This window comes from Gluconobacter sp. Dm-73 (assembly GCF_018256215.1).
GTDB lineage: Bacteria > Pseudomonadota > Alphaproteobacteria > Acetobacterales > Acetobacteraceae > Gluconobacter > Gluconobacter cadivus.
In genome coordinates this window covers 230,686-288,356 of sequence record NZ_JAERLW010000001.1, presented here as the reverse complement: position 1 = coordinate 288,356, position 57,671 = coordinate 230,686, and the positions used below count along the sequence as shown (strand labels likewise).

Genomic DNA, 57,671 nt, shown 5'->3' with positions numbered 1-57,671 from the left:
ATTTTTCCCTGGAAATCCAGACCGGCCCTTCCCCCAGTGTTGCACGCAGATCCAGGAGGCATTCGGGCTGATGAAGCGGGCTGCTGGTCATGGTTCCTCCTGATGAAAACCAAAATTCGGGGTAGGTTTGTTCTCGACAACGCGGGACGACCCGTTACGTTCTGTGGCGAAGACTATCAGGAGCGGACACATGCTTCAAAAAACTGCCTGTTTTCTCGTTATTGGCAACGAGATTCTCTCAGGACGCACACAGGATGCCAATACGCGCGTTCTGGCTCAGGCGCTCAATGCGCAGGGCATCCGGCTCATGGAAGTCCGTGTCATTCCCGACATTGCGGAACGGATCATTAGTACGGTCCGTGAATGCAGCGCGGCTTTCGATATCGTGTTTACGTCCGGCGGAATCGGGCCGACGCATGACGACATCACCGCCGAATGCGTGGCCACGGCCATGGGCGCACCGCTGGTTCGTCATGAAGAAAGTTTCCGTCTGCTGGAAGCGGCGCTGGGGGCGGATCGGTTCAATGCCGCCCGTCAGCGCATGGCCTATCTGCCGGAAGGGTCAACGCCCATCCTCAACACGGTGTCCGTGGCGCCCGGTTTCAGCATCGGCAATGTGCATGTGATGGCCGGAGTGCCGTCGATCTTTGCCTCCATGGTCGCATGGCTGGTGCCGCAGATGGAAAAGGGCGCCCCTCTCGTTTCCGCAAGCTGGCATGCAGCGGGATTGAAGGAAGGGGATTTTGCTTCTGATCTGGCGACGTTGCAGGAAGGCTTTCCGACGATTGATCTGGGGTCCTATCCCTATCACCTGCCAGACGGCGCAAGTGGCGTGGCACTCGTGGCCAAGGGCTATGACAGCGCGATCGTCGGGAAAGCCGCGCAGGCGATTCATGATCTCATCATGGCGCATGGGCGCGAGCCGCTGGCAGGTGAACCGCCGCACAGGCAGACAGTCTGAAAACACAAAAGCCGCTGCGAAGGAGCAGCGGCTTTCAGGAAGACCTCAGTGCAGAGGGGTGCGGGTCATGGACAGGAACTTGTCCCGACGCTTCTGGATCAGCGCCGGCCCCGTCAGACCTTTGAGGGTCTCGAGTTCTTCGGAAATCGCATTCCCAATCGCCATGACGGCTTCTTCCGGCGCACGCTGGGCGCCACCGATAGGCTCGGGGACGATCCGGTCGATCAGGCCGAGGGACTGAAGATCCTGAGCGGTGAGCTTGAGAGCTTCGGCAGCGGCAGGGGCCAGCTTCGGATCACGCCACAGAATAGAGGCCGCGGCTTCCGGCGAGATCACGGAATAGATGGAGTGTTCGAGCATCAGGATGCGATCACCCGCACCGATGGCGATGGCACCACCCGAACCACCCTCGCCAATCACGGTCGCAATCAACGGTACGGGAGCCTTGAGGCACACGTCGATCGACTTCGCGATGGCCTGAGCCTGTCCGCGTGCTTCGGCGTCGATTCCCGGCCATGCACCGGCAGTGTCGATGAAGCTCAGAACCGGCAGACCAAAACGTCCGGCCATTTCGATCAGGCGCTGCGCTTTGCGATAGCCTTCGGGACGGGCCATGCCGAAATTGTGCTTCAGGCGCGTCTCGGTGTCGTGACCACGCTCGGTCCCGACGATAACGACAGGCTCTCCACGGAAACGGGCCAGACCACCGATCATGGCGTCATCGTCACCAAAGGCGCGGTCGCCGGACAGGGGTGTGTAATCCGTCGTCAGCAGACGCACATAGTCCAGAGCCTTGGGGCGCTGGGCGTGACGGGCCACCTGCACTTTCTGCAGCGGCGTCAGCTTGGAGTAAGTCGAGCGGAGTTGCTTGTCGGCCTTTTCGGACAGACGGGCAATCTCGTCATCGATATTGATGCCGTTGGTGCCGGAGGCCTTGCCCTGGCTGCCCATCTGGCGGAGTTCGTCGATTTTGGTCTCGAGTTCGGCGACCGACTTCTCGAAATCTAGGAATTGGCGCATGGCCGCCCGATAGCACGCTTGCGCGCCGGGAAACAGTCCCTGCGTCAGGCGGAATGTTTCTGTCAGTCTTCCACGAGGTCAGACACGCCTTTACGGGCCAGCGGATGATGCGCGCTCACAGCCTGTCGCAGACGCTCCGACATGACCTGCGTATAAATCTGGGTCGTAGCGATATCCGCATGCCCCAGCAGCATCTGAAGCGCCCTCAGATCGGCCCCATGCGCAAGAAGATGACTCGCAAATGAGTGCCGCAGAACATGCGGGCTGACGCGGTCGGGATCTACTCCGGCCTTCAGGGCACAGGCGAGCAGGATCTTGTCAAATCCCTGTCGCGTCAGCGGTTTTTGCGGATTGCGCCCCGGAAAAAGCCATGGACTACCGAGATCACGATCGAAATGCACAAGCTGGTCGGCAGCCTCGCGCGCAGTTTGGGACAGAGGCACCAGACGCTCCCGTCCCCCCTTTCCCCGCACCAGCAGCATAGGGCCGCGCACATGCACACAGGTCTCGGGCAAAGCGAGCAGTTCGGAAATGCGCAATCCGGTCGTGTAAAGCAGTTCCAGCGCGGCCCGAGAGACGATATCCCGGCGTTCGTTTTCGTGCCCTCGCGTACCGACCTCAAGCAGAAGGCGGATTTCTGCCTCGTCGAGCGGTCTGGGTAAAGAGGACGCGACCTTCGGAGCCTGCTGCCGTTCGGTCGGATCATCCTCACGCACCGATTCGAGCATCAGGAAACGATAGAACTGCCGCAGGCAGGACAGCCGTCGCGCTGCCGTCCGTGCGGCCAGACCAGCACGAGACAGTTCGGCCAGATAGGACTGAACGTCTCTCCCCTGCACATCGCCGAGGGACACGGGTGCACAGTGCGCTGCGAAATCGGCAAGATCGGAAGCATAAGCCTGCCGGGTTTTCAGGGCCGCACCACGCTCGGCCGCCAGCATCTCAAGGAAAGCCTCGACATGTCTGCTGTCACCGGAGCGCGGCATGATGGCTTGATCAGTGCGCGGGAGCGGAAGCCGGAGGAGCAGGCATGGACTGCGCCGGAGCAGCCTTGGGAGCAGGCATCGTCGGCAGCGGAGTCGAAGGCGTCAGGGGCGCAGCGGCGGGAGCAGCAACCGGGGCTGCCGGAGTCGTGCCAGAAGCGGCAACAGGCGCCTGGGTTGTCGTCTGGACGGCGGTCTGGGCCGTCGGCACAGGCGGCATCGCTGGCAACTCGGCCTGTGGCGCGGCGGAGCTTGCAAAAGCCGCACCCGACAGATCCTTGTGCACCATGGTCTGTTCCGGCGGGGTAGCGGTCATGCCCAGACGCAGAAACGCTCCGCCAGCGCCCAGAACGAGAAGGACGGCAACAGCTCCGCCAATGAACGGCAGGCGGAAAATGGAACGATCGATATTGGCCATGAAAAAGGTCTCGAAGTGAGGGCAGGACGTGTCCCTTCTCCTATGATAGGTAGCAGGGCATGTCACGCCTGCCATTCTCCCTTTCAGCCAAGTCGGAACCCTTTTTCTCATCCGACGGCATCCCGTCACGCACGGTTGTCCTCGTTGGGATGATGGGGGCTGGCAAAACCACCATCGGACGGCGCCTTGCCCAGATCTGTGGTCTGCCCTTCGTCGATGCGGACGTCGAAATCGAACGCGCTGCCGGATGCTCGATTCCCGAAATCTTTGCCCGACATGGCGAAGCCGCGTTCCGGGACGGGGAACGGCGCGTCATCCAGCGCCTTCTTGATGGGCCACCGTGCATCCTTGCAACGGGAGGCGGTGCCTGGATGGACGCCCAGACCCGTCGGCTGGTGCGCCGTCATGCGGTCTCGATCTGGCTGCGCGCGCCCGTGCATGTGCTGGTCAAGCGGGTTGCAGGCCGCCCGGGGCGACCGCTCCTGGCCCAGGGACGTCCCGACGAAGTTCTGGAGCGGCTCGTCGGGCTGCGCTATCCGGTTTACGCCGAAGCAGACATCATTATCGATTGTGGAGACGAAACCGTGGAACAGGGCGTGCAACGGGTACGGGAAGTTCTGGAGGAATATCGCAGGCCGGAGACGGTGCATGTGTCGCTCAACCATCACAGCTATGACGTGCTGATCGGGCCCGATCTCATCTCCCGTGCCGGCGCTCTGCTCGCCCCGCATCTCCCCCAGAAACGCGTGGTCGTCATTACTGACGACATCGTGGCCGGCCTGCATCTGCCGCGTCTGTTGGCGTCTTTCGAAGAAACGGGCATCCGTGCGGACGTGATTTCGGTTTCCGGGGGCGAAGAGAGCAAATCCCTCGCCTGTTACGGCGACGTGATGAACCGGCTTCTGTCCACGGGCATCGAACGCAAGACGACCATTGTGGCGCTGGGAGGCGGCGTGGTCGGAGATCTTGCCGGTTTTGTTGCAGCAACGGCCTTGCGCGGATTGCCTTTCGTGCAGATCCCCACGACGCTGCTCTCTCAGGTAGATAGCAGCGTCGGCGGCAAGACCGGCATCAACGCGGCGGCGGGCAAAAACCTGATCGGAGCGTTCCATCAACCTGTGGCCGTTCTAGCCGACACGTCCGCTCTGGCCACCCTGCCCCGTCGTCAGCGCATTGCTGGCTATGCCGAGATCGTCAAATCCGGCCTGATCGCAGATCCGGACCTGTTCGCCTGGTGCGAAAACTACGGACAGAATGTTCTGGAAGGCGATCCCGCGGCTCTTGCGGAAGCCGTGCGCCGCGCCTGTGCTTTCAAAGCGGCCGTCGTGGCTGCCGACGAAAAGGAACAGGCTTCTGTCGGAGGACGCGCCCTACTCAATCTGGGGCATACTTTCGGTCACGCTTTGGAAGCGGAACTGGAATATGACGGACGTCTTTTGCATGGCGAAGCGGTTTCAATCGGCATTCATCTGGCGATGGCGCTTTCCGTGGAGCTGGGTTATGCCCCCGTCGAAGACCTGCATCGACTGGACCGGCATCTGCGCAGTCTGGGTATGCCGGTGAGCTTTGACTGGTTCAGGGACTCGTTCTCGGCAGAAATACTTCTGCACCACATGACTCGGGATAAGAAAATGCAGGACGGAAAGGTTGCGTTCGTCCTGTTGCGCGGAATTGGAAAAGCCTTCTCCACACGCGAAATCCCTGCAGAAACAGTGCGTAATCTGCTTGTAAGCGAGGGTTGCCGCCCGTGATGAATGTTAAAATTTCGTCATACCTCGGCTAAATAGCTGTTTTACAACTCCTTTTGCATAGCTGCTTTCTGCGAGAGGCTCTGGCGTCTGCTGGAACCTTGAGCTAAGGCAGCGTAGACGCGAGGCGTAGATCGTGAAGCGGGCGAAATGGATTGTGGCTTTTATGTCACTCCCTTCCCCCGAGTAGAGCTGGAACCCCCTGAGTGGCTTTGTCGCCGGGAACTCTGAGTTCTATATGCGCTTATGCATCGCGCTGGGTCCGTTGGTGAAAGCATTTTCCAACGGCTCGAACGTTAGTCACTAAGAGGACGAAAACATGCGTCTCCGCACGGCACTCCTTGCCATGACGTCGATGGTCGCCGCACCGTCGCTTGCCATGGCCAGCACGATCACCGGTCCCTATGTCGACCTGGGTGGTGGGTACAATCTGGTCCAGAACCAGCACGGTCATTTCTCGCCGACGACACAGGCAGACGGTACGAGCAGCAATGCTGGTTCCAAGTCTCAGTATCGTCACCACGACGGTTTCACTGGTTTTGGTGCATTCGGCTGGGGCTTCGGCAACGGTCTGCGCGTTGAAGTCGAGGGTCTGTACAACTACTCTCAGCTCAACCACCGCAACCACACGGCAGCAACGGGTTCTACCCGCGGTTCCGATCAGGCTTACGGCGGCCTCGTCAATGTCCTGTATGACATCGATCTCGCCAACTTCGGCCTGAACGTTCCTGTCACGCCGTTCGTCGGTGTTGGCGCTGGCTACCTGTGGCAGCACTACAACCCGACCACCACCCAGTACGACAACGGCAATGTGACCCGCATGGGCGGAACACAGGGCAGCTTCGCGTACCAGGGTATCGTCGGTGCAGCTTACGACATCCCGAATGTTCCGGGCCTGGCAGTCACGACGGAATACCGTTTCATTGGCCAGACCTTCGCAGACGGTCCGTATCGCGCTACGTCCTACAACGCTTCCGGCGTTCACAAGGGCAACGTGAACTTCGACCAGCGCTTCTCGCACCAGTTCATCCTGGGCCTGCGCTATGCCTTCGACACGGCTCCCCCGCCGCCGCCGCCGGCTCCGGTCATCGTTCCGCCCGCTCCGACCCCGGCTCGCACGTATCTCGTGTTCTTCGACTGGGACAAGTCTGACCTGACGGGCCGCGCCCGTGAGATCGTTGCCCAGGCAGCCCAGGCTTCCACGCACGTCCAGACGACGCGCATCGAAGTCAACGGCTACACGGATAACTCCGCTGCTCACCCGGGTCCGCGCGGCGTGAAGTACAACCTCGGTCTGTCCAACCGTCGCGCTTCCAGCGTGAAGGCTGAACTGATCCGTGACGGTGTCCCGGCTGCTGCCATCGACATCCACGGCTACGGTGAATCCAACCCGCTGGTGCCGACCGGCCCGAACACCCGCGAGCCGCAGAACCGTCGCGTCGAGATCATCCTGAAGTAATCCAGACATGATCTGACGCCGGGGTCTTCGACTTCGGTTTCTGAGAAAGGCGTCCTTCGGGGCGCCTTTTTCTTTATGCGCTCATCCAGACTGAAGACAGAACGCCCTTGCATGTCTCTTTCCCGGCACGCTAGAGCCACTCCACCCCGACACACCGGAGACATGCTCCCTTGCGACGCAGCCGTATCTTTTATCCGCGCAGCCGCCCGGAAATCATTGACCAGTTCCTGCGTTTTGGGATTGTCGGGGCTCTCGGATTTCTTGTGGACTGGGGAACTGTGTCCCTGCTGCGCCAGCCAGCAGGGTTAGTCGCAGCAACGCTGATTGCCTATTTCGTGGCAGCGACCGGAAACTGGTGCCTCAACCGTTTCTGGACCTTTCGGCTTTCCGCCACCGACAACCAGCATATGATCCTGCAATGGCTTCGATTCCTGCTGGCCAATTCGTTCGGATTTCTCCTCAACCGTGGAATGGTTTTCCTGCTTTACGCTACGGTTCCACTGACCGTGCATTTTCCTGCACTGGCCCTGGCCGCAGGCGCGCTGTGCGGCATGGTCGCCAATTTCAATCTTTCGCGACGTCTCGTCTTTCGCGCCCAGACACCAGAAACTCCGCTGGAACTCGTCCAGATGGCAGTAGAGATCCCTGCCGCCGGACTGACGGCACCGGAACCCGAACCGGATCTGTCGGGTCTGGAGAATAACACCTTCAGACTGCATGACCGCAATGACTGAAGGCTGCATTTCCAAGGCCGCTACAATAGTCTAGGACAGGCAGACGATTTCCCTGCTTTTCCGGAACTGACGCTCCCTTATCATGACCAGCACCAACGATATCAGATCGGCCTTTCTCGAATATTTCGGTGCACAAGGCCACCGCATTGTTCCGTCGGCATCGCTGGTGCCGCAGAATGACCCGACACTGCTGTTCACCAACGCTGGCATGGTGCCGTTTAAGAACGTCTTCACCGGTCAGGAAACCCGTCCCTATTCCCGCGCCACCACGGCGCAGAAAGTCGTGCGGGCAGGCGGCAAGCACAACGATCTCGATAATGTCGGCTACACGGCGCGCCATCATACGTTCTTTGAGATGATGGGGAATTTCAGCTTCGGAGATTATTTCAAACCCGAAGCTATCGAATTCGCTTGGACGCTGCTGACACGCGATTTTGGACTACCAAAAGAAAAGCTGCTCGCCACCGTCTATGCGGAAGACGAAGACGCCGCGGAACTTTGGAAGAAAATCGCCGGGCTGTCCCATGATCGGATCATCCGCATTGGGACATCCGACAACTTCTGGCGCATGGGCGATACGGGACCGTGCGGTCCGTGTTCCGAGATTTTCTACGACCATGGGGACAGCGTCTTCGGTGGCCCTCCGGGCAGCCCGGACGAAGACGGCGACCGTTTCGTCGAGATCTGGAACCTCGTGTTCATGCAGTTCCTCGATCAGCCGGACGGTTCGCGTGACTCGCTGCCCCGCCCTTCGATCGATACGGGTATGGGGCTGGAGCGTTTCGCCGCGATCATGCAGGGCAAACGCGACAATTATGATACCGATACCATGCGTGCGCTCATCGAAGCCTCGGCTGATGTGATGCATCAGGACGCGGATGGGGCATTCAAGTCCAGCCACCGCGTTGTCGCCGACCATCTGCGCTCTACCGCCTTCCTGATCGCCGATGGCGTGCTGCCGTCCAAGGAAGGGCGTGGCTATGTGCTGCGTCGCATCATGCGCCGTGCCATGCGCCATCTGCATATGATGGGCGCGAAGGAGCCTGTCTTCTATCGCCTGCTCCCGGCGCTGATCCAGCAGATGGGCGCGGCTTATCCCGAACTGGTCCAGCATCAGGTGCTCATCGCGCAGACGATGAAGGGCGAGGAAGAACGCTTCACAGCACTTCTGGAGCGTGGCCTGACGCTGCTCTCCGATGAACTGGACCGTCTGGGCGAAACGGCAGCCCTTCCCGGCGATGTGGCGTTCAAGCTGTATGACACGTTCGGCTTCCCGCTCGACCTGACGCAGGACGCCCTGCGCGAAAAGGGGCGCACGGTTGACGAGAGCGGCTTCGAGACCGCCATGGCCGAGCAGCGTAAGCGCGCGCGCGCGGCCTGGGTTGGATCGGGCGACACCGCGGCCGAGACGGTCTGGTTCGATGCGCGCGACAGGCACGGCCCCAGCGAGTTCCTCGGCTATGTTTCGGAAAAATCCGATGCGGAAGTGCTGGGTATCTTCCATGGCAATGACGAACTGGCTTCGGCCCCTGCTGGCGACGATACGGTTGCGATCCTGCTGAACCAAACGCCGTTCTACGGCGAAAGCGGCGGTCAGGTCGGCGATCATGGAACGCTGACAGCCGCAGGTCTGCGCGTCGAGATCACGGATACGCAGAAGCGCAACGGCGATCTGATCGTCCATTACGGCAAGGTTGTCGAAGGCACGCTGAAGCCGGGCATGGCGGTTCATGCCGAGATCGATCACGCCCGCCGCACGGCAGTTCGTGGCCATCATTCCGCGACCCATCTGCTGCATGAAGCCCTGCGCCGTCAGGTCGGAACCCATGTCACGCAGAAGGGCAGCCTGAATGCGCCGGAGCGTCTGCGCTTCGATATCAGCCAGCCACGTCCGCTGACAGATGAGGAACTTGCGGCAGTCGAGGCGGAGGTCAATGCCCGCATCCGCGAGAATGCTCCGGTTCAGACGCGCCTGATGACGCAGGACGAAGCCGTTGCGGAAGGTGCGATGGCGCTCTTTGGCGAAAAATACGGCGACGAGGTCCGCGTCGTCTCGATGGGCAAGGGCGACGATGATCGCACGGCCTATTCCATCGAACTGTGTGGTGGCACGCATGTAGGCCGCGTAGGCGAGATCGGGCCGTTCCGGATCGTTTCGGAAAGCGGTGTCTCGGCTGGCGTGCGGCGGATTGAAGCGGTCTGCGGTTTGGCAGCCGAAGCGCTGGCACTGGAAACCGAGAACCGCCTGAAGCAGATCGCGGATCTGCTCAAGGTTCCCGTGGCCGACGCTGCTGCCCGTGTGGCGGCGCTGCTCGAAGAGCGCAAATCCCTGACGTCGCAGGTGTCCGATCTTCAGCGCAAGCTGGCCACCGGCGAAGGCACAAGCGCAACCGAGAGCATCAACGGCATCACGCTTTCGGCCCGCGATCTGGGAGATGTCAGTCCCAAGGAACTTAAGGGTCTGGCGGAGAGCATTTCCCAGCAGATCGGGTCCGGCGTGGTGGCGCTGATGTCCAATGCGGATGGCCGTGGCAGTATTGTGATTGCCGTGACCAAGGACCTGACGGACCGTCTGGATGCGGTAAAGCTCGTCCGTGAGGCCTCCGCGCTGATGGGTGGAAAAGGCGGCGGTGGACGGCCGGATATGGCACAGGCCGGTGGCCCGGATGCCAATGCGGATGCGGTCTTTGCAATGCTGCGCACGACATTGGGAGCAGCATAAGCAATCGCATCATGGTATGTCAGGGCAGTGACAAAGCATGGGTTGACCGGAATCATGCTTTACCTGTCCTGATAAAGCCTTCTAACTGCCCGGTAGTTCAAGATGAAGGAGAACACCATGGCCTGTGGTCGTGATACTCTGGCGAAACTGCTGGGCGGCGTCCGGAAATTCGAAACGGACGTTTATCCCGAGAGTGCAGAACTGTTCGAGAGCCTGGCTTCCAGCCAGTCTCCGTCAACCCTGTTCATCACCTGCGCCGATAGCCGGATCAGCCCAAGTCTGATTACCCAGACAGAGCCGGGTGAGCTGTTCATCGTACGCAATGTCGGCAATATCGTGCCGGCTTATGGCGAGATGCTGGGCGGTGTGTCGTCTGCGATCGAATATGCGGTCGGCGCGCTCAAGGTGAAGAACGTCATCATCTGCGGGCATTCCAACTGTGGCGCAATGGGCGCCCTGATGGATCTGAATTCGCCGAAGCTGGACAATCTGCCGACGGTCAAGAGCTGGATGCGTCATGGCGAAGCCGCCCGCGCCGCACTTGGGAACCTCAAGGCAGAAGATGCTGGCCCGGAAGATATCCGTTCGCTGGCCGAATACAACGTCATGCTCCAGCTTGTGCATCTGCGCACGCACCCTGCCGTCGTGCGGGCGCTGGCGCAGGGTGAATTGAAGCTACAGGGCTGGTTCTACGACATTCCCAAAGGCGAGATCCTCATCATTGATGAGAGCACACGCAAGACACGCACCGTCGAGAGCGTGCTTGAAGAAATGTGCGCTACCGAAGGGCAGGCCGCCTGAAACAGGCCACGGCTTCCGTGCTGGCCGGTCTTATCGGGATTGCCAGCATGGAAACAGCTTCGGCGCATATTCTAAAACTCTCGACCTGGAACATGGACTGGCTGACCCTTCGCCCCTCGGGCGATGAAGCACTGCCGGATGATGTTCCCGGTGGAGAGCATCGCGATTTTTCAAAACTCGCGGCCTATGCCCGGCATCTGGACTCAGATGTCGTGGCTTTTGAGGAAGTGGACGGCCCGATCGCCGCTTCCCACGTTTTCAGCCCCAAAATATATCAGATCGTTCTGACGCCTGATGCGGTGGTGCAGAGGGTGGGGGTTGCCGTCCGCCGCGATCTGCATGTGACGGTCAATGAGGAACTCTCGGCCCTCAATGTCGCAGCACCAGATGCACCTCACCAACTTCGCGGTGGTTTGGATGTCACCATCAGCGATGCGCACGCCAGCCTGCGTCTGCTGGTCGTGCATCTCAAAACGGGATGCTGGGAGCAGCCGCTGAACCAGCGTCAACACTCCTGCCCTACCCTATATCAGCAGGTTCGAGTCATGCAGGACTGGATGCTCGAACGGCAGGACGAGGGCGAGGCCTATGTCGTTCTGGGAGACTTCAACCGGCGCCTGACGCTGCATGATCCGCTGATGCAGCAGATCGAGACTGAAACGCCTGTCACGCTGACGACGGCGGGCAAGGCCAGTCCCTGCTGGGGCGGCGAATATTTCATCGACCATATCCTGCTGGGCAATGCGGCACGGAACTGGCTTGTGCCGGACAGCCTGCGGGTCATGACCTATAAAAACGATACGGCCCCTGCCGGACTTTCGGATCACTGCCCGGTTTCGGTCCGGCTGGACATGCCCTGATAGAGCGTTGCGGGGCCGAAGGTTCCAGTCCATGAAGGGTACCCTTCCCGCTGTCCCGCCCGGAGCGATCGATGTCTGATTTCCGATCTGCATGGCCCGTCACCCCTTTGGCCCCTCAGGTCGTGGTTCGGGTTGAGCGGGATATGCCGGAACTGCCTTCAGAAATTGAAAGTCGTGTGGCATCGCACTGGAATGCCGCGCTGACAAAGCATCCCACGCTCTATAACGGACGCGTTTTCTGCGCGGATGTGATCGAAGCAGAAATCATCCGTGGGCACTGGTCGGAATACAGGCGGGTTCTGGCCCAGATGCGAGAACCAGATCTGTATGGGGCGGATTTTCTGCGCCCACTGGCAGTTGTGGGCCTTTTCCGGACGACAGACGGGATCGTGATCGGGCAGCGCTCGGAACACTCTCTCTATCTGCCCGGATACTGGCAGGGCGCTCCGGCGGGCAATGTGGAAAGCCGTGCTGGCGAAGCGCAGATTGATCTTGCAGCCCAGTTAATGGCGGAATGTTTTGAAGAACTCGGGGTGGCTGAGACGGAATGTCAGATCGAAGGTTGTCTTCTGGCCTGTGAACATCCGCAGACGCATATCGTGGATGTCGGTATGGAGATCACCACCGAGTTGGATTTCGAAGCGCTAAAAGAACGTTGTAGCCGTCTGGGCAATGCCGAGTATCAAACATTGATGCTAATCCGGCCCGATACGACACTGCCCACACCGCTCGTCCCAACCCTCTCCGCCATGCTGGAGCAAAACCGATGACCTATCATATTCTGGACGCTGCGGGATTGCGGGACTGGCTCGTACAACAGCCGGATCTTTCGGAGCGTCTGGGCGGCAAGGCTGCCGACTGGACCATTCGGGAGGTCAGCGACGGCAACCTCAATACGGTGTTTCTGGTCAGGGGTCCGACGGACGCACTGTGCTGCAAACAGGCGTTGCCCCATGTGCGTGTCGCGCCGGACTGGCCGATGCCACTGGAGCGGGCGCTGTATGAATCGCGCTATATGCAGACTATGGCGCCTGCCGTTCCGGGGTTGATGCCGGAGTTCTTGGCCTATGATGCAGATCTGTTTCTGATCGTCATGGAATGTCTGACGGCTCATGAAGTTCTGCGATCGGCGCTGATCGCGGATCGTGCGCTTCCGGGATTTTCCGCCGTGATCGGAACCTATGTGGCCAGAACCGTGCAGGCGACGGGATGGGTGAACCAGCCGTTTGAGGCCGGAGCGCGCCTGCTGGAGCAGTTTTCCGGCAATACCGCCCTCACCCGCATTACGGTCGATCTGATCCTGACAGACCCGTACCGCGTCTGTGATCGTAACCCGGAGCCGGAGGCCGGTCTGCGTGAAGACGTGAAAGCGCTTCAGAACGACCAGAATTTGCATCAGGCTGTTGGCCGGCTTCAGGAGCGTTTCCTGACAGCAAGGCAGGCGCTGCTTCATGGCGACCTGCATACCGGCTCCATCATGCTGGACGGTTCGGATGTCCGAGTCATTGACGGCGAGTTCGCCACGATGGGGCCGGTCGGGTTCGATTGCGGGCTTTATCTGGGCAATCTGGCGCTGCATCTCTGCGCCGCACCACACAAGGCCGCATTCCTCAGAGACGAAATGCTGGCCTTCTGGCAGAGCTTCTCGACAGAACTACGATCCAGCCTCTCGAAGGAGGGTGGCGATCAGTGGGCTCTGTCCGGACCTGCGGCCCGTCAGGATCTGATCGAGACGTTCCTGCACGACATTCTGCGCGATACGGCCGGGTTCTGTGGGCTTGAAATGATCCGGCGTACAGTCGGGTTTGCGCAGGTCGCCGATTATGGAGTGTGCAGTACCGAAAAGGATCGGCTTCTGGCACGACAGAAAGCGCTCCAGATCGGACGACCACTGGTTGTGCAGGGTGCGTCGCTACGCAGTTTTGCCGATATTCTGTCCCTGATGGGGCTGTAAAGAAAAACCCCGCTCCTTGCAGAGCGAGGTTTTGATGTTTACGCGGCTGACATGCCGATCTGTTTGATGTCGTGAAACGCCAGATCGGGGTTCATCTCGATGGTCCGACGCATCATGAAAGAGGAGGTCGCGAGGAAAACCGGGTCTCCGTCCAGATCGTCGGCCATGGCGGAGCGGTTCATGTCCTGGAACATCTCGATCTTGGCACGGTCACCCGTGATCCAGCGGGCCAGCGAGTAAGGCGTGCTTTCGAAACCGATGGTCACACCATACTCGCCCAGCAGACGCGACTGAAGCACGTCGAGCTGAAGTGTTCCGACCACACCCACGATCGGCGAAAGGCCATCCTGCGGGCGGAAAAGCTGAACCACGCCTTCCTCGGCCAGTTCCACGAGAGCCTGACGCAGCTTCTTGGCCTTCATGGCGTCATCGAGGCGGACCCGACGCAGGATTTCGGGGGCGAAGTGCGGCACGCCCGTGAAACGCAGGTCTTCGCTCTCGCTCAGCGTATCGCCGATCCGCAATGTGCCGTGGTTCGGAATACCGACGACGTCGCCACCAAACGCCTCTTCGGCAAGCTGGCGGTCGCGGGCGAAGAAGAACTGCGGCGTGTGCAGGGCGAACTGCTTGCCGGTCCGGACATGCTTCAACCGCATCCCACGGGTCAGACGACCGGAACAGACGCGGGCGAAGGCCATACGGTCGCGATGATTCGGGTCCATATTGGCCTGAATTTTGAAAATCAGCGCCGTGACCTGATCTTCGGAAGCCTTCACCTCGCGGGTTTCGGTCTGCTGCGCACGGGGTGCCGGACCATAAGCCACAAGCGCGTCGAGCAGATCCGTGACGCCGATTTCCTTCATGGCCGAGCCGAAGAAGACCGGAGACAGATGGCCCGCATCGAAGGACTCCCGATCGAACAGAGGCAGTGCGGCTTCGGCAAGCTCGACTTCCTCGCGCATCTGGATGATGCGGGGGTCGTCCTCGCCGACAGGTTCTTTCGTATGCACTGTCTGCGTCCGCAGATCGTATGTGCCGATGAACTTGGCGGCGCGTCCGATCGGCCATGTGGCCGGAGACGTGTCCAGCGCGAGCGTATTGGCAATTTCGTCAAGCAGCGCAAAACAGTCCTGCGCCTCACGGTCCATCTTGTTGATGAAGGTGACGATGGGAATGTCGCGCAGGCGGCAGATTTCGAACAGTTTGCGGGTCCGGTCTTCGATGCCTTTGGCGGCATCGATGACCATGACCGCGCAATCCACGGCCGTCAGGGTCCGGTAGGTGTCTTCGGAGAAGTCTTCATGGCCCGGAGTGTCGAGCAGGTTGAAAACGCAGTCGCCGTACTCGAACGTCATGACCGAAGTGACGACGGAAATACCACGGTCGCGCTCGATGCCCATCCAGTCGGACTTCGTGCGGCGGCGTTCGCCCTTGGCGCGGACATTGCCCGCCATCTGGATCGCGCCACCTGCCCGCAGGATACGTTCGGTCAGGGTCGTCTTACCGGCGTCAGGATGGGAAATGATTGCGAACGTACGCCGGCGAGCGATCTCGCGGCTGATTTCAGCGCTCTGCGCCTCTGACATGATGCCTCCGATGACAACAGCAAATCCGGGAGAAGTCCGGGACCGGCTCCCTCGCAGTGTCCGGGGGTCAGATAGCACGTCTGACAACAGCAGAGGACACCCGGAAAATGTGCTTTTCCGTTGGGAGGCGCAATGTGGAGAAACCGGCTTTTTCCGTCAAGGGAGAAAGGGTTCGTTCCCGCGCTAACTTACCAGCGAAACCCCAGCGTATGCCCCGTGAGGCTACGCACGACATTGCGTACGGAATCCACGGTCTTGCCCGCCGCCGTACGCTCCATGACAGGCGGAATGACCCGACAGCGTCTGGGTGTCCAGACAATGCTTCCATCCTTACAATGAATGGGATGCGGCCCCGGCGGGGGTGGGTGATAATGCATGTCGGGCGCAATGAACGTATTGATGCCCCGAGCCTGAGCGAAAGCACAGAGACCCGCGAAAATCAGAATGATCCAAAGCCCAGCCCGCATGTACCTCTGCCCCCTATGCGATACAGATCGCATCAATCGGTAACAGAACGATACATCATGAACGCTTCGCCCAGCCAGAACAAAAAAATGCCGGATGGGAAATCCCATCCGGCATTTTCCGGTCGCGTTCCGATCCGGGCCATGAGGCCCGGCTCAGGATCAGCGGGAGTAGAACTCGACGACCAGGTTCGGTTCCATCTGCACCGGGTACGGCACGTCCGAGAGAACCGGAACACGCAGGAACGTGCCCTTCATCTGGCGGTGATCGACTTCGACGTATTCCGGCGTGTCGCGCTCACCCGTCTGGACAGCGTCAAGCACGATGGCGAGTTGCTTGGAGGAGGAACGGACTTCGATGACGTCGCCTTCCTTCACGAGGTAGGACGGGATGTTCACCTTCTTGCCGTTGACCGTGACGTGGCCGTGGCTGATGAACTGACGCGATGCGAACGGCGTGATCGCGAACTTCAGGCGGTACACGACGGCATCCAGACGACGCTCGAGCAGACCGATCAGGTTCTCGGACGTATCGCCCTTGCGACGGACGGCTTCGTCATAATACTTGCGGAACTGCTTCTCGCTGATGTTGCCGTAGTAGCCCTTGAGCTTCTGCTTGGCCATCAGCTGGATGGAGAAGTCGGACGGCTTCTGCTTGCGGCGCTGACCGTGCTGGCCGGGGCCGTATTCGCGACGGTTGACCGGGGACTTGGCACGGCCCCACAGGTTGACGCCGAGGCGGCGGTTGATCTTGTACTTGCTCTCAAGGCGCTTTGACATGGGTTGACCCCTGTACTCATCAGAACCGCCCCATGCTGCATGGCGGTCCGTTTTGTTGTGCCGGTAGGCCCTTTCCCGGATTGGAAAGAGCGGGCGCGCACCCAGATGCCGGACCGGCGGGATTACAGACCCCCGCGCTGTTGGACCGGCCGGTACGTCCACGTTTCCGGCTGTGCCGTCGCGCCTACAGGAGTCCCCGGGCGGGGTCAATCAAAACCTGCTTGCAAGCCATGTCATTTTCTTGCAGTGGGGGGGCGGAAAGTACGCAACCACATCAACTCCGGCTGCGCTAACTGTCCGGAACTCCCCTTCGCTTTTTCCCGAGCACTCCTGAAGGGGAGCAACACGTTTTTTCGAGTTTCCGTATGAAAACCTACCGCTTCAATCCCAAAGCCGGCCGTATCGGCGAAGGTTCCCTCGAAGGACTGGTGCAGTCCCTTGATGCGCCTCTGCCCCCCAAGCCCGGGGAGAGCGTCATCAAGCGTGCCTTCAAAAGATTCGGCCTCGCCCAGATGCACATGTCCCATCTGGTGATCGACGATCGCACGATCTATCTGCGCGGCAAGGCGGACAATGCCAAGGACCGCGACCAGATGATTCTTGCGGCAGGCAATGTTGCAGGCGTCTCGGCTGTTGAAGCCGAAATTGCCGTCCCGGCCGGAACGCCGGAGCCGGAGTTTCTGGAAATCAAGACGAGCAAGACGCTGGACGAAGTGGCGGACAAGCTGCCGCAGGACATCACCGGCGATGAACTGCTTGATGCAAATCAACCGCTTGTCACGGCCAAGGATGACATTTATCCGGGTCAGACCATCCGACTGCCGACCGAGAACTGATCTGTTCGTCGTGGCTCCTCCGAGATGGGGAGCCACGACTGCATTTCACGATCCGGCACTGGCAGGACGGTCCTGACCTCCATTCCCGGAATTCTCCTTATGGACTCCATCGAACCTCTCGACGTCGAACGGGTGCGCCCACCCCACGGTGTCGAACCGGCCATGCTGTCCCTCATGCTGGCGACATTCACCATCGGCACCGGCGAATTCGCCATGATGGGTCTGCTGCCGGAATTCTCACACTCCCTGAACATCACCATTTCTCAGGCAAGCTGGGCCATTTCCGCCTATGCCATGGGCGTCGTCATCGGAGCGCCGCTGATTGCGATCCTGGGCGCGCGTCTGCCACGCCGCACGCTCCTGCTCTGCCTGCTGTGCCTGTTCATCGCGGGCAATATTGGCAGCATCCTGATGCCCAGCTTTGCGGGCATCGAACTCATGCGCTTCATCACGGGCCTGCCTCACGGAGCTTTCTTTGGCGTCTCGGCCCTGATCGGCGCGTCGATGGTCGAGCGCGCCCGGCGCGGACGGGCGGTCGGACGGGTGCTGTCAGGCATCATGATTTCGACCGTTATCGGGTCGCCACTCTCGACCTATGCCGCCAATCACGTGGGATGGCGTGTGGCCTATGGCACGATCGCGGCTCTGGGCGCTCTGTGTTTTGTGGGGATCTGGTTCTTTGCACCGCGCGACAGGCCTCATCCGGGCGCAACCGCACTCACCGAACTCGGCGCGTTCAAACGCCCGCAGGTTCTGCTGACGCTGCTAACCAGCGCGGTCGGATTTGGCGGCTTGTTCGGGATCTACACCTTTCTGACGACCGGACTGACGGAAGTGACGCAGCTTCCGGGTTGGCTCGTGGCTGTCTATCAGGTCGTATGGGGACTGGGCATGGTGGCAGGCAATGCGTTTGGCGGAGCCATGGTTGACCGCAGCATCGACCGGACGGTGATCGTCTCCTTCACGGGAAGCATTGTCTTCATGCTGGGCTTCTGGCTGCTGCTACCGTCGCCCTACGCCATGCTCCCAATCACCTTTCTGGTTCCAGCCGGAATCATCATGCTCTCCCCTGCCCTCCAGACCCGCCTGATGGAAGTTGCCGGAGATGCCCAGACCCTCGCCGCCTCGCTCAACCATTCGGCGTTCAATCTCGCCAACGCCTTCGGAGCATGGCTGGGGGCGGTGCTGGTCAGTTCAGGGCTGGGGCTGGGGTCCGTTGGCTGGGGCGGAGCGCTGTTCTCGGTGTTGGGACTGGTGATCTACGGGCTTACGATATGGCAGGCGCGGGCCTCCGCATCACGCGAAGCAGCCTGATTCCAAAAGCCACGCAGGTCGTAGCCAGCGCCAGCGCCATACCGATCCAGAGGCCTTCCACACCAACATGCTGGTGGAAGGCCAGCCATCCTCCGAACACCAGCCCGACCAGACCATAACTCGCCATGGCAATCAGCATGGGCGTCACGGCATCTCCGCAGCCCCGAAGCGCACCGTTGAAGACGCATTGCAGACCATCTGCGATCTGGTAGAGCCCGGCGATCTTGAGAAGCGTTACGACAAGCGCCGTGGTTTCGGGGTCCGGCGCACGATTCGAGAAATAAAGCGGCAGGATCTTTTCAGGCCAGATCAGCAGCAGCGAGGATGTGGCCAAACTCCACATCAGAACGATGCCCATTCCGGTCAGGGCCGCGCGACGGCCCTGTTCCATACACCCCGCTCCGCGCCAGTACGCCACGCGCACATTCGTCGCCTGACCGATCGCCAGACACACCATGAACAGCAGCGAACTGACATTGACCGCAACCTGATGCGCCGCAAGACTGGGCGTTCCGAGCTCACCGGCACGCAGACTGGTGATCTGGAACATCAGGATCTCGGCCGCAGCCCCCATCATCATCGGGCCGCCGAGCTTCAGCAGATCCTTCATGACGGCCCATTGCACGGGCGCGGGCTTCAGCACTGCCCGGACGCGCTCATGGGTCAGGCAGAGACCGAACAGGGCAAAGCTGACGACCCAGCCAGTCAGGGTCGTGGCCGTTGCGGAACCATAAAGCCCCATAGCAGGAAGCCCCGCCCAGCCGTGAATCAGCGCCGCATTGGTCAGCCCATTGCAGACCGCCATGGCGGGCATGATCCAGAGCAGCAGCGTCTCGGCGCCTAGCGCTGGCAGCGCGACACGCAGAACGCCAATGACAGCCAGATCAGGCAGAAGTGACAACAGCAGAATATCAATGAAGCGGCTGCCATGTGTGATGACTTCCGCCGGTTCACCGATGGAAGTGAAGATGGTTTTCGAAAAAGCCAGCAGCAGGGCACACGGAACAAAAACCGCAATGGCGAGTACGAGCGTCGCGCTCATGACGCTGCGGCCGTCATGTGACGTGCGGCCATGATCTTCCGCGCCGCGCCCATGCGACAGAAGCACCCCTGCCCCACCGAGAATGGCCTGAAATGTCACCATTGTCGTGAAGAAGAACGTGCTGGACAGACCACCAATGGCCAGTTCCGTCACACCGAGCCCACCGAGCAGGACCGTATCCGTGACACCCATCGCCATTTCGGAGAGCTGCGACAAAGCCAGTGGCAGCGCAATCCGCACGAGCGTTAAGGCATGATTGCGTGGCGTTGTTGGGTCAGACGGCGGATGACTGGAAAAGGTGCTGCTCATGCTTCCCTAATACAGGCGTCAAACCTGCCGACAAGAGTAACAAGCCTGTTGCGCCCAAACCAAGGCTGGCGCATTGATCGGCATATGGCCGATCCTGCTGCACACGTGCTCCGCCTGCACGATACCCATCTTCGCGAAAAGCGACCGTTCACGCCCCTCGATCCTGAGAATGTGCGCGTCTATTTCTGCGGACCGACCGTCTATGACCGCGCGCATCTGGGCAACCTGCGCGCCATGATGTGCGCGGATATCCTCATTCGTCTGCTGCGGACGCTGTATCCGCGCGTCACTTACGTCCGCAACGTCACCGACGTGGACGACAAGATCAACGCACGCGCGAAAGAGAACGGCGAGGACATTTCCGCCCTGACCGACCGCACGACGCAGGCCTTTCATGAAGATCTCGCGTCACTCTTCATTCTGCCGCCCGATATCGAGCCCCGCGCCACCCATCATATCGACGATATGCTGGAGATGATCGCGCAGCTGATCGAAACCGGGCATGCCTATGAAGCCGAAGGGCATGTGCTGTTCGCAGTCCGCAGCTTCCCGTCCTATGGCGCGCTGTCCGGACGCTCGCTCGATGACATGATCGCGGGTGCGCGTGTTGAAGTCGCACCCTACAAGCGTGATCCGGGCGATTTCGTGCTGTGGAAGCCCTCCGAGCCGGAGCTGCCGGGCTGGGACAGCCCCTATGGGCGCGGACGTCCGGGCTGGCATATCGAATGCTCGGCCATGTCACACCGGTATCTGGGCGAGAGCTTTGACATTCATGGCGGCGGCGACGACCTGCTGTTTCCGCATCATGAAAACGAACGCGCGCAGTCCATGTGCTGCCATCCGCATGGCAAATTCGCCACGCACTGGGTCCATAACGGGATGCTGCTGTCGAACGGCGAGAAAATGTCGAAATCGCTCGGCAACTTCTTCACGATCCGCGAAGTGCTGGACCGCTCGCCCGCGGAACCGCTGCGTCTGCTGTATCTGGGCGCGCAGTATCGCTCCACGTTGGATTTCAGCTGGGACAAGCTGGAGGAAGCCCGTCGGGTTCTGGACCGGCTGTACCGGGCGCTTGAGCGCGGCGATGCGCAGCCGGGTGCGGCTGTTCCGGCAGCGGTCATGGACGCATTGTGCGACGATCTGAACACGCCTTTGGCCATCGCCGCCCTTCACCCGCTGGCGGATGCCGCCATGCAGGGCGATCAGGACGCGGCCTCCAGCCTGCTGGCTGCCGGAAAAATGCTGGGCCTGTTCAATGTGACGCCCGCCGAGTGGTTTCAGTCCGGTGTAGACGCAAGTGCGGTCGAAACCCTGATCGAAGAGCGTCTTGCGGCCCGCAAATCCCGTGATTTCGCCCGAGCCGATGCCATCCGCGCGCAGCTTGCCGCCGATGGTATCACCCTTGAAGACGGCCCCGGTGGCACAACATGGCGGAAGGCGTAACCATGACCGGACGTGACGGCGGGGCGGATATCGGCCCCCTTGGAGATTTTGATCCGGTTGTGATCCTTGTGCGCCCGCAGCTTGCCGAGAATATCGGCACGACGGCGCGCGCCATGGCGAATGGCGGCCTGTTCCATCTGCGGATCGTGGCCCCGCGCGACGGCTGGCCGCAGGAACGCGCTTGGTATGCGTCGTCGGGCGCGGACCGGATCTTGGACGCGGCTCAGGTGTTCGAGACGGTGGACGATGCCGTGGCCGACCTGCACCGCATTTTCGCGACGTGCCCGCGCCCGCGCCATGTGGTCAAGCCGGTCATGACCGCGCGAGGTGCCGCGGCCGAACTGCGCGTCGCCTCTACCCGCGGTCTGCGCACCGGCATCCTGTTCGGACCCGAACGCGCCGGTCTGGACAACGAGGACATGGCCCGCGCCGATACGTTGGTCCGCTATCCGCTCAACCCGAAATTCATGTCCCTCAACCTCGCACAGGCCGTGCTGATCATGGCCTATGAGTGGTTCCTGACCGAGGACATGACGCCACCGCGCGAACTCATGACCAATGAGACGCATGTGGCGACGAAGGGGGAGATGGAGAATTTCATGTCCCATCTCATCCGCGATCTGGACGAGACCAATTTCCTTCGAAACGAGCAGAAACGCCCCGGCATGGTGCGCAATCTGCGTCATTTCTTCACCAGAGGCGAAGTCACGGAACAGGAGCTTCGCACCCTTCACGGCGTTGTCAGCGAACTGAGCAGCGCCCGCAGGAACAGGAGCTGACCCCATGATTCACTGGCGCCACCGGAAACGGATGCAAGCCCGACCTGATCCGGGGGCGCCAGAATCACAGCACGGACATCCCACCGTCGTCGAGACGGTCAACAGGATCCGGGCGCATGTTCTCGAAGAGAACGGCCGCAGCGACATCATCCGCACAGGTCTGGATTCCGGCGCTCTTGGAGACCTCTACCATACCCTGATGACCATGAGCTGGTTCATGTTCTTCTGGGCCTCGATCGGGCTGTATCTGGTTATCAATATCGGCTTTGCGCTGATGTATTACATCATCCCGCACAGCGTCAGTGGTATTCCGGACGGCGATTTCCTCGACGATATTTTCTTTAGCGTTCAAACGATTTCAACCGTCGGTTATGGCACCATGTCGCCCGTCGGACGCCTGACGAACACCATCGTGTCGTTCGAAGTTCTGGCAGGCATGATGCTGAACGCGCTCGCCACAGGACTGGTCTTCGCCCGCTTTTCACGCCCCCGTGCCCGCGTTCTGTTCAGCCATGTCGCGGTCGTCTCCTATGACGACGTGATCCCCACCCTCACGATCCGCATCGCCAACCAGCGCCGCACCCTGATCCTGTCCGCCAATATCGAGATGACGCTCACCCGCCTGATGCCGGACGAGCGCGGGCGTCTGGTCCGGCGTTTCGACCGGCTCACGCTGGTGCAGTCCCACATGCCGATCTTCCGCATCAGCCTGAACGCGACCCATCTGATCGACGGCCAGAGCCCGCTTTATGGCCTGTCCGCAGAGACTCTGATTGACCAGAACGCGGAAATTATCATCACGATGGACGGAACGGACGAAATCTCATCCCAGACCGTTTTTGCCCGTCATGCCTATGAAATCGGACATGTGAAACACGGCTACCGTTTTTCGGATATGATCGCCAATCGTCCGGACGGGCGGGTGGAGGTCGATTTCCGTCGCTTCCATACGACCGAGCCGGGCGATACGCCGCAAACGCCTGATCCTACCCCCTGACAGGAGACATCCCATGACGGATATCGTGACAGACGACAGACATGATTTCGGGACCGGCCTGCTGAAGGCCTCGGTCAGAAGCCATGGCGCCGAGCTGATCGCCTTGCATAACGGGACGGACGATCTGCTCTGGAACGCAGGGTCGGCATGGCCGAGACAGTCGCCGGTCCTGTTTCCGATTATTGGCCGACTCCCGGAATACGAAATCACGCTGGATGGCACACCCGTCCGGCTGAAACAGCACGGCTTAGCGCGGGACCGGGTCTTCCGCTGGATTGCACGGACGCCCGAAGGCTGCACGCTGGAACTGGTGGACGATGCTGAAAGTCGCGCGATCTTCCCGTCCGCCTTTCGGCTGCGACTGGTCTATCTGATCGAGAACAACACCCTGCGTGTCTCGTATCATCTGCATAACCCGGACAACACCAGCACGCTTCATGCCTCCCTCGGCGCGCATCCGGCCTTCCGCTGGCCGCTGAAAGAGGGCGTGGCAAAAGACAGCTACAGGCTGGTTTTTGAATATGACGAGCCCTTGCCCGTCCGGCGCATTGACGCTGACGGACTGCTTTTGCCGGAAAAACAGCATACGCCGGTCCGGGACAATGTCCTTGCGCTGACGGATGCACTTTTTGAAAAAGACGCGCTCATCATGGAGAAGCCCGAAAGCCGGTCCGTGGACATGGTCGGGCCGGATGGAGCGGGCATCCGGTTCGTCTGGGGCGGGTTCAAAGAGCTTGGCCTGTGGACGAAACCGGGCGCGGACTTCCTGTGCATCGAGCCTTGGTACGGCTATGCAACGCCGGTTGGCTTCAAAGGCGATTTTTCACAGAAACCCGGCCTGTTACATCTGAAGCCGGGCGAAAGCTGGACGGCGTTCTGGTCCGTCAAGGCGATCTGAAGAGATCGACCCCGTCGCGGTTGTTGAAAAGCGCGACGGGGCAACAGGGTCAGGCCTGAATGGCGTCCTGCAGGCGGGAAACCGTGCGCTCGCGCCCCATCAGGCCAAGCAGGACGTGCAGTTCCGGCCCTGCGTCTTCACCCGTCAGGGCCAGACGCAGCGGCATGAAGAGGGTTCGTCCCTTGCGGCCCGAAGCCTCCTTGAGCGTGTTGGTCCAGTCCTTCCAGGTGTCCTCGCCCCACGGCTCGGCCGGAAGGGTGTCGAGGGCCTGCTGAAGGAACTCACGGTCTTCCGGCTGTGAGGGCGGGACGATCGTGCCATGCACCACATCCCACCAGTGCGGGATCTCGGCGGAGAGGTCGACGTTTCCGCGCACTGCGTTCCAGAACGTCTCGTCGGCTTCCGGCGGCAGATGCGCCTTTGCAGCCTCGAACGGCAGGCTGTGCAGCGCACGGCGGTTCAGAGCAAGAAGCTGTGTCATGTCGAACCGCGCGGCCGACTTGGAAACATGCGAGATGTCATAGGCCGCAATGGCCTCGTCCATCGTCATGACCTGCGGATCATCCGAAGAACCGACGCGGGCGAGATAGGAGACGATCGACATCGGCTCCAGTCCGTCCTGACGCAGGGATTTCAGCGCAAGCGAGTCGAACCGCTTCGACAGCTTCCCGCCATCAGAATCCAGCAACAGCGGCAGATGCGCGAAGGTGAAACGGTTAGGCTTTGCACCCAGTGCCTCGGCAATATCGATCTGCACGCCCGTATTGGTCACATGGTCTTCACCACGAACGATATGGGTGATGCCCAGATCCAGATCGTCGATCACGGAGGCCAGCGTGTAGAGGATCGTGCCGTCCCCGCGCACCAGAACCGGATCGGAAATAGCCGTCAGCTTGACCGAGCACTCATCCATGACGAGGTCGTTCCACTTGCGGCTGCCATCACTGAGGCGGAAGCGCCAGTGCGGCGTTTTGCCGTTGGCTTCGGCACGGGCACGCTGGTCAGCCGTAAGCTTGAGCATGGCGCGGTCATAGATCGGTGCCTTGCCGCAGCGGATGCGGGCTTCGCGCTTGGCGTTCAGTTCGTATTCCGTCTCGAAGCACGGATAGAGACGACCAGACGCCTTCAGCTTTTCAATGACTTCGGCATAACGGTCCAGCCGTTCGGACTGGCGGACGTACTCGTCCCATTTAAGCCCCAGCCAGGACAGATCCTTGCCGATTGCCTCTTCATATTCGGGCTTGCCCCGGCTGGTATCGGTATCGTCGATCCGCAGCAGGAATTTTGCGCCGTTATGGCGTGCGAAAAGGAAGTTGGCGACGGCAAGGCGCGCATTGCCAACATGCAGGTAACCGGTCGGGGACGGAGCGAAGCGCAGTTTCATGACGCCTTAATGCCGCATGATGCGCCGCGTTGCCAGAGCGGGTTTTTATGAAGGGCCATGCGAAGGAAGGGGAGAACCCCCTTCCCTGCATCCGGTGTTCAGTGACGGATCACTTCGTGGCGGTTTTCTTCGTCCTCGTCGTCGTCATCATCCGGCGGACCGGCGATTTCCTCGTCATCGACAAGGCGACGCGGGTCAATGGCGCGCCAGTCACGCTCCATCGGGGTCGCACGGCTGGCCGCGAAGTCTTCGAGTTCCGTGGAGGACTTCCAGCCATCCTCGCCAGCGTCCACGACTTCAGCGTTTTCACCGAAAGCGAACCAGTTCTCGATCACTTCCTTGCTACTCGCACCCGGAGTGCGGCACCGCTCGATGCTGTCGCGGACGTAAGCGCGGGCATAGGCGTTGGCGTGCATCAGGTCGATGAAGTCCTTGACCACCTCAACCGTGTCATCCTCGCCTTCCGACGCGCCGGACAGGTCGATGATGCGCACGCTCCACATTCCCGTCTGCGGGTCGTTTTCCGGGGCGCCTTCGACAGGGTCAATCGTATCGTCGGTCATGAAATGTCCTTGGATGTCTCGTGGCTGTCACGGACTTTCTGGAGCAGGAACTCGCGTCCGAGCTTGACGCGGGGCTGCCCGTCATAGGCCACGATATCAGCCGTTGCATAGGTTTCGGACCAGCGGTCAGGGATGAAGGACCCGCTGCCGATCACGTCGATCGGGGCATGAGCGTCCCGCATCGTCGAACATTTGGCGACGTTGAAGCCGGAAGAGGCAACGATCCTGACATGATGGAACCCTGCATGGTCCAGAGCCTCCCTCATCCGCCAGATCGCCGCCGCTGACACGCCCGTTCCCACCAGATCGCGCAGTTCCTGATCGGAACGGTAGCGGCGGATGGTGCCCGGCGTGTGACGCTCAAGCACACCATATGAGGTCTGGGGGTCCAGTCCTTCAAGGAAGCGACCGCCATGCGTGTCCAGACGCACACTCAGATGGCCCTTCGCCGCACGCTCGGGGAAGCGGCGGCAGACGGCGAGCGCGTCCGTGATTTCCTGCCCAAAGTAATCCACCAGAACCGTCAGCGGATCGTTCGGATAGACTTCGTCATACATCTCAGCCGCGCGCAGCGTGGAGCCTGCATAACCGATCAGGGCATGGGGCATGGTGCCCAGCCCGGCATCAAGACCGAAAAAACCAGCCGTGGCATCATTGGCATTGCCGATGAAGCCACGTGCCCCTTCCTTGCGCGCCGCGCGGGAGCCGACGCCCGCCGCATAGGCCATCTGTTCCTGCATCTCGAAGCCCGCGCAGTGCCGGGCGTCCATTGCAAGGAACGGGATGGAGGGCAGTGCCATGGCCATCTGATAGGCATTATGTGCGGCCACGCAGGTCGAGCCGATCCGCTGGAGCACCAGCGTTTCCAACGGTGCCAGACGACTGAAACTGCCGGTCAGGTACAGGAGCGGCTCGCCCGCCCCGACCCACTCGCCTTCGGCATACATTTCCCGGCATTGAAGATCGAAGCCCTGCGCCTCCGCCACGTTCTTCAGCCACTGCGTGACCAGACCGCAGGCCGCAATCACCGGGCGGCGGATGAACACCGCATAGGTGACGCGGGAATCCCCGAAATGCTCCACGATATGCCGCGTTCGCCCGAAATAGGCATCCGTCCGCGCTTCGATGGTTGTCTCGTCCAGCGGGCCGAGAGTACCAAGCGCGCGCCGGAGCGCGGCTTGTGGAGTATTCTGGGGATCGGAAGCGGTCATTATTTCTTTCCTGCTCGTCCCGTCAATTCCTGAGCAAGAAGGAAGGCCATTTCAAGAGACTGTTCCGCATTAAGGCGCGGATCACAGAATGTTTCATAGCGACCGGCCAGATCGTCTTCGGTGAGACACTGTGCACCACCGATGCATTCCGTGACGTCCTGACCGGTCATTTCAAGATGGATCCCGCCCGGACGACGGCCCGCAGCCTCGAACACATCGAAGAAGCCGAGCACCTCGCCAAGAATATTGTCGAAAGAGCGGGTCTTGATCTTGCTGGCCGTGGTCGTGGTGTTGCCGTGCATCGGATCGCACAGCCAGGTCACGGTGCGGCCCGTACGGTTCACGGCATCAAGCAGCGGCGGCAGATGCTCGCGCACCTTGTCCTTGCCCATGCGCGAGATCAGCGTAATGCGACCGGCCTCGTCATTCGGGTTCAGGATTTCGAGCAGCTTTTCGAGATCCGCAACCGTGGTGGTCGGACCGACCTTGATGCCGATCGGGTTCTGCACGCCGCGCAGGAACTCGACATGTGCGCCGTCCGGCTGACGGGTGCGATCGCCGATCCACAGGAAATGCGCCGAGCAGTCGTAATAGGCACCGCTCGTGCTGTCCACGCGGGTCAGAGCCTGTTCGTACGGCAGGAGCAGGGCTTCGTGAGACGTGTAGAATTCCGTCTCGTCGATCTGCGAGGCCGAACCGTCGAAGCCGCAAGCGCGCAGGAAGGAGAGAGTCTCGTCGATGCGATGGGCCAGATCCTGATAGCGCGCGGCAAGCGGAGAACGCTCCACAAAGCCCAGATTCCAGCTATGAACCTGATGCAGGTTCGCATAACCGCCATGCGCGAAAGCACGAAGCAGGTTCATCACGCCAGCAGACTGGAAATATCCGGTCTCCATGCGGCGCGGATCAGGAATACGGGCTTCGGGTGTGAACTCGGGACCGTTGATGATGTCACCGCGATAGCACGGCAGCGTCACGCCATTGATCGTCTCGGTATTGGACGAGCGGGGCTTGGCGTACTGTCCGGCCATGCGCCCGATCTTCACGACCGGAACCTTGGCGGCGAATGTCAGCACGACCGCCATCTGGAGCAGGACGCGGAACGTGTCGCGCACGATGTCGGCGGTGAACTCGTCGAAGCTCTCGGCACAGGCGCCGCCCTGCAGGACGAAGGCCTCCCCGCGCGACGCCGCGGCCAGACGCGTCTTGAGACGGCGGGCTTCCCCCGCAAAGACCAGCGGTGGATATCGATGCAGACGAGCTTCGACAGCAGCAAGCGCCGCTTCATCCGCATAGGATGGAGCCTGGACGATGGGGCGGGAACGCCAGCTTGCAGGAGACCAGGACATCGTGTTGGTGGACGTCGGGGTCTGGCTCGAGGGGTGCATCAAATGCCCTCCGGAAGGATGTGAATGCAGGAGTTGCGGGGGGCTGGTTATGGCCGAAAAAGCGCGACGTTGATAGCGCGAAACGTCAGATTGTATCGCATGGCACCTGTCTGCGGATGGAATGTTTCGCGAATGCGGGAGACCCCGTGCCACGCAAAGCGCGATGCCCCACCCCAGACCACGACATCCCCATCCAGAAGTTCGATGATACGCCTGGGCTCATTCCGTGTGAGGCCACCGAACGAAAAGCGTGCCGGGATCCCAAGGGAAACCGACACGACCGGCGCTTCCGGCCGCCCCTCGTCACGGTCCTGATGCAGCCCCATGCCCGCGCCCGGTGCATAGCGGTTAATGAGGCAGGACGCTGGATCGAAGCCGTCATATCCCGCTTCCGCCGCCGCCCGGACAGCAAAATGACGAAGTGCGTCCGGCATGGCTGGCCAGAACAGGCCGGTCTGTGGATCGGTTCGGGTGTAGCGATATCCCGATGGATCGGCTGTCCAGCCACAGGCTCCGCAGGAGGTCATGGCGGCGGACATCGGTCCCATGCGCGTGTGAAAATGCCGGAAGGGTGCGATGGCGCTCACATCCGCAATGGCCTGATGGAGCGCAGAAGCATCCGGCAACGCAAAGCCGGGCAACCACACCGCTCCTTCCGCCAGAACGGTTCTGGGACGCAGAGACGCGAAAAGATCCTCCATCAACCTCTCTCCGAACGGCGATAAAATTTCCCGAATTTCGGCATGACCCTGCATATGGGAACGTTGCACAGGAAAAGAACTCTTGAACCCGGCTCAAAGCAGGCCGATTATAAAACGATATGCCGCCTTGCCGATGAATGTCAGACCATGACGTTATCAGTACTCTGCAAGGCAGTTTTGTTGTCATGATCGGCCAAGGACTGGATCGTATGTTGTCCTCTTCCCGTTTCTTCTGCCACGCCCTGCTGGCGACTGCCCTGGTGGCAGGTGCGGCACAGGCCCAGACCGCGACGTTCGGTCAGCCTTATGCCTCCGGCACGACCCTTCCCGTGCAGCCGAATCAGGGGCAGACGGACGCCAAGCAGCAGGCCACGACAGGCGGCGAGCATTTCCGGGCACGCGGCCATCGCAAGCCGCCTCCGGGCTATTCCGATACGCCATCCAACGATTTCGAGCATGGTCCGGACCCGGATCATGAGGCGGGTGTGGAACGTGATTCCGTAACGGGCGCAAACCTCTCCAAGTTCGGATCGTCCTATCAGGGTAGCAACAACACGCAGTCCGGCCAGCTCGGCGACGCCACCGGCAACGGCTATGTCGCGCCGCGCGGAAACGGCTGGTAAGACAGGCAACCAAAACCCCGGCAGCAAGTTCTGATCCCCGTATGACTTCCTTCGAGGATCAGAACCATGCCGTATATCACCGCCACTGATGGAACGAGCCTTCACGTCAAGGATATGGGGGCAGGCAAGCCTGTCGTCCTGATTCATGGCTGGCCCCTCACCGGGGACATGTGGGAAAAACAGACGCTTGCACTGGTGGAGGCGGGTTATCGCGTCATCACCTATGACCGGCGCGGCTTTGGCCAGTCCGGTCACCCGATCGACTGCTACGATTACGATACATTCGCCGTCGATCTGGCGGTCATTCTCGAACAGCTCGATCTGTGGGATGCGACGCTGGTCGGCTTCTCCATGGGCGGCGGCGAAGTCGCCCGCTATCTGAGCCGACATGGTCGTTCACGCATTTCCAAAACCGTCCTGCTGTCGTCCGTCGTGCCGTTCCTGCTCAAAACGTCCGACAATCCTAAAGGCGTGGACATTTCCGTGCTCGACGGCATCAAGCAGAAAATCCGTCAGGACCGTTTTGGCTTCCTAAAAGATTTCATTCCAGACTTCTACGGCGTCAGCATGATCCATCACCCCGTCAGTCAGGGCGTGCTGGACTGGTCCTTCCTGCTGGCCAGCATGGCTAGCCCGATGGCCACGCTGGACTGCGTGGATGCTTGGGGCACGACCGATTTCCGTCCGGATCTTCAGGCCTTTACCGTTCCGACGCTGGTGATCCATGGGACAGCTGATTCAACCGTTCCGGCGGAAATTTCCGGCGAAAAGGCCGCAGCGGCCATTCCGGGTTCGACCTGGATTTCCTATGAAGGTGCCCCGCACGGACTTTTCCTGACCCATGCCGAGCGGGTGAACGAGGATCTGCTCCGCTTCCTCGCCACACCCTGAGGGCGCCTTAGAACGCGCCTTTGAGAAACGCCCTGCTGACCGGCATTTCCGTCCGCACGATCAGCAGGGAACCAATGGCCAGAACCAGATCGTGGCGGATCGACGGGTCCTGCGACTGACGTTCCAGCGCATAAAGCTCGTCGAGTGTTGGGTCGATGGTGGCTGTCGTGTGCGTCAGAGGCAGCTTGCGGCGGGACAGGTTGCGGACCAGCCCGTCCACTGCAGCCACCGCTGTGTCAGGCAGGCTTCCATGCTGTGCGAGTTTACGCAGCATCAGCACATTTCGTCCGACCGTCAGCACCGAGAGCGTTCCGCGCAGCATGGCCTCTGCCCGATCGCTGGACAGGGAACCCGCAAAGCGCACGGCGCGCTCCATGCTCTGGGTGCCTTCATTGATCCAGACATATTCGTCCATTACAACACCCGGCAGCGCCAGACGTCGCAGGCTACGCTTGAGCTGATAGCGCAGGACTTCGCCCGCACGAGCTGGCGTAAACGGCAGGATGGCACGGAAGATCACCACACCCGCTCCAAGGCCGAGCAACAGGGCGATGGTAGTGTTAAACCAGCCGAGCTCGTTGATACGTCCCTGATTGTCCATCCCCAGCAGGAATGGAAAAAACGTCCCATAGGATGCCGCCATGACCGCCGTGGACGGATTGCGGGCGGCCAGACCGCCTATCATCATGAAAAACCCAACCACGAGGCAGAAGAACGGATAATTCGCCGTAACCGGCATAACGATAAAGACCGGGATAATACTCGCCAGAGCCGCAAAAAACGCACCGTAGAAAAATGCGGAACTCAGCAGCACGGTGTTTTCGAAGGTTGCGAAACGCGCGCAGACCACGGCGATGAAGGTCAGGAAGACGCTGCCCTGCGGCCATGCCGTAACTTCCCAGACATAGGCCCCGAACAGCAGCGCCACGGTCGTGCGGATGCCGTTGCGCATGGAGGCCCGCCAGTCCGGATTGCGGGTCAGGCGATGCCGCTCCGACACAGGGGCCCCATCCACGCTGGCCCGATAGGAGCGCAGGGTCTCGCACAGATCGGACAGCATAACTTCCACACCCGTGAGGATGATGCCCTCGTTCAGGGAATCCTCGTCGTCGCGTGGCAGGACCGTCTGCATGCGCCCGCGACATTCCGCCAGAAGGGCCTCGGCCTGCATCAGAGCGCCGATACCGCGCCGATCCGTCACCAGACGCTCCGGCAAGCCGTCCAGAGCATTGGCCATGCTTTCCATAAACGGCCGCAGGGCTTCGGGCTGGTGCGTCACGGACGTCATACGGGTCCGCAGACCCAGGCCACGCGAGAGAACGCGCGCAACCAGCCCGAGCGTGACATAGGCGTGCTCGACTTCGTTGCCTTCGCTACGGATCTCGATACGGCTGAATTCGATCTGATCGCTGGAGGCCTGAAGAGACCCCAGCAGCGCGGACAGATCATCCGTCGCGCCCGTTTTCTGGCGCAGGACAGCCGTCAGCGCCGGGATGGCGCGAGTCAGAATAGCCTGAAGACGGTTCCGCAGTTCTTCACGTGCACGTCCGGCGACATTGGGAAGCGCAATCATGCCCATCGCCGTCTCGCAGATCACGCCGAGAAAAATATAGGTTCCCCGCGCCATCGCGATATTAAAGACGTGGTCCGGCTCCTTCACCGCGCCCAGCGCGATGATGGTGCAGGTATAGCCCGCAAGCACGAGCGCATAACCGCGGAAGTTGTGTGTCAGCGTGGCAAGACCCGCGCACAGCCCGACCCAGATGGCAAGGGCCGGCAGGAACAACCACGGAGACTGCGGGAACGCTGCCATGAGGATAATGGCCATCACCATTCCGATGACGGTACCGACCAGACGCCAGCGTCCTTTGGAAATACTCTCGCCACGCGAATTCTGGGCGACGATCCAGACGGTCATGGCGGCCCATTGCGGCTCACCGAGTTCCATCCACAGCGCGATCGCCAGCGCCAGAAGCGAGGCGACCGTGGTGCGGAGGGCGAACATGACGGACGTGATGGACGGGGCAAACAGCCAGCCAAACTTCATGCCCGGTCTTGCCCTTCAGAGATTCTGTGACGGCCCGACTGCCGGGCCTCCGTGAGACCAGTACGCGCCGTCATGATGGATCAGCCTGCTTTTCGAGGAACGTGGCGTGTGAGGCTTCGCATGGTCACGAATTCCTCCGCGCTGGTGGGGTGCAGGCCGATCGTGCGATCGAAATCCCGCTTTGTCAGCTTTGCCGTAATCGCAATGGCCAGGCCCTGAATGATTTCCGGCGCATCCGGGCCGATCATGTGGGCGCCAAGCACGATCTGGCTCTTTGCGTCCACGACGAGCTTCATCAGGGCCTTGCCTTTGCGGCCCGACAGCGTCTGGCGCATCGGCGTGAAGCTGGATGTATAGATATCCACGTCATGGCTCTGGACGGCCTCTTCTTCGCTCAGACCGACCGTGGCGAGCGGCTGGGAGAAGAATACGGCCTTGGGCGTCGTGGCGAAAGACCATTCCCGGCCCGGTTCGCCAAACAGCCGCTCGGCGAGGATATGACCTTCGGCAATGGCGGTTGGCGTAAGATTGTAGGTGTCCGTCACGTCCCCGATGGCATAGATGCCCGGCACGTTGGTCGTCGCATCGTCAGGCTTGGCCGGAATACGGCCGTCCCATGTGAGCACACCCGCATTATCGAGCTTCAGCGGCGCCAGATTGGGGTGACGGCCGGTCGCCATGAACACGCAGTCGGTCTCAATGACCTCCCCGCCTTCAAGATGCAGGCGGAAAATTTCGCCAACCTTCTCGATCCGCTCCGGCGAGCGTCCGGGATGCGCCTTGATGCCGTTCAGCGGCAGCAATTCGGACAGGTGAGAGCGCAGTTCGTTGTCGAAACCGCGCAGAGGATGCGACTGGCGGAACACCAGATCAACCTTCGACCCCAGCCCTGCAAAAATCCCGGCAAATTCAAGGCCAATATAGCCGCTACCGATCACGGCGACGCGCTCGGGGCGGTCCGCCAGATGGAAGGCATCGTCCGAGACAATGGCATGTTCGGCGCCGGGAATATTCAGGCGCGTGGGCGTGGAACCCGTGGCAATCACGATGTTCTTCGCCCGGACACGCTGGACGGACGCGTCCGGTGCGAGTTCGGAGGAGCCGATTTCAATAGTATGGGCGTCCACGAAACTAGCATCGCCTGTAAACAGCGTGACCCCCGCCTTTTCCAGCATCGAGACGTAGATGCGGTTGAGGCGCTCGATCTCGCGGTCCTTGGCGCTGATCAGTGTAGACCAGTCATGGGCGACCGGCGCGACGTCCCATCCATAGGACGGGGCATCGGCGATCTCGCGGCCATAATCGGCCGCATAGACCATCAGTTTTTTAGGCACGCAGCCCAGATTGACGCAGGTTCCGCCCCAGTGACGGCGCTCCGCAATCGCGACGCGCGCTCCGTTCTGGGCAGCAATGCGCGCGCAGCGCACTCCGCCCGAGCCGGCACCAATAACGAACAGATCAAAATCCTGCATCATTCCGGCCTTTCGTACCCTGTTTGAAACCTCAGCGCTCGGCGAAGGCCTTCTCGACGACATACGAACCCTGATGGCTCATATTGCCTTCCTCAAAGCCCATACGCTCCAGCAACGCTTCGGTGTCGGCCAGCATTTCCGGCGAACCGCAGATCATGACGCGGTCATGTTCGGGGTCCAGCTTGTCGATGCCCAGATCTTCGAAGATCTTGCCCGTTTCGATCAGCTTGGTGATGCGATCGGTCACGGCATAATCTTCGCGGGTCACAGCCGGGTAGTAGCGCAGCTTGCCGGCAACGAACTCACCGAGGAACTCATGCTGCGGCAGTTCGTGGCGGATGTGGTTCTCGTAGGCCAGCTCGCCCGAAATGCGGACGGTGTGGCTGAGGATCACGTTCTCATAGCGCTCATAGGCTTCAGGGTCCTTGATGAGGCTCATAAACGGCGCCAGACCCGTTCCCGTGGACAGGAAATACAGGTTGCGGCCTGGCTTGAGGTTGTCGAGCAGCAGCGTACCAACCGGCTTGCGGCCGATCAGAACCGTATCACCGACCTTCACATGGCGCAGACGCGAGGTCAGCGGGCCATCGGGAACGGCAATGGAGAGGAACTCCATGTTGTCTTCGTAATTGGCGGACGCGATCGAATACGCGCGCAGGAGCGGCTTGCCCTCGACTTCGATACCGATCATCGCGAACTGGCCGTTCTCAAAACGCAGACCGGGATCGCGCGTCGTGGTGAAGCTGAACAGGCGGTCCGTCCAGTGATGGACCGTCAGCACCTTGGCCGGATACAGATGCGCATATTCCTTGCTCGGCTCGGCAAGACGATACTGCTTCGGATGGCCTTCAAACGGCACAAGCCCGGTCAGGGGCTCGTCGATCTCGGGCGTGGGGGCGGCAAAAGTCGGGTTAGACATGTCTGGTTCTGTCTCCGATGCGGAACGGATAACAGGTCTCGGACCTGATAAGGGTCGGGTCTTTTAGCCCAATCGTCACCGCTCGGGAAACCCATGTGCGTTGAAGCGCATGCCGGAATGACGCACAAGACTCTTATGACAGACGACTCCATGCCGGACGCCCCTCTTTCCGACACTCTCTCTCCGGCCGAACGCGCCCTTGCGCGGGCCGAGGCTGATTTCGGAAGCCCGCTCGAGATTACATCGCGTGAACGCCCTGCCCTGCTGCGCCAGGTCGCGCGCAGGCTTGAAGGCCCGGAGGCAAGCCTGTCCCATGACGGGCTGATCGAGGCGCTATGCGTTGTGCGCCGTAAGACCTGGGCATCCCAGCTCATGAATCTGTGTCGCAGGGCCGGTGAAGTCTGGGTCAGCAAAGCCGACACGCAGGACGCGGCGGCCCGCACCCATGACCCCCGCGCCGACATGCCTGCCCTGCGCCGGACACTGGACGACGTCCTGATGACGCGCTGGCAGGAGATGGGCGATTCTCCGCGCGCCGTTCTGGAAGATGTTCGCGCCGATCTCGCCGACACCGGGCTTATCCTGTCGAGTGGTCAGCTTGAAAAGCTCTCACAGAGCATTGCCCGCGCCTTCGGCAGCGTCGATCTGGGCTTTGAGGACGATCTGCGGATTGCGGAAGAACGCCGCGCTCGCGAACAGGCCGACATTCAGGCCCGCGCCGAAGAACGCAGGGCGCGCGAGCTTGAGCGCCTGCGGCAGTGGGAAGAGGGACTCGTCAGCTTCGACGACCTCCCCGGCGTTCTGCACTGCTCCCGCCGCGAGGCCCTGCGCTGGGTTGCGGAAAACCGGATTCCCGTTGCGCGCCGCGAAACGCGACCGGACGGAATCGAGCTGTTCTTTTTCGATCCCACAGAACTCAAGCGCCTTCGGACGTTCCTGCCGCAATGGCGTAGCGGAACGAAAGACCGGCCGGAAGTTCTGGATCTGGGCAACAAGGCGGGCAATGCGGCCATTGCCCGTGTCGCGGCGCTGGACCGGTTCGCGGCTCATTTCCGCACCGCGCGTGCGCTGAAACGGCGCATCACGCTCGTGACCGGGCCGACGAACTCCGGCAAGTCCTACACAGCGCTCAATGCGCTAGCGAATGCCGAGAGCGGCCTAGCGCTCGCGCCCCTGCGCCTGCTCGCCCATGAATTCCGCGAGTCCCTGCTTTCGCGCGGCGTTCCGGCATCCCTGTCCACGGGCGAGGAGCGGATCGAAATGCCGGGTGCGCGCCATCTGGCAGCGACGGTCGAGATGTGTCCGTTCCATAACCCGGTGGATGTGGCGATCATCGACGAAGCCCAGATGCTCGCCGATCCGGACCGTGGTGCCGCCTGGACGGCTGCCATCATGGGTGTCCCGGCACGGCATGTCTTCATCCTCGGTGCGCCGGACTGCATTCCTCTGGTCAAGCGCATCGCCGAGCTTTGCGACGATCCGGTGGATGAGATCCATCTCGAACGCAAAAGCCCGCTCAAAGCGGGTGAGACGCTGCATCTCGATGAACTCAAGCCCAGCGACGCTGTCATCGCCTTTTCGCGCCGCGAAGTGCTGGATCTGCGCGCCGAACTCATGGCCCGCGGGCGTCGGGTGGCCGTAGTTTACGGCGCTCTGAGCCCGGAAGTCCGGCGTGCGGAAGCGGCCCGGTTCAACAATGGTGAGGCCGATATCCTCATTGCGACGGACGCCATCGGCATGGGGCTGAACCTCTCCATCCGGCGCGTGGTGTTCAGTGCGCTGCGCAAGTTCGACGGACGCCAAACGCGCGATCTGGTCTCGCAGGAAGTCAAACAGATCGGCGGGCGTGCCGGACGATACGGCAAGCATGAAAACGGGCTGGTCTGCGTATTGGCTGGAGCGGGCAGCCCGACCTTCGTTAAGAAGATGCTCAGCGCACCGCCTGAAGTCGTGACGGAACTCCGCCCGCTGGTTCAGCCGGATTCGGATATCGTTCGGGCGGTTGCAGAAGAAATTGCCAGCGACAGTCTTTATGGCGTTCTGACACGCATCAAACATGCCGTTCTGCGTGCGGATGACCCGAACTATCGTCTCGCCGACATGGAACAGGCGCTGGAAATCGCCGCTGCTCTGGAAGGCGTGGAAAACCTCGATCTCTCGACCCGCTGGACCTACGCCATGTGCCCGATCGATGAGCGGGACAACGGGATCCAGCGCCTTGTCCAGTGGGCGGCCGATCATGCGGCAGGGCGCCCGGTTCCACCGCCGGGTACGGGGCGGCTGCCGCATCCGGAGCAGGCGGGACGTGAGGAACTGGAGCGGGCCGAGAAGCGGCACAAACGGCTGGTGGCCTGGCGCTGGCTCGCTTTGCGCTTCCCGGACGCTTATCCCGCCCGTCAGGACGCGGAAATCAACACGTCCATTCTCAATGACTGGATCGAACAGGTTCTGCGGACCCAAAGCCGGATGCGCGAGAGCCAGAAGCAGCAGCGTATCGGCGGACGCCCGGGGCGCGGCGGCGGGAAGTCTGGAGACAGAAGCTCTTTTTCGGGTTCGAAAAAGCCGGGGTCCCACTCGGGAGGCCGGACGCTCCCTGCGAAAAGTGGCAAGCGTCCCGGCAGTACACGCAGACGGCCCTCTTAACAGGGCACTGGCCTGACGAAAGTCAGGCCGTTTTCGCTCAGGCCGACTTGGGCGGGCGGGGAGTTTTTGCGCTCTGGCCTTCACTGTGACGCACGCGTCGTTCGATCCATTTCTGGGCCTGCAACTTGATGAGCGGATCGAGCTGCCGGTAGAGGGCGAGCATCGTGTCTTCATCAGGCGTCAGGGTGGCCTGAATCGCCTTGTAGGCCATACCCGTCAGCAAAACTTCGGGCTCCACGCCCAGAACTTCGGCCAGACCACCCAGATGCTTTCCCACATGGCCTGAGCGGCCTGTTTCCCAAAAAGCCACGGCCGAGCGCGAAATCCCGACTTTTTCGGCCAGCTGATTCTGGCTCAGCCCGGCCATTTCCCGCAAAAGCCGAATACGACGCCCAAGCTCAAGCCCGGGGGAAAGCTGTGCCTGTGGAATGGCTTTTTTGGTCAATACGGCCTCCGTTTCTCTAATCCATGCCTTGTATGCCGCTTCGGAAGTCTGCGTCGGAACAAGCGACTTTCCTTCTGTTCTGAAGCAGACGCGCCCCGCGGCAAGCGTCACAATTTCGCGCACTTCGCGCACTGTCCGGTCAGATGCGGAATAAGACGTCCATTTCTGCCCGAGACCGAGCTGAAGTGCCGTTTTCATGTCTAAACCTCCAGACTGATGACAGCGGCGCGATCCATCCTGCGCCCGTTCTGCGACAGAAATTTTCCGCCTGTCAGAGTTTTCGCGTCATCAGCGAAAAGCTCTGTCTGCTCGATCCATTTGGAAGATAGCGGTAGCCGGATCAGATTAGTCCTATTTCGCTTTTCAAGGAAAGAGGGAGGATACCCCCCTGCCCTTTCAAAAAACACGGAGGACGAAAAGTTTCCTGAAAATCCGTCTTTTAGCGAATTTCTACTGGGCATCCTGCGGTACCAGCACCATCGTGCCAGACGTCGCATTTCCGTGCAGGACAAGATGGTTTTCACCGTCCCGGGACCATGACGTTACGGTCGGAAAGAAGGCGCCGATCTTCTGTTCCTGCGCCATCAGCGGCGGCAGGCAGGCTTTTCGTGTCGTGGCCATTGGCTGGAACTGAAGCGTCTGCGCTTTAAGCCGGAAATGGCCCATCAGACGGTTGCAGCCATCCGTCCCGTACACCGTGCCATCCTGTTGAAGGGTCAGACCCGGCGCTTCGGGGGTATTGGGGATATTCAGATTGCCGACACTCTGGATTCGCCATGTTCCGTACGGTGCGCGAACGGTCGTTTCCGCGACACGCCGCAGCAGAAGCTGCGGGTGATCGAGCGGCGTGCCTCCGTCGGGCGTGGCGAACAGTCGCTGCCCCTCAACCGTAATTTCCGCGTTCAGCACATAATGCCCCCCTGGCGGCAGCGCGGGGTAGGTCAGCGTATAGGGAATGGGCACGCCATGATGGATCTCCGCGCGCTGCTCGGCCATGACGAGGGGCGCGCCATGCGTGGCTCCCGTATCCTCGATCCAGACGCTCAGAACAGCGCCCGGTGGCAGGGCCATGCGCTCACGATACAGAGCCTGACCCTGCAGCGTGTGCATGGTGGCCGCCTGACTCGCCATCTGGCTGGCCGCATAAACCGGTGCAGTGGACAGGATTGAGCCTGCCACCAGCAGGTTCAGGGCAAAGCAGCGGAGCGTGATCATCATGCGTCAGTGTCCTCAGCCGATGCGGTTCAGCCCGCCCATGTAAGGACGCAGAACCTCGGGGATATCGATGCTGCCGTCTTCGTTCTGATAAGTCTCCATGACCGCGATCATCGTCCGGCCGACAGCAAGACCGGAGCCGTTAAGCGTGTTGACGAAGGCCGGTCCGTTTTCTGCACGATAGCGCGCATTCATGCGGCGTGCCTGAAAATCGCGCGTGTTGGAGCACGAGGAAATTTCACGCCATGCCTTCTGACCCGGTAGCCAGGCTTCCAGATCGAACGTCTTGGCAGCACCAAACCCCGTATCGCCCGCGCAGAGCAGCATCCGGCGAAAGGTGATGCCCAGACGCTCCAGAACCGTCTCGGCGGCCTGCGTCATGCGTTCGTGCTCGGCGTCGCTGTCTTCGGGACGCACGACGGAGACCAGTTCGCATTTGGTGAACTGGTGCTGGCGCAGCATCCCGCGCACGTCGCGCCCGGCGGAACCGGCTTCGGAGCGAAAGCATTGCGAGAGTGCGGTCATGCGGATCGGCAGGGCATCAGCGGGCAGAATATCACCCATGACGGACGCTGTGAGCGGGACTTCGGCGGTCGGGATCAGCCAGCGGCCGTCTTCGGTACGGAACGAGTCCTCGGCGAATTTGGGCAGCTTGTCCGTGCCGTACATCGCGTCGTCATTGACCAGAAGCGGCACGCTGGTTTCGCTGTAGCCGAACTCGGTCGTATGGGTGTCGAGCATGAACTGGCCAAGGGCGCGTTCCAGACGCGCCAGCGCACCGCGCAGAACCACAAAACGCGTGCCCGACAGTTTGGCCGCGGTCGGGAAGTCCATCTGGCCCAGCGCTTCGCCGAGTTCGAAATGCTGTTTCGGCTCGAAAGCCAGCTCGCGCTTTTCGCCTCGGACATGGACGACGACGTTGTCATCTTCGCTCCTGCCGTCCGGGACGGAGGCGTCAAGACGGTTTGGCAGGGCTTTCAGCACATCGTCGATCCGGGTCTGGATCGTGTTGGCACGCTCTTCAAGCCCGGCGATCTGATCCCGCAGGGCTACGGCCTTTGCTTCAATCTCAGCAGTGTCGAGCTTCTGCCGCTTGAGCAGGCCAATTTCCTTGGCGATCGTCTTGCGGGCGGCCTGCGCGTCCTGAAGTGCGACCAGAGCAGCCCGGCGCTCTTCGTCTTCGCTGACGAGTTGCTGTCCCACGGGTGACAGGCCCCGACGTGCGAGAGCAGCGTCAAAAGCGGCCGGGTCGGCGCGCAGGGCTTTCAGGTCATGCATGGTTCAGGGCTCCGGCAGGTGTCATCAGTCTTCGTCGGCGGCCATCGGTTTCGGTTCCACGAACCGGGCCGTCAGAATGGATACCTCGTACAGTGCGACGAGGGGAATGGCGAGGCTCAGCATCGTAATCGCATCCGGCGGCGCAATGACGGCCGCAACAGCAAACGACGCGACGACAGCATAGCGACGGAAACGCTTGAGTTGCGCCACGCTCAACAGTCCCACACGGACAAGCAGAGTCAGGATGACGGGCAACTCGAAGCAGACCCCAAACGCCAGGATCATTTTCGTCACCAGCGTCAGATATTCCGAGACCTTGGCCTGAAGCTCGATCTGCATGCCGCCATCAGTATTCTGTGGCGTCTGGAAGGACAGGAAGAACTGCCACGCGTAAGGAAACACGACGTAATAGGCCAGTGCAGCGCCAATCAGGAACATGATGGGCGTGGCGATCAGGAAGGGCGCAAAGGCGCGTTTCTCGCTACGATACAGACCGGGCGCGATGAAGATCCATGCCTGAATGGCGATCATCGGAAAGGACAGGCAGGTCGCGCCGAACACGGCCACGCGGATATAGGTAAAGAAGGCCTCATACAGCGCGGTGTAGATCAGGTGCGGCTGTTCGCCGTTTTTGCGCATGATGTTGCCGAGCGGGGCCGCCAGAAAGCGGTAGATCTCGCCCGAAAAATGGTAGCAGATGGCAAAGGCGATCACGAAGGTCACGATCGACCAGATCAGCCGTTTGCGCAGTTCCACGAGGTGTTCGAGGAGCGGCATCGGCGTGTCGTTGATGCTGTCAGTGTCGGTCATTCGCCGTCCTTTCCGCTCGCGATGGGGATGCGCCGACCGGCATGGATGGCCCGGACAGGCGGCAGAATATCAGGCGCGCGCCAGCGGGAGCGCTCATGCTGGAGCCGCCGTGCCGTGCTGGGCGGGAGAATGGACGGAGCACCAGCGACATCTTCGTTGACGTCCGGCTCCTCCTGCACGGGCAGGTCCACGGCTGGCTCGAACTGCGGGCGGGCATTGTACGGCACCGTTTCCAGATCGGTCAGGGAGGGCGGTGGCGGAGGCGGCGGGGCTGGCGGAACCTTTGGCAGCGCGGCAGCGGACGCTTTCGTCGGCGCATCCAGTTCCAGACTGCGACGGATGGAATTGTCGCCGTCGATCGCTTTCGTCACGCGGTCGCGCAGGTTAAAACTTTTCAGATCCCGGAACTGGTCACGCGCCTCGGACAGATCGGCCTCACGGACCATTTCGTCCACATGGGACTGAAACTCCGAGGCCATACGCCGCATCGCCTTCAGCCCGTTGGACAGGGTGCGGATGGCCACCGGCAGGTCCTTCGGGCGGATGAACACCATCGCCACCATCACGAACAGCGCAATTTCCGAGAAACTGAAGTCAAACATGCGACATTCCTAGCCTGTCTGCTCCGTTCCGCCTACGGCAGAACCGTCCGGGGCATCGTCTTCCGCCTCCGTGGAGGCCCGATCCAGCAGGAAATCTTCCCTCCGCGGCAGGGCGGCAAGATCGGGAAGGGCAAAGCTTTCCAGAAAATGAGCCGTGGTGCCCCACAGAACAGGGCGACCGGGCACCTCCTTGCGGCCTTTGGGCGCAATCAGGCTGTCTGCCAGCAGGGCGTCGAGCACGGCCTGTCCGAGCGAAACGCCCCGAATGGCCTCGATTTCAGCGCGGGTGCAAGGCTGGTGATAGGCCACGATCGCCAGGGTTTCCATCGCCCCCCGGCTCAGACGGCGGGGCTTTTCCACGACTTTTGTCAGAGCGGGTGCGTATTCGGGGCGGGTGCGGAACTGCCAGCCACCCGCGACCAGCACCATTTCGATGGCATGATCGGCATAGAGTGCGCGGATGGCCTCAATCGCTTCCTCCGTTGCGACGGCAACGGACTGGGCTTTGAGCAGTTCTGCGATTGCAGACGGTTTGACGGGTTCGGGACTGGCGAAAACCAATGCCTCCACAAGGTGGCAGGCCCGGTCGAGCATTCCGGAGTCGCTCATGATGCGGGGCGCCATTCGATGAGACCGAAAGCCTCAGGCTGACGTAGTTCCAACGCCCCGCCCTTCGCCATTTCCAGCCCTGCGAGGAGCGTCCCTGCCAAAGCTGCGTTGCGTCCGTATGGCCCTTCCTCTCCGTCCAGTTCGTTCGGGTCGGGCAAAAGGGAGGTCAGGGTGTGCCAGCCGACCACGCTGTCGGTTCCGAGGAGGCGTTTGAGGCGGGAGAGCGCGTCCTGCACGCTCCAGTAGCGGCGGGCCCGAGGCGCATAGACCGTGCGGCGGCCTGTTCTGCGCCGGGCGGACAGATAGGCCATAATCAGCGCGGGCATCTCCACACGCAGGCCGGAGCGGTCGATTTCGGTATGGTCCTCGCCCTGCCCGCGCCGGAATACGTCCAGTCCGAGCCGAGGCTGTGCGGCCAGCCACTGGGCGGCGGCACGCATCCGTTCGAGTTCGATCAGACGTTCCTGAAGAAGCTCGATGGCATCTTCAGCATCCGGGTCTTCATTTTCGGCAGGAAGCAGCAGTTTGGATTTCAGCCATGCAAGCCATGCCGCCATGACGAGCCAGTCCGCCGCAAGTTCCAGCCGCAGGCTCCGCGCTTCCGCACGCGCCTTGTCCACGACGGCCAGATATTGCTCCACCAGTTGAAGGATGGAGATTTTCGCCAGATCCACCTTCTGTTTGCGGGCAAGATCGAGGAGCAGATCCAGCGGCCCCTCGAACCCGTCAAGCGTCAGATGCAGTGTCTCGCTCAAACGCCAGCGCTCAGAACTGGGCTGGCGTACAGGCGACGGACTGCGCGTGCAGCTTCACACAATAGGCCCGCGCGGCTTTCAGATCCGCAAATCCGCCGATCCGCAGACGCACGAACGTATGGTCGCCACGCGTGGTCTTCTCAAACAGCGGCGTATGCCCGGCGAGCAGGGCCGGAGCCTGATGGCGCAGACTGTCCCACTCCTTGCGGGCTGCGGCCTCACTGTCGAGCGCGCCGAGCTGCACTTCATGCGAGCCGGACGGGGCATCCGCCTTGGAGGCCGTTTTTTCGGGAGCAGCGACCTTTGGCGGCGCGACACTCTCGGGTTCCGGCACAGGAGCGGGAAGCGGCTTTTCAACTGGGCGGGCCGCGTGATGCACGGGCGCTTCTTCTTTTTTCGGTACCTCTTTTGGAGCTTCAACCGGGGTATTGGCAGCAGTATCCGTCGGGGCAGCAGGCTGAACCTGCGGCTTCTCCGGCGTCGTCGCAGGCGGTGCTGCGGACTGAGGCTGTTCGGGTGCGGCAGATGCGGTTGCGTCCGGGCTGTTCGCAGGAGCGGTCGGAGCCGGAGCATTTCCCGGAGTTGTGGGAGGCACGGCTGCGCCCGGCGTTGCATCTGTCTTTGCAGGATCCTGCGTTGGCGCGCCCGGAGGCACGCCGTACTGACGGGCCAGCGCCTTCGTATCGGGCTGTTCGGGGCCGGGCGCGAGATGCGCCTCGCCATTGCCAGTCATGTCGGTTTCCCCGCCATCACCGCTCATGATCTGCATTCCGCCCGGATCGGCGGGGCGGTCCTTCACGGGGCCGGGCGGCGGGCCGATAATGGGAATGCCGCCGTGATGGGTTCCCATAAGCGACCAGCCGCCGACCGCCAGCATCAGCACAACGCCGATACCCACCGCGCCGCCGACCAGCTTGCGCGTTGCGGGATCATTGCCCAGCAGGGATGTCAGGCGCCCTGCCCCGGCAGTATTCGCTCCTGTCGGCGGGCGACGACGCGGAGCGGGTTCGTCGTCATAGTCGTTACTCAGGCGTTCACGATCAAAACGCTGCTGCGGACGTGGGCCCGGTGCCGGACTGGAAGGCTGTTTCGGAGAGCGGCCATAATCGCCGGGGTCGGCGTTTCCGCGTCCCTGATCGTTTTCCGGGCTCATCGCATTTCCTCCACCGGCACGACGCCGAGAATGGTGAGGGCACAGCGCAGCGTTCCCGCAATGGCCGAGACCAGCGCCAGCTTGGCGAGGCTGGTTGCGCGGTCGTTCTCGTGCAGGAAGCGCAGGGTGGTATCTTCGCGGCCCCGGTTCCACAGGGCGTGGAAGTCAGACGCCAGATCAATGCAATAAGTCGCGATCCGGTGCGGTTCACGCGCCGTAGCCGCGGCTTCCACACTGCGGGGGAACGCGGCCAGACGGCGCAGAACGGCCAGTTCGACGTCCGAAGACAGGTTGGTCAGGTCAGCACCGCACAGGGCTTCCGGCGTCACGGCATCCGCGCCAAACATCGTCTCGGCCGAACGCAGAACCGAGCGGCAACGGGCATGGGCGTACTGGACGTAGAACACCGGATTGTCGCGCGTCTGGGCGACGACAGCATCCAGATCGAACTCCATCTGCGCGTCGGCCTTGCGGGTCAGCATCGTGAAGCGCACGGCGTCCTTGCCCACTTCGTCCAGAAGGTCGCGCAGGGTCACGAACGTACCAGCGCGCTTGGACATCTTCACCGGCTCGCCATTTTTCACGACGCGCACGATCTGGCACATCACGACTTCAAAGCCGGTCTTGCCATCCGTCAAAGCGGAAATGGCGGCCCGCATCCTCGAGACGTAACCGCCATGATCAGCGCCGAGGACGTCGATCAGGACGTCGGCATTCTCAGCCTTCTGGGCGTGATAGCCGATATCATTGGCGAAGTAGGTGTTGGTGCCGTCGGATTTGCGGAGCGCACGGTCCTGATCGTCGCCGAACTCCGTGGAGCGGAAGAGCGTCTGCGGACGGGCTTCCCAGTCTTCCGGCATCTTGCCCTTCGGCGGCTCCAGCACGCCCTCATAGAGCAGGCCTTTGCTGTCGAGCTTGGCGATCGCGGCGTCGACACGACCACTGGCCAGCGTTTCAGCTTCGCTGGCGAAGACTTCATGCGAAATGCCGAGCGCTTCCAGATCCTCGCGGATGGCAGCCATCATCTGCGTCAGCGCTTCACGACGCACAGTCTCGAACCAGACGGACGGATCTGCCGGGCCACCTTCGGCATTGGCGAGCGAACGTCCGTGCTTTTCAGCAATGCTTTGCGCGACGGGGATCAGGTACTCGCCCTGATATTGCAGGCCATTCGGTGTCAGGGCACCGAATTCGTCTGCCGGGATGTTCGTGCCGATGGCCTGAAGATAGCGCCAGTATGTGGCCCAGGTCAGGGCGACAACCTGAGTTCCGGCATCGTTGATATAGTATTCGCGCGTCACCGGGCTGCCTGCGGCTTCGAGCAGGTTTGCCAGAGCGTCTCCGACCACGGCACCACGGCAATGACCGACATGCATCGGGCCGGTCGGGTTGGCGGAGACGTATTCCACGTTCACGCGTGTTCCCTGCCCCATCGTGGAGCGGCCGTAGCGGTCGCCCGCCTTGAGAACGGAAACAGCCACGCCCTGCAGGACTTCGGGCTTGAGTGTCAGGTTCACAAAGCCCGGACCGGCAGCTTCGGCCTTCGCGATCCCCGGCAGCTCGGAGAGTTTCACGACCAGTTCGGCGGCAATATCGGCGGGTTTGCGGCGCGCGGGCTTGGCGGCCAGCATCGCGGCGTTCGTTGCCATATCGCCATGGGACGGGTCGCGCGTGGGGGTCAGGTCGACGCGCTGCACCACCTCTTCCGGCAGGCCGGGGACGACCGATCGCAGAGCCTCGCACACCTGAACCCGGGTGCGGGCAAAGAGACAGTCAGTCGTAAGGGTCGTGGTGTCAGCGGCCATTTCAGCTCGATTCCTGTAACGCGTCTTTAAATCAGAGGCTCTATCAGCCCAGCACGGAGAGGTCCGTCAACCGTCGATGTTCTTCCATCGCGAAACGATCGGTCATTCCGGCAATATAATCGGCCACCAGACGCCTGCGCTGCACGTCATCGGCGGCTTTCGCACGGCCCCGCAGCGGATCGGGCAGAAGGCCGGGGTCTTCGGAGAGGATGTCGAAGATTTCCCGGACCGCAATCTTGGCTTTCCGCGCCATACGGTTGACGCGCCAGTGCCGGTACATGCGGGCATAGAGAAACTTGCGGATGGCCTTGTTGGCTTCTCGCATGTCCGGGCTGAACGCCACGACAGGATATCCGGCATGGCGGATGTCGTCAGCCGATTGCGGGTTGAGCGCTTCAAGATTGCGGCGCGTCTGGTCCGTGAGGTCCGTGGCGAGCTGGTTGATGACGACGCGGATGGTTTCATGACGCACGCGCTGCGCCTGATCGGACGCCTCACGCCCGATCAGGCGTTCCATCTCGCGCGACCGGCGCAGAGCGTCTCCGACCAGCGGCAGGTCTTCAATATCCTCAAAAGACAGCAGCCCGGCGCGCAGACCGTCATCGAGATCGTGGCCATGATAGGCGATGTCGTCAGACATGGCGGCCACTTGCGCTTCTGCGGACGCATAGCTTTGCAGATCCAGATGATGTTTCGCGTCGTATTCCGCGAAATAGGGCGTCGGGCGTTTGACCGGGCCATTATGCTTGGCCAGCCCCTCCAGCGCTTCCCATGTCAGGTTCAGACCATCAAAGGCGTGGTACCGGGCTTCGAGCGCGGTTACGAGCCGCAGGGACTGGGTATTGTGATCGAAACCGCCCCAGTCCTTCATCGCGAGCGCGAGGGCGTCTTCCCCGGCATGGCCGAACGGCGTGTGACCGAGATCATGGGCAAGTGCCACGGTTTCGGTCAGATCCTCGTTAAGGTCCAGATTACGGGCGATGGAACGGGCGATCTGCGCGACTTCGAGCGAGTGTGTCAGGCGCGTGCGGAAAAAATCGCCTTCGTGATTGATGAAGACCTGCGTCTTGTATTGCAGGGTCCGAAAGCCTGCGGAATGCAGCACACGGTCACGGTCCCGCTGCCAGGGCGAGCGGACCGGGCTTTCCACTTCAGGGTAGAGTCGGCCTCTGAAATCCGTAGGGGAGCCGGAATCCTGTACCGCGTAGATCGCTACCATCAAGACATGTCCTGCGTGAGCCGTCGGGCCGGGAGAGCGCCGTTTCGGGCGGCTTACGGGGGCATTCTACGCCAGCATCGTGCCGGTGCAAGCGTGACCCCTCTGCCCTTCCCCTTTGCTCTGGGGGGCGCTCTGGCCATATAATCAGGACCGCAGTTGTCTTTTCAGAAAAGTCCGGGAACCAGAACCCATGTCCGACACCGTGCCTTTCAGTGTTTCCGCCAGTGCGGCCGCCCGCATCAGGGAGATCATTGCAGCGCAACCCGAACCCGACGGGCTCGCGCTGCGCGTTGCGGTGCTGGCCGGAGGCTGCAACGGGTTTCAGTATCAGTTCAAGCTGGAACGCGATCAGGCCGCGGATGATGTCGTCATCGAACGGGACGGCGCGCGCGTGTTCGTGGATACGACCAGCCTCGACCTGCTGGAAAACGCGGAATTGGAATTCGTGGACAAGCTGATGGGCGCCCATTTCACGGTCACGAACCCCAATGCGGCCTCGTCCTGTGGCTGCGGCACCAGCTTTTCGCTAGCCTGAGTTCATGAGCAACACGCCGTTTACCTTCGCAAGCTGGAACATCAATTCCATCCGCGCCCGCGCCCATCATGTTCAGGACTGGCTGGAGCGCCATCCGGACTGCGATCTGCTGTGCCTTCAGGAGATCAAATGCGAGGACAGCCAGTTTCCAGCCGTGTTCGCAGAAGCCGGACTGCATGTCGCGACCTCGGGGCAGAAAGCCTATAATGGCGTCGCCCTGATCGGACGCCGACCTTTCACAGTGACGCACCATACGCTTCCGAGCTTCGATCATCCGTCTGCCCGTTATATCGAAGCGGAACTCGACGGCATTACGATCGGTAATCTTTATCTGCCGAACGGCAATTCCGGCGGCGAAGACGGTTACGCGACCAAGCTGGCGTTTTTTGACGCTTTAGCGGAACGCGCGCGTGTTCTGCTCGATGCAGAAAAGCCGTTTGCGTTCATCGGCGATTTCAATGTCTGCCCGACGGACGAGGATCTGGCGCCCGGCGCGCTGTCACCTGATGATGCACTGGTGCGACCCGAGACGCGCGCGGCGTTCCGCAGGTTAAAATGGATGGGACTAACGGATGCCCTGCGCACCCTTCACCCTGCGGGCCGGCATTACACGTTCTGGGATTATCAGGCGGCGGCGTTCCAGCGAAATTCGGGCCTGCGGATCGACCATGCGCTTCTGTCGCCCCGTCTGGCCGAGCGTCTGACAGCGTTCGTGATCGATCGGGGCGAACGGACGAAGGAAAAGGCCTCCGATCACGTCCCGGTTCTCGTTACGGTTTGAAGATGCAAGGGGAACAGGCCACCCGCCTCCCCCTTTGCGTCCCCTCATGCGTGTCGCAGACTGGGTTTTCGACTCAGATGGCCCGGCTGCCACTGATACCCGTTGCCGCTCCAGCGCCAGTAGCCCGGTACCCAGTGCAGGTCTCCGCGATGGGGCGGAATTGTTTCCGGCAGCGTATGCGGCGGCGGAGGCGGCTGGCGGTATGGGCCGCTATAGGGCACGAACTGGGCATGGGCTGTTCCCGACATCGGCGCAATCGCCATCGTACCTGCAAACAGGGCGGAAACAGCCAAGATCCCTGACAGATGTTTCAGCATCAATGCTCTCCTTTCCATGACGCCTTGTCACGGAAAGATGATGACGGGAGCGTCTTGGCGCAGCTGAGGCGCATCTGTGGCGGAATCCGGGCAGATCATGATTTTATGTTGCATGTACGATGCCTTTCCCTACGCCTGTAACGGAAAGATACAGAAGTTGATGTGTGTCTTTTAAGATACAGATTTAGAATTAGATTTATTTCTAGCCTTTGAATTTGAATATATTTTATTGACTGTATCTTTTTTGATACAAGATTTGGCATGCGCTCACATCTTGCACATCCGGCTCGTACGCCATTACCGCAGACCCTCATGTCGTTTTTCGTTGGGGGTTTTTACCATGTGCATAGACTGGCGGCTTGCGGCCTATATTCTCGGCAGCGTCTGGGCCTTCCCGCTTCGCGCCCAGAGCCCTGCCTATTTTATGCCCGCACATCATACCGCCCGGACACGAATGCCCCACCCGGATGTGCTGAGAGATCCTGCGCTGCTGGACAGCATGACAGGTCGATCCGGGTCAGGCGGATTAAGTTTTGAGCAGACAGGAATGTCCCCCGTTGTGCGACGGGAGTGGATGAAGCTGGATCTGTCGAATCTCTCAAAAATTGGCCCTCTGGACGTCGAGCGGGCAGCACAATCGCCGCTGATGGAAGAAAAAGGTGTGACGACGACTTTCGCCTACCCGTTGAAAGCCCTTCCAGGCGTGGACCTGACGGCGAGTTTCTTCGGAGGACACCGCGATACCATTCAGGGTGCCGCAGGCGGGAGTGCAGCCGTCACAGGCGGCATCCGGGTGCATTGGTGAGAGCAAGCGGCCAAGCATGGCAAAAAAAACCGGCACCTCCCGTTAAGGAGATGCCGGTCAGGTAGAAACAGGAAACCCTGTCTCGGAGTTACTTACTGGCGGTCGGCTTGGGCTTCGGCAGGTCGAGCGCCAGATGAAGTTCCTTCAGACGGGCGGGCTCGACCGGAGCCGGGGCTTCCATCATCAGGTCTTCGCCGCTCTGGTTGAGCGGGAAGAGAATGACTTCGCGAATGTTTGGCTCATCGGCCAGCAGCATCACGATACGGTCCACGCCCGGTGCTGCGCCACCATGCGGCGGGGCGCCGTAGCGGAAGGCATTCAGCATGCCACCGAAGCGCTCTTCCACGACTTCGGGACCATAGCCTGCGATTTCGAACGCGCGGAGCATGACTTCCGGCAAATGGTTCCGAATCGCGCCCGAGGATAGTTCCACGCCGTTGCAAACGATGTCGTACTGGTAGGCGTTGATCGTCAGCGGGTCCTGCGTGTTCAGCGCCTCAAGCCCACCCTGCGGCATGGAGAACGGGTTGTGCGAGAAGTCGACCTTCCCGGTTTCCTCGTTCAGCTCGAACATCGGGAAGTCCACGACCCAGCAGAAGCGGAACGCGTTCTTCTCGATCAGGTCCAGTTCTGTCGCGACCTTGGTGCGGACGACGCCGGAGAACTTGGCGACTTCATCGCCCTTGCCTGCGGCGAAGAACACGGCGTCCCCAGCCTTGAGGCCGCAGGCTTCACGGATGCTCTCGACGCGCTCGGCTTCGAGGTTCTTGGCAATCGGGCCTTTGCCACCTTCGGCTTCAAAAATGATGTAGCCCAGACCACCGGCACCGCTTTCACGCGCCCATGTGTTCAGCTTGTCGAAGAAGCCGCGCGGACGGTCACCCGCACCCGGAGCCGGAATGGCGCGGATCTGGCCGCCCGAAGCCGCGATCTTGGCGAACAGGCCGAAACCGGATTCTTGGAAGGCTTCCGTGACGTCCTTGATGATCAGCGGGTTCCGCAGATCCGGCTTGTCGGAGCCGTAGTCGCGCATCGCGTCAGCATACGGAATGCGCGGGAATGCGCCGTCCGTGATCTTCCAGCCTTCAGGCGTGAACTCGTTGAACACGCCCGCAAGGACGGGCTCGAGCACCGTGAAGACGTCTTCCTGCGTGACGAACGACATCTCGAAATCGAGCTGATAGAACTCGCCCGGGCTGCGGTCAGCGCGCGAGGCTTCGTCACGGAAGCAGGGAGCAATCTGGAAGTAGCGGTCGAAACCGGCAACCATCGCGAGCTGCTTGAACTGCTGCGGCGCCTGCGGCAGGGCGTAGAACTTGCCCGGATGCAGACGGGCCGGGACAAGGAAGTCCCGCGCGCCTTCGGGGGAGGAGGCCGTCAGGATCGGCGTCTGGAACTCCGTGAAGCCCTGCGCGATCATGCGCTGGCGCAGACTCGTGATGACCTTGCTGCGAAGCAGGATGTTCTGGTGCATCTTGTCGCGGCGCAGGTCGATGTAACGATACTTCAGGCGCAGTTCTTCGGGGTAGTTCTCGTTGCCCGCGACCTGGAATGGGAGAACTTCAGCGCTGGAGCGGACGTCCAGAGATTCGGCCAGAACTTCGACGTCACCGGTTGGCAGGTTCGGGTTGCGCTGCGATCCATGACGCACCACGACCTTGCCGGTCACGGTGATGACGCTCTCGACACGCAGGCGCTCGACCTTTTCCAGCAGGTCCGTGCCCGAGGGGATGACGATCTGCGTGACGCCATAATGGTCGCGCAGATCGATGAACAGCAGGCCGCCGTGGTCGCGCTTGCTGTGCACCCAGCCGGAAAGGCGGACGGTCTGCCCGGCGTTCTCTTCACGCAGGGCGCTACAGTCATGGGTGCGGTATGGATGCATGGCGGGCCTCTTCAACGTCCTGTGCGGATAAGTGGGCGCAGGAAGCCGGGACGGCCCTCTGATGTCAAGTTTTCTGCGACCTCAGGGGCGGGTTCAGGCCTTTTCCTTCATGAAACCATCAAAATCGACTGCAGCCCGCGCCATGTCTGCGGCATGCCCTGCCCCGGCCAGCGCGATGGGTTTGCCGTCCTTGAGATAGGTCGCAAGGAACCTGAATCCGCGAATATCGCCTTCCAGGGCCACATTGTCGAAGCTCTCGCCCCAGCCCAGAAGCTCGATTTTCTTGCCGAACTGCTGCGTCCAGAACCACGGTATCGGAACGTTCGGGGTATCATGCCCCATCATCGCAAGAGCCGCGATCCGCCCCTGTACCTCGGCATGACGCCAGTGCTCGATTCGCCGTGGCGCACCATCATGAAAGACGGCGGATGCGTCCCCGGCTGCATAGACGCCGGGATAGGCCCCAACATCATCGCCCCGCGTTACGCGCATCTGGCCGTTCACAACAATCGCACCACTTTTGTCCCGCTCCAGCCCCAGAACATAATCCGTGGCCGGGATGACCCCGACGCCGAGCAGCACAAAAGCGGCGGGCAGACGGGTTCCATCATCCAGTTCCACGCCCGACGCCGTCCCGCCGTCGCTCTCATTGGCATAGATCTTCGTCACCCGCGCATCCGAGACGAACGCCACACCGTTTTCTTCATGCAACTGGCGCAGACGAATGCCGATTTCACGCCCGAACTGTTTTTCCATCGGGATTTCGTTATCGGAAACAATCGTTACTCCGACGCCGCGCTGACGCAGGGAAGACGCGGCTTCCAGCCCGATGAACCCCGCACCGACGATCGTGACCGCCAGATCGGGGTCGAGAATGGCGGCAATCCGCTCGGCATCCGCTTCGCGATGCAGCGTATAGACGCCCTTCATGTCCACGCCCGGAATATCCGGCTTTTTAGTCACGGCGCCCGTGGCGATCAGGACGTGATCGGCTGTCAGTTTTGTCCCATCCTGCAAAGTTGCGGTGCGGGTCTGCGGGTCGAACTGTGCCACATGGCCGCGGATGCGCGTGATGTCGCGCTCTGTATAAAACTCCTCCTCCCGAACCGGGGGCGCATGGGCTTTTTCGGATTCGCTGACGAGGACGGTCTTGCTCAGGGCCGTGCGGTCATAGGGAAGATCCTTTTCCTCGCTGACCATTGTAATCGTGCCCGCAAAGCCCTCTGCCCGAAGCGTCACCGCCGCGCTGACGGCTGCGGCCCCGGCACCAAGCAACAGCACGCTGTCGCCTTCCTGCCGTTTCGCGGGCGCGACACGCTGCACCGGTTTCAACCCGACCAGAACGCGTCCATCGACAATCTGGGCGGGGTAACGTGGCAGGGGATCGAGGGCCAGCGGCTCGACGAGGCTTCCATCCGTCGCGTCAAAAACCGCTTTGTGCCAGGGGCAGACCAGCACACTGCCTTTTTCCGTCCGGCAGAACGCGCCCTGCTCCAGCGGTGCCTCCTTGTGCGGGCATTTCCCAGCGAACGCATGGATTTTCTCGCCATCGCGGATCAGGACGACCGGCGCTCCGTCCAGCGAAAACGGAGTGATCCTGCCATCTTCAAGCGCATCGAAAGCGGAGAGATCGCGGAAATCGGCATTCGGGGCGGAGTGGGACATCAGATGGGGCCTCCCGATCGGGAAAGAGGTCAGTCATGAGAGCGAACGCAGCATAGGGCGACGGGTTGGCAAACATCAAAAAACCCGCCCGGACATAATAGTCCGGACGGGTTTTTGAAAATGCACTGTCTGACAGAGCCAGTTGACAGGACCAGATCAGAACATGTCGTCGAATCCGCCGCCATCACCGCCGCCGAAGTCTCCGCCACCGGAATCGACACCGCCGAAATCGGAGTTGGAGAAGTTGCCGGCATCAGTGCCCGAACCGCCGAAGGGATCTGCGCTCGAAGCATCACTGCCATAATTGTTGATGATGGTATCGCCGCCCGTGCCCCAGCCGCCGGCTGCGTCGCCGCCGCCGCTGTGATGGTCGGAGAACAGGCCTTCAAGCGCATTGGCGGCCATCATGCCACCCGCAACACCCGCAGCCGTGGTCAGGGCCGAGCCTAAAAAGCCTGAGCCGCCACGCTGGAACATGCCCGGTTGATAGCCCGGCGGATACCCATATTGCTGCTGCGGCATGAAGTTCGGCGGCGGTGCGGCCTGTTGTGCGCCCCAGCCCGGCGGAGGAGCGGCTTGCTGCGGACGATTGCCGCCACTGAAGAAACCACCGAAAAGCCCGCCCGGCTTGCCGCCACCGGACTGCTGCGCCTGTGCGAGCTGCTGCTGGGTCTGCTGGAGCTGGAATTCGAGCTGACGGATCCGGTTCTGCGCCTGCGCCAGAGCGGCTTCCTGCACCACGGCCATCTGGGTGACGCGGTAGCGGGCTTCCGGGTACTGCTGGAAGTTCTCGGCGATGAAGCGGTCCGCTTCGGGGTCGACGGGCGGCAGAGGGGCGGCCGGTGGCTGGCCGGGTCCCGTGACCTGCGGCCCTCCCCCGACACGGGCGACGAAACGGGCGATCAGATCGCGTTCTTCGTTGTTCATCGTCATCATCCTTCCAGATGAAGAAATTGCTGAGCCTCCATCATATGATGCACCCACGACCAGTCTACAAGATCAACCGCAGGAGGCTCCCTTCCGGTTCAGAGCCGGTGCCTGTAAGGTGGCGCCCGATTTCTGCCAACCGGAGCCTATCGAATTGTCTGCGACCCGGCCGCTCTGTTTTCAGGACCTGATCCTGCGCCTTCATCAATTCTGGTCCGAGAAGGGCTGCGCCATTCTGCAGCCCTACGATACCGAACTCGGAGCAGGCACGCTCTCCCCTCACACCACGCTTCGCGCGCTCGGTCCCAAGCCGTGGGCCGCCGCCTATGTGCAGCCCTGCCGCCGTCCGTCGGATGGCCGTTATGGCGAGAACCCGAACCGTCTTCAGCACTATTACCAGTATCAGGTACTGCTCAAGCCGACGCCGGAAGACAGCCAGCAGCTTCTGCTCGACAGCTATCGCGCCATCGGGATCGACCCCGAACTGCACGATATCCGATTCGTCGAGGATGACTGGGAAAACCCGACCATCGGCGCATGGGGGCTGGGCTGGGAAGTCTGGTGTGACGGGATGGAAGTCTCGCAGTTCACCTATTTCCAGCAGGTTGGCGGCATTCCGACCGTCATGCCGTCCACGGAACTCACCTACGGGCTTGAGCGGCTGGCGATGTATGTGCAGGGCGTCGAGAACGTCTATGACCTCGATTTCAATGGCCGTGGCCTGACCTATGGCGACGTGTTCCTGCGTGCCGAGCAGGACTATTCGCGCCATAATTTCGAGCTTGCCGACACGCAGATGCTGCTAACCCATTTCAATGATGCCGAGCGCGAGTCCATGCGTCTGTCCGAGGCTGGCGTGGCCCAGCCCGCTTATGACCAGTGTCTCAAGGCCTCGCATCTGTTCAATCTTCTGGATGCACGCGGCGTGATTTCCGTGTCCGAGCGCGCCTCCTATATCGGGCGCGTCCGGGCGCTTGCCAAAGCCGCCTGCGACGCCTGGCTCGCCGGTGAGGAGACGTCCCATGGCTGAACTCTTTCTCGAACTGTTCAGCGAGGAAATCCCCTCCGGCATGCAGGCCCGCGCAGCGGACGATCTGGGATCGCTGCTGACCAAGGCGCTCGACGGCCTGAATCCGCGCGATCTGCGCACGTTCTTCGGTGCCCGGCGCATCGCGGCAGCTCTGAGCATCGATGCCGAGATCCCGGCCCGCAGCGTGTCCGAACGCGGCCCGCGCGAGGGCGCGCCGGAAAAGGCTCTGGAAGGCTTCACGCGCAAGCATGGCGTCACACCGGCGGATCTGACGCTGGAAAACGGCTTCTGGGTTCTGAACAAGTCGCTCGATCCGGTGAGCGCGGAAAGCCGCGTGTCCGAGGCCGTGCCCGATCTGCTGTGGAAGTTCCCCTGGCCGAAATCCATGCGCTGGGGGGCGGCCTCGAACTTTACATGGGTTCGTCCGCTGCGCCGGATCGCATGTCTGCTGGACGGGCATGTCGTGCCGTTCGCTCTCGCCCGTGACGGGGATGACGCGCATGGGCTGAAGGCCTCCAACCTCTCCGAAGGCCATCGCTTCCTCGCACCCGGCGCGTTCGAAATCCTGTCCGCCTCACAGTGGCAGGACGAGCTTGAGACCCGCTCGGTCATCGTGGGCATGGACAGCCGCCGCGACATGGTCCGCACGGGTGTGGCGCGTCTGGCGGAGCAGCATGGCATTACGGTTGTGCAGGATGACGGGCTGGTCGATGAAGTCTGCGGGCTGGTCGAATATCCGGTCCCGCTTCTGGGCCAAATCGACGCCGCGTTCATGGATCTGCCTGCCGAAGTGATGCAGGTCTCCATGCGGATCAACCAGCGGTATTTCGCGCTGCGCAATCCGGATGGGAAAGCCGCGCCGTACTTCGCCTTCATCGGCAATCTGCCGTTCAAGGACGGTGGCAAGCTGACAACGGCGGGGAATGAGCGCGTGCTCCGCGCCCGTTTTGCCGACGCACGGCATTTCTGGGATCTGGACCGAAAAACGAAGCTGGCCGACCGGGTTCCGGCGCTGGCAGCGGTGACCTTCCATGCCAAGCTGGGCACGCAGGCCGAGCGCGCTGAGCGGATTTCGAAGCTGGCGGGCACCGTGGCACAGGCCATGGGACTCGACGGCGCACAGATTGCTCAGGCCGAACGTGCGGGTCTGCTGGCCAAAGCGGATCTGACGACCGGGATGGTTGGCGAATTCCCGGAACTTCAGGGTGTCATGGGCGGCTATTACGCGGCCCATGATGGCGAAGACGAGGCCGTTTCCCGCGCTGTGGCCGAGCATTACCTGCCGCGCGGACAGTCTGACGACACGACAAAAACGCCGGTTTCAGTGGCCGTGGCTCTCGCGGACAGGCTGGATCTGCTGGCCGGGTTCTTTGCCATTGGCGAACTGCCGAGCGGTTCGGGCGATCCGTATGCGCTGCGTCGTGCCGCACTCGGCATCATCCGCACGATCCGTGACAACGGGCTGCGTCTGGACCTGACGGTGCTGTTCGCACAGGCGGCGAACGGACGTGCAGAGGGTGAACTGGCCAAGCTGCCGGACTTCATGGCCGAGCGTCTGCGCGTGCAGCTTCGCAGCGAAGGCGAGCGGCATGACGTTCTTGCGGCCATCCTGACGCACGGTCTGGATGGCGATCTGGTCCGGCTTCTGGCCCGGACCTCGGCTCTGTCGGACATGATCCAGACGGAAGACGGCCGCAACCTGCTCGCCGCCGCCAAACGCGCCGCCAACATCCTGCGTATCGAGGACAAGAAGGACGGCCCGCATACCGGCGCGCCCGATCCGGCTCTCTATACGCAGGACGAAGAACGCGCTCTGGCTGCCGGTCTGGATCAGGCTGTTCCTGCGATTGAAACAGCTCTCAAAGAAGAGCGTTTCACGGATGCG

53 protein-coding genes (2 of these 53 only partly in view) are annotated in these 57,671 nt (G+C 61.5%); 23 read left to right on the top strand and 30 right to left on the bottom strand.

Annotation, left to right across the window (positions count from 1 at the left end; all coding sequences use genetic code 11):
* A protein-coding gene (locus JK176_RS01350; protein ID WP_211586034.1) for an SMP-30/gluconolactonase/LRE family protein crosses the window boundary here: on the bottom strand, positions 1-91 show its 5' end (the start). Its footprint begins 803 nt before the window's first position; 91 of the gene's 894 nt are visible here — the first part of the coding sequence; it begins with the start codon at positions 89-91; the stop codon falls past the left edge of the window.
* A 99-nt stretch (positions 92-190) separates the two neighbouring features.
* Between JK176_RS01350 and JK176_RS01345 the strand changes: the two genes are divergently transcribed.
* Entirely contained in the window at positions 191-961 is a 771-nt protein-coding gene (locus JK176_RS01345) for a molybdopterin-binding protein (RefSeq protein WP_211586032.1), read from the top strand.
* Between the two features lie 45 nt (positions 962-1,006).
* Here JK176_RS01345 and JK176_RS01340 read toward each other — a convergent pair whose 3' ends face one another.
* The 3 genes from JK176_RS01340 to JK176_RS01330 form a co-directional block, all read right to left on the bottom strand.
* Positions 1,007-1,981, bottom strand: a complete 975-nt coding sequence (locus JK176_RS01340; RefSeq protein WP_211586031.1) for an acetyl-CoA carboxylase carboxyltransferase subunit alpha — start codon at positions 1,979-1,981, stop codon at positions 1,007-1,009.
* 62 nt (positions 1,982-2,043) lie between these two features.
* Complete coding sequence (locus JK176_RS01335) at positions 2,044-2,967, bottom strand: tyrosine recombinase (RefSeq protein WP_211586030.1); 924 nt, start codon at positions 2,965-2,967, stop codon at positions 2,044-2,046.
* 10 nt (positions 2,968-2,977) lie between these two features.
* The gene (locus tag JK176_RS01330; protein ID WP_211586029.1) at positions 2,978-3,382 is read right to left on the bottom strand and encodes a hypothetical protein; all 405 of its coding nucleotides are present in this window, start codon (positions 3,380-3,382) and stop codon (positions 2,978-2,980) included.
* 59 nt (positions 3,383-3,441) lie between these two features.
* Between JK176_RS01330 and aroB the strand changes: the two genes are divergently transcribed.
* The 8 genes from aroB (at position 3,442) to mtnK (ending at position 13,660) form a co-directional block, all read left to right on the top strand.
* On the top strand, positions 3,442-5,133 hold the full coding sequence (gene aroB / locus JK176_RS01325) for a 3-dehydroquinate synthase (RefSeq protein ID WP_211586028.1): 1,692 nt from the start codon (positions 3,442-3,444) through the stop codon (positions 5,131-5,133).
* A gap of 316 nt (positions 5,134-5,449) precedes the next feature.
* Positions 5,450-6,589, top strand: coding sequence for an OmpA family protein (locus JK176_RS01320; RefSeq protein ID WP_099285380.1), 1,140 nt, complete (start codon positions 5,450-5,452; stop codon positions 6,587-6,589).
* Positions 6,590-6,759: 170 nt separating this feature from the next.
* Positions 6,760-7,323: a GtrA family protein gene (locus JK176_RS01315; protein WP_099285381.1), complete on the top strand. Its 564-nt coding sequence runs from the start codon at positions 6,760-6,762 to the stop codon at positions 7,321-7,323.
* Positions 7,324-7,405: 82 nt separating this feature from the next.
* A complete protein-coding gene (alaS, locus tag JK176_RS01310) occupies positions 7,406-10,045 on the top strand; it encodes an alanine--tRNA ligase (RefSeq protein WP_211586026.1) in 2,640 nt (879 codons plus the stop codon).
* Positions 10,046-10,162: 117 nt separating this feature from the next.
* Entirely contained in the window at positions 10,163-10,846 is a 684-nt protein-coding gene (locus tag JK176_RS01305; protein WP_194261675.1) for a carbonic anhydrase, read from the top strand.
* 47 nt (positions 10,847-10,893) lie between these two features.
* On the top strand, positions 10,894-11,706 hold the full coding sequence (locus JK176_RS01300; RefSeq protein WP_211586146.1) for an endonuclease/exonuclease/phosphatase family protein: 813 nt from the start codon (positions 10,894-10,896) through the stop codon (positions 11,704-11,706).
* Positions 11,707-11,777: 71 nt separating this feature from the next.
* Positions 11,778-12,476 (top strand): hypothetical protein, encoded by a 699-nt coding sequence (locus JK176_RS01295; RefSeq protein ID WP_211586025.1) that lies wholly within the window; start codon positions 11,778-11,780, stop codon positions 12,474-12,476.
* Positions 12,473-13,660, top strand: coding sequence for an S-methyl-5-thioribose kinase (gene mtnK / locus JK176_RS01290; RefSeq protein WP_211586024.1), 1,188 nt, complete (start codon positions 12,473-12,475; stop codon positions 13,658-13,660). The genes JK176_RS01295 and mtnK overlap by 4 nt, the downstream gene beginning before the upstream one ends.
* A 38-nt stretch (positions 13,661-13,698) precedes the next feature.
* On the opposite strand, the gene JK176_RS01285 is transcribed toward mtnK, so the two are convergent.
* The 3 genes from JK176_RS01285 to rpsD form a co-directional block, all read right to left on the bottom strand.
* Entirely contained in the window at positions 13,699-15,246 is a 1,548-nt protein-coding gene (locus JK176_RS01285; protein WP_099285386.1) for a peptide chain release factor 3, read from the bottom strand.
* Between the two features lie 188 nt (positions 15,247-15,434).
* A complete protein-coding gene (locus JK176_RS01280; RefSeq protein ID WP_211586023.1) occupies positions 15,435-15,713 on the bottom strand; it encodes a hypothetical protein in 279 nt (92 codons plus the stop codon).
* Positions 15,714-15,872: 159 nt separating this feature from the next.
* A complete protein-coding gene (gene rpsD / locus JK176_RS01275; protein ID WP_099285388.1) occupies positions 15,873-16,490 on the bottom strand; it encodes a 30S ribosomal protein S4 in 618 nt (205 codons plus the stop codon).
* Between the two features lie 365 nt (positions 16,491-16,855).
* Here rpsD and JK176_RS01270 point away from each other — a divergent pair, with 365 nt between their 5' ends.
* Together JK176_RS01270 and JK176_RS01265 are read left to right on the top strand one after the other, a co-directional pair.
* Positions 16,856-17,326: a BON domain-containing protein gene (locus JK176_RS01270; protein ID WP_062033644.1), complete on the top strand. Its 471-nt coding sequence runs from the start codon at positions 16,856-16,858 to the stop codon at positions 17,324-17,326.
* 99 nt (positions 17,327-17,425) lie between these two features.
* Entirely contained in the window at positions 17,426-18,640 is a 1,215-nt protein-coding gene (locus JK176_RS01265; protein ID WP_211586022.1) for an MFS transporter, read from the top strand.
* Here the strand turns inward: JK176_RS01265 and JK176_RS01260 are convergent.
* Positions 18,594-19,991, bottom strand: coding sequence for an MATE family efflux transporter (locus tag JK176_RS01260; RefSeq protein WP_211586021.1), 1,398 nt, complete (start codon positions 19,989-19,991; stop codon positions 18,594-18,596). The two genes, JK176_RS01265 and JK176_RS01260, sit on opposite strands and share 47 nt — an antisense overlap.
* A gap of 84 nt (positions 19,992-20,075) precedes the next feature.
* On the opposite strand from JK176_RS01260, the gene cysS reads away from it, so the two are divergent.
* From cysS to JK176_RS01240, 4 genes are read left to right on the top strand one after another with little or no spacing between them, the layout of a single operon-like run.
* Positions 20,076-21,434 carry a cysteine--tRNA ligase gene (cysS, locus tag JK176_RS01255; RefSeq protein ID WP_211586019.1) on the top strand — a complete coding sequence of 453 codons (1,359 nt, stop codon included), beginning with the start codon at positions 20,076-20,078 and terminating at the stop codon, positions 21,432-21,434.
* A 2-nt stretch (positions 21,435-21,436) separates the two neighbouring features.
* Positions 21,437-22,213: an RNA methyltransferase gene (locus tag JK176_RS01250; protein ID WP_099285569.1), complete on the top strand. Its 777-nt coding sequence runs from the start codon at positions 21,437-21,439 to the stop codon at positions 22,211-22,213.
* A gap of 4 nt (positions 22,214-22,217) precedes the next feature.
* Positions 22,218-23,210, top strand: coding sequence for an ion channel (locus tag JK176_RS01245; RefSeq protein WP_194261599.1), 993 nt, complete (start codon positions 22,218-22,220; stop codon positions 23,208-23,210).
* Positions 23,211-23,223: 13 nt separating this feature from the next.
* Positions 23,224-24,108, top strand: coding sequence for an aldose 1-epimerase family protein (locus JK176_RS01240; RefSeq protein ID WP_211586018.1), 885 nt, complete (start codon positions 23,224-23,226; stop codon positions 24,106-24,108).
* A 49-nt stretch (positions 24,109-24,157) separates the two neighbouring features.
* Here the strand turns inward: JK176_RS01240 and gltX are convergent, their stop codons facing one another.
* The 5 genes from gltX to alkB all read right to left on the bottom strand — a co-directional run bounded on the left by gltX (position 24,158) and on the right by alkB (position 29,355).
* Positions 24,158-25,492, bottom strand: a complete 1,335-nt coding sequence (gltX, locus tag JK176_RS01235; RefSeq protein WP_211586016.1) for a glutamate--tRNA ligase — start codon at positions 25,490-25,492, stop codon at positions 24,158-24,160.
* Positions 25,493-25,590: 98 nt separating this feature from the next.
* Positions 25,591-26,055 (bottom strand): hypothetical protein, encoded by a 465-nt coding sequence (locus tag JK176_RS01230; RefSeq protein ID WP_408874178.1) that lies wholly within the window; start codon positions 26,053-26,055, stop codon positions 25,591-25,593.
* Entirely contained in the window at positions 26,052-27,266 is a 1,215-nt protein-coding gene (locus tag JK176_RS01225; protein ID WP_206033143.1) for a nicotinate phosphoribosyltransferase, read from the bottom strand. The genes JK176_RS01230 and JK176_RS01225 overlap by 4 nt, the downstream gene beginning before the upstream one ends.
* Positions 27,266-28,654: a class II 3-deoxy-7-phosphoheptulonate synthase gene (locus JK176_RS01220; protein ID WP_194261678.1), complete on the bottom strand. Its 1,389-nt coding sequence runs from the start codon at positions 28,652-28,654 to the stop codon at positions 27,266-27,268. The genes JK176_RS01225 and JK176_RS01220 overlap by 1 nt, the downstream gene beginning before the upstream one ends.
* A 47-nt stretch (positions 28,655-28,701) precedes the next feature.
* Positions 28,702-29,355, bottom strand: coding sequence for a DNA oxidative demethylase AlkB (gene alkB / locus JK176_RS01215; protein WP_211586014.1), 654 nt, complete (start codon positions 29,353-29,355; stop codon positions 28,702-28,704).
* Between the two features lie 209 nt (positions 29,356-29,564).
* Between alkB and JK176_RS01210 the strand changes: the two genes are divergently transcribed.
* On the top strand, positions 29,565-29,978 hold the full coding sequence (locus tag JK176_RS01210; protein WP_174694200.1) for a hypothetical protein: 414 nt from the start codon (positions 29,565-29,567) through the stop codon (positions 29,976-29,978).
* A gap of 66 nt (positions 29,979-30,044) precedes the next feature.
* The gene (locus JK176_RS01205; RefSeq protein WP_211586012.1) at positions 30,045-30,869 is read left to right on the top strand and encodes an alpha/beta fold hydrolase; all 825 of its coding nucleotides are present in this window, start codon (positions 30,045-30,047) and stop codon (positions 30,867-30,869) included.
* A gap of 7 nt (positions 30,870-30,876) precedes the next feature.
* On the opposite strand, the gene JK176_RS01200 is transcribed toward JK176_RS01205, so the two are convergent.
* The 3 genes from JK176_RS01200 to JK176_RS01190 all read right to left on the bottom strand — a co-directional run bounded on the left by JK176_RS01200 (position 30,877) and on the right by JK176_RS01190 (position 35,307).
* Entirely contained in the window at positions 30,877-32,916 is a 2,040-nt protein-coding gene (locus tag JK176_RS01200) for an FUSC family protein (protein WP_211586011.1), read from the bottom strand.
* Between the two features lie 80 nt (positions 32,917-32,996).
* Positions 32,997-34,391 carry a glutathione-disulfide reductase gene (gene gorA, locus JK176_RS01195; RefSeq protein ID WP_211586010.1) on the bottom strand — a complete coding sequence of 465 codons (1,395 nt, stop codon included), beginning with the start codon at positions 34,389-34,391 and terminating at the stop codon, positions 32,997-32,999.
* 28 nt (positions 34,392-34,419) lie between these two features.
* Positions 34,420-35,307 (bottom strand): ferredoxin--NADP reductase, encoded by an 888-nt coding sequence (locus JK176_RS01190; protein ID WP_099285400.1) that lies wholly within the window; start codon positions 35,305-35,307, stop codon positions 34,420-34,422.
* A gap of 135 nt (positions 35,308-35,442) precedes the next feature.
* Between JK176_RS01190 and JK176_RS01185 the strand changes: the two genes are divergently transcribed.
* Complete coding sequence (locus JK176_RS01185) at positions 35,443-37,950, top strand: helicase-related protein (RefSeq protein WP_211586009.1); 2,508 nt, start codon at positions 35,443-35,445, stop codon at positions 37,948-37,950.
* Positions 37,951-37,987: 37 nt separating this feature from the next.
* On the opposite strand, the gene JK176_RS01180 is transcribed toward JK176_RS01185, so the two are convergent.
* The 10 genes from JK176_RS01180 to JK176_RS01135 form a co-directional block, all read right to left on the bottom strand.
* Positions 37,988-38,593 (bottom strand): helix-turn-helix domain-containing protein, encoded by a 606-nt coding sequence (locus tag JK176_RS01180; RefSeq protein ID WP_211586008.1) that lies wholly within the window; start codon positions 38,591-38,593, stop codon positions 37,988-37,990.
* Between the two features lie 252 nt (positions 38,594-38,845).
* A complete protein-coding gene (locus JK176_RS01175) occupies positions 38,846-39,613 on the bottom strand; it encodes an META domain-containing protein (RefSeq protein ID WP_211574077.1) in 768 nt (255 codons plus the stop codon).
* A gap of 12 nt (positions 39,614-39,625) precedes the next feature.
* On the bottom strand, positions 39,626-40,888 hold the full coding sequence (gene serS, locus JK176_RS01170; RefSeq protein ID WP_211586006.1) for a serine--tRNA ligase: 1,263 nt from the start codon (positions 40,886-40,888) through the stop codon (positions 39,626-39,628).
* 24 nt (positions 40,889-40,912) lie between these two features.
* Positions 40,913-41,698: a twin-arginine translocase subunit TatC gene (gene tatC / locus JK176_RS01165; RefSeq protein WP_062033683.1), complete on the bottom strand. Its 786-nt coding sequence runs from the start codon at positions 41,696-41,698 to the stop codon at positions 40,913-40,915.
* Entirely contained in the window at positions 41,695-42,300 is a 606-nt protein-coding gene (tatB, locus tag JK176_RS01160) for a Sec-independent protein translocase protein TatB (protein ID WP_211586005.1), read from the bottom strand. The genes tatC and tatB overlap by 4 nt, the downstream gene beginning before the upstream one ends.
* Before the next feature lie 9 nt (positions 42,301-42,309).
* Positions 42,310-42,909, bottom strand: a complete 600-nt coding sequence (gene scpB, locus JK176_RS01155) for an SMC-Scp complex subunit ScpB (RefSeq protein WP_211586004.1) — start codon at positions 42,907-42,909, stop codon at positions 42,310-42,312.
* Positions 42,906-43,664: a ScpA family protein gene (locus tag JK176_RS01150; protein WP_211586003.1), complete on the bottom strand. Its 759-nt coding sequence runs from the start codon at positions 43,662-43,664 to the stop codon at positions 42,906-42,908. The genes scpB and JK176_RS01150 overlap by 4 nt, the downstream gene beginning before the upstream one ends.
* 10 nt (positions 43,665-43,674) lie before the next feature.
* Positions 43,675-44,817 carry an SPOR domain-containing protein gene (locus JK176_RS15075; protein ID WP_211586002.1) on the bottom strand — a complete coding sequence of 381 codons (1,143 nt, stop codon included), beginning with the start codon at positions 44,815-44,817 and terminating at the stop codon, positions 43,675-43,677.
* The gene (argS, locus tag JK176_RS01140; protein ID WP_211586001.1) at positions 44,814-46,622 is read right to left on the bottom strand and encodes an arginine--tRNA ligase; all 1,809 of its coding nucleotides are present in this window, start codon (positions 46,620-46,622) and stop codon (positions 44,814-44,816) included. The genes JK176_RS15075 and argS overlap by 4 nt, the downstream gene beginning before the upstream one ends.
* Before the next feature lie 43 nt (positions 46,623-46,665).
* Complete coding sequence (locus JK176_RS01135) at positions 46,666-47,841, bottom strand: deoxyguanosinetriphosphate triphosphohydrolase (protein ID WP_211586000.1); 1,176 nt, start codon at positions 47,839-47,841, stop codon at positions 46,666-46,668.
* A gap of 190 nt (positions 47,842-48,031) precedes the next feature.
* Between JK176_RS01135 and JK176_RS01130 the strand changes: the two genes are divergently transcribed.
* Complete coding sequence (locus JK176_RS01130) at positions 48,032-48,376, top strand: iron-sulfur cluster assembly accessory protein (RefSeq protein WP_211585998.1); 345 nt, start codon at positions 48,032-48,034, stop codon at positions 48,374-48,376.
* Between the two features lie 4 nt (positions 48,377-48,380).
* Positions 48,381-49,157, top strand: coding sequence for an exodeoxyribonuclease III (gene xth / locus JK176_RS01125; protein WP_211585996.1), 777 nt, complete (start codon positions 48,381-48,383; stop codon positions 49,155-49,157).
* 44 nt (positions 49,158-49,201) lie between these two features.
* Here xth and JK176_RS01120 read toward each other — a convergent pair whose 3' ends face one another.
* A complete protein-coding gene (locus tag JK176_RS01120) occupies positions 49,202-49,474 on the bottom strand; it encodes a YXWGXW repeat-containing protein (protein WP_062033715.1) in 273 nt (90 codons plus the stop codon).
* A 340-nt stretch (positions 49,475-49,814) separates the two neighbouring features.
* Here JK176_RS01120 and JK176_RS14890 point away from each other — a divergent pair, with 340 nt between their 5' ends.
* Positions 49,815-50,279, top strand: coding sequence for a hypothetical protein (locus tag JK176_RS14890; protein ID WP_249194087.1), 465 nt, complete (start codon positions 49,815-49,817; stop codon positions 50,277-50,279).
* Positions 50,280-50,367: 88 nt separating this feature from the next.
* Here the strand turns inward: JK176_RS14890 and aspS are convergent, their stop codons facing one another.
* The 3 genes from aspS to JK176_RS01100 all read right to left on the bottom strand — a co-directional run bounded on the left by aspS (position 50,368) and on the right by JK176_RS01100 (position 54,756).
* Positions 50,368-52,164, bottom strand: coding sequence for an aspartate--tRNA ligase (gene aspS / locus JK176_RS01110; protein WP_211585994.1), 1,797 nt, complete (start codon positions 52,162-52,164; stop codon positions 50,368-50,370).
* Between the two features lie 93 nt (positions 52,165-52,257).
* The gene (locus tag JK176_RS01105) at positions 52,258-53,829 is read right to left on the bottom strand and encodes an FAD-dependent oxidoreductase (RefSeq protein WP_211585992.1); all 1,572 of its coding nucleotides are present in this window, start codon (positions 53,827-53,829) and stop codon (positions 52,258-52,260) included.
* A 156-nt stretch (positions 53,830-53,985) separates the two neighbouring features.
* On the bottom strand, positions 53,986-54,756 hold the full coding sequence (locus JK176_RS01100) for a DUF2076 domain-containing protein (RefSeq protein WP_211585991.1): 771 nt from the start codon (positions 54,754-54,756) through the stop codon (positions 53,986-53,988).
* A 154-nt stretch (positions 54,757-54,910) separates the two neighbouring features.
* Here JK176_RS01100 and JK176_RS01095 point away from each other — a divergent pair, with 154 nt between their 5' ends.
* The gene (locus JK176_RS01095; protein WP_099285417.1) at positions 54,911-55,786 is read left to right on the top strand and encodes a glycine--tRNA ligase subunit alpha; all 876 of its coding nucleotides are present in this window, start codon (positions 54,911-54,913) and stop codon (positions 55,784-55,786) included.
* Positions 55,779-57,671: the 5' portion of a glycine--tRNA ligase subunit beta gene (gene glyS / locus JK176_RS01090; protein ID WP_211585990.1), read on the top strand. The gene runs 162 nt beyond the window's last position; the window shows 1,893 of its 2,055 coding nt (coding positions 1-1,893); it begins with the start codon at positions 55,779-55,781; its stop codon lies off the right edge, out of view. Before JK176_RS01095 ends, glyS begins: the two co-directional genes overlap by 8 nt.

Coding starts and splice junctions, on each gene's coding strand:
- JK176_RS01105 (WP_211585992.1), bottom strand. CDS start 53,829: ATGTCCCACTCCGCCCCGAATGCCGATTTCCGCGATCTCTCCGCTTTC.
- JK176_RS01200 (WP_211586011.1), bottom strand. CDS start 32,916: ATGAAGTTTGGCTGGCTGTTTGCCCCGTCCATCACGTCCGTCATGTTC.
- tatB (WP_211586005.1), bottom strand. CDS start 42,300: ATGTTTGACTTCAGTTTCTCGGAAATTGCGCTGTTCGTGATGGTGGCG.
- JK176_RS01205 (WP_211586012.1), top strand. CDS start 30,045: ATGCCGTATATCACCGCCACTGATGGAACGAGCCTTCACGTCAAGGAT.
- JK176_RS01100 (WP_211585991.1), bottom strand. CDS start 54,756: ATGAACAACGAAGAACGCGATCTGATCGCCCGTTTCGTCGCCCGTGTC.
- JK176_RS01175 (WP_211574077.1), bottom strand. CDS start 39,613: ATGATGATCACGCTCCGCTGCTTTGCCCTGAACCTGCTGGTGGCAGGC.
- JK176_RS01300 (WP_211586146.1), top strand. CDS start 10,894: ATGGAAACAGCTTCGGCGCATATTCTAAAACTCTCGACCTGGAACATG.
- JK176_RS01260 (WP_211586021.1), bottom strand. CDS start 19,991: ATGAGCAGCACCTTTTCCAGTCATCCGCCGTCTGACCCAACAACGCCA.
- JK176_RS01330 (WP_211586029.1), bottom strand. CDS start 3,382: ATGGCCAATATCGATCGTTCCATTTTCCGCCTGCCGTTCATTGGCGGA.
- tatC (WP_062033683.1), bottom strand. CDS start 41,698: ATGACCGACACTGACAGCATCAACGACACGCCGATGCCGCTCCTCGAA.
- alaS (WP_211586026.1), top strand. CDS start 7,406: ATGACCAGCACCAACGATATCAGATCGGCCTTTCTCGAATATTTCGGT.
- serS (WP_211586006.1), bottom strand. CDS start 40,888: ATGCATGACCTGAAAGCCCTGCGCGCCGACCCGGCCGCTTTTGACGCT.
- JK176_RS01210 (WP_174694200.1), top strand. CDS start 29,565: ATGTTGTCCTCTTCCCGTTTCTTCTGCCACGCCCTGCTGGCGACTGCC.
- JK176_RS01220 (WP_194261678.1), bottom strand. CDS start 28,654: ATGCACCCCTCGAGCCAGACCCCGACGTCCACCAACACGATGTCCTGG.
- JK176_RS01180 (WP_211586008.1), bottom strand. CDS start 38,593: ATGAAAACGGCACTTCAGCTCGGTCTCGGGCAGAAATGGACGTCTTAT.
- scpB (WP_211586004.1), bottom strand. CDS start 42,909: ATGAGCGACTCCGGAATGCTCGACCGGGCCTGCCACCTTGTGGAGGCA.
- JK176_RS01335 (WP_211586030.1), bottom strand. CDS start 2,967: ATGCCGCGCTCCGGTGACAGCAGACATGTCGAGGCTTTCCTTGAGATG.
- JK176_RS01130 (WP_211585998.1), top strand. CDS start 48,032: ATGTCCGACACCGTGCCTTTCAGTGTTTCCGCCAGTGCGGCCGCCCGC.
- JK176_RS01285 (WP_099285386.1), bottom strand. CDS start 15,246: ATGTCAGAGGCGCAGAGCGCTGAAATCAGCCGCGAGATCGCTCGCCGG.
- JK176_RS01320 (WP_099285380.1), top strand. CDS start 5,450: ATGCGTCTCCGCACGGCACTCCTTGCCATGACGTCGATGGTCGCCGCA.
- cysS (WP_211586019.1), top strand. CDS start 20,076: ATGGCCGATCCTGCTGCACACGTGCTCCGCCTGCACGATACCCATCTT.
- JK176_RS01230 (WP_408874178.1), bottom strand. CDS start 26,055: ATGACCGACGATACGATTGACCCTGTCGAAGGCGCCCCGGAAAACGAC.
- aroB (WP_211586028.1), top strand. CDS start 3,442: ATGTCACGCCTGCCATTCTCCCTTTCAGCCAAGTCGGAACCCTTTTTC.
- JK176_RS01245 (WP_194261599.1), top strand. CDS start 22,218: ATGATTCACTGGCGCCACCGGAAACGGATGCAAGCCCGACCTGATCCG.
- JK176_RS01305 (WP_194261675.1), top strand. CDS start 10,163: ATGGCCTGTGGTCGTGATACTCTGGCGAAACTGCTGGGCGGCGTCCGG.
- aspS (WP_211585994.1), bottom strand. CDS start 52,164: ATGCATCCATACCGCACCCATGACTGTAGCGCCCTGCGTGAAGAGAAC.
- JK176_RS15075 (WP_211586002.1), bottom strand. CDS start 44,817: ATGAGCCCGGAAAACGATCAGGGACGCGGAAACGCCGACCCCGGCGAT.
- JK176_RS01225 (WP_206033143.1), bottom strand. CDS start 27,266: ATGACCGCTTCCGATCCCCAGAATACTCCACAAGCCGCGCTCCGGCGC.
- JK176_RS01345 (WP_211586032.1), top strand. CDS start 191: ATGCTTCAAAAAACTGCCTGTTTTCTCGTTATTGGCAACGAGATTCTC.
- argS (WP_211586001.1), bottom strand. CDS start 46,622: ATGGCCGCTGACACCACGACCCTTACGACTGACTGTCTCTTTGCCCGC.
- JK176_RS01340 (WP_211586031.1), bottom strand. CDS start 1,981: ATGCGCCAATTCCTAGATTTCGAGAAGTCGGTCGCCGAACTCGAGACC.
- alkB (WP_211586014.1), bottom strand. CDS start 29,355: ATGGAGGATCTTTTCGCGTCTCTGCGTCCCAGAACCGTTCTGGCGGAA.
- JK176_RS01185 (WP_211586009.1), top strand. CDS start 35,443: ATGACAGACGACTCCATGCCGGACGCCCCTCTTTCCGACACTCTCTCT.
- rpsD (WP_099285388.1), bottom strand. CDS start 16,490: ATGTCAAAGCGCCTTGAGAGCAAGTACAAGATCAACCGCCGCCTCGGC.
- JK176_RS01270 (WP_062033644.1), top strand. CDS start 16,856: ATGAAAACCTACCGCTTCAATCCCAAAGCCGGCCGTATCGGCGAAGGT.
- mtnK (WP_211586024.1), top strand. CDS start 12,473: ATGACCTATCATATTCTGGACGCTGCGGGATTGCGGGACTGGCTCGTA.
- JK176_RS01135 (WP_211586000.1), bottom strand. CDS start 47,841: ATGGTAGCGATCTACGCGGTACAGGATTCCGGCTCCCCTACGGATTTC.
- JK176_RS01280 (WP_211586023.1), bottom strand. CDS start 15,713: ATGCGGGCTGGGCTTTGGATCATTCTGATTTTCGCGGGTCTCTGTGCT.
- JK176_RS01120 (WP_062033715.1), bottom strand. CDS start 49,474: ATGCTGAAACATCTGTCAGGGATCTTGGCTGTTTCCGCCCTGTTTGCA.
- JK176_RS01295 (WP_211586025.1), top strand. CDS start 11,778: ATGTCTGATTTCCGATCTGCATGGCCCGTCACCCCTTTGGCCCCTCAG.
- gltX (WP_211586016.1), bottom strand. CDS start 25,492: ATGAAACTGCGCTTCGCTCCGTCCCCGACCGGTTACCTGCATGTTGGC.
- xth (WP_211585996.1), top strand. CDS start 48,381: ATGAGCAACACGCCGTTTACCTTCGCAAGCTGGAACATCAATTCCATC.
- JK176_RS14890 (WP_249194087.1), top strand. CDS start 49,815: ATGTGCATAGACTGGCGGCTTGCGGCCTATATTCTCGGCAGCGTCTGG.
- JK176_RS01190 (WP_099285400.1), bottom strand. CDS start 35,307: ATGTCTAACCCGACTTTTGCCGCCCCCACGCCCGAGATCGACGAGCCC.
- JK176_RS01250 (WP_099285569.1), top strand. CDS start 21,437: ATGACCGGACGTGACGGCGGGGCGGATATCGGCCCCCTTGGAGATTTT.
- gorA (WP_211586010.1), bottom strand. CDS start 34,391: ATGATGCAGGATTTTGATCTGTTCGTTATTGGTGCCGGCTCGGGCGGA.
- JK176_RS01265 (WP_211586022.1), top strand. CDS start 17,426: ATGGACTCCATCGAACCTCTCGACGTCGAACGGGTGCGCCCACCCCAC.
- JK176_RS01240 (WP_211586018.1), top strand. CDS start 23,224: ATGACGGATATCGTGACAGACGACAGACATGATTTCGGGACCGGCCTG.